Raw genomic sequence first — 57671 nt, forward strand, 5'->3', positions numbered from 1 at the left:
GACCGCGAGTCCGAAGGCCACGCCGTGACCTGGCGCTTCACGCCCGCCTCGGTACGCCGCGCGCTGGACGCCGGCCGTAGCGCCGGCACGCTGCTCGACGACCTGACGGCCGCGTCGGCGACCGGTGCCCTGCCGCAGCCGCTCCGCTACCTCATCCAGGACACCGCCCGCGCGCATGGCCGGATGCGGGTCCTGCCCGCTGCCTGCTGTATCCGCTCCGACGACGAAGCGCTCGTGCGTGAACTCGCCGCCCACCGTGCCCTGCGGGACCTGGGGCTCCGAGCCGTCGCCCCCACCGTCCTGGTCAGTGGCCGTCCCCCGGCCGCCACGCTGGAAGCGCTCCGTGCCGCCGGTTACGCGCCCACACTGGAATCCGACACGGGCACCACCGCCGTCGAGCGCCTCCCCGCGCACCGCACCACAGCAACAGCCTCCGCGCCTGACCCGGGCGCCCCACTCGCCCTTGCCCATCGACTCCTGGGGCGTTCACCAGAACTCCGCGAAACAGCGTCATTCAAGGGTGTCTGATCGATTGCCGGGCGAGCTGTTGCCGGGCGAGCTGCGGTGCGCGGGGCTGACCACCCATCCGACCCGCCCCCGGCGCCGGCCTGAGAGGAAGGAAATATCGCGAGCCCCCCTACCCCCGTAAAGGGGGCTCGCGGTCTTGAGGAGTGCGCTGCCGGCCCAGGCCGCCGGAGCGCACACCGAACTTGGGGCGGACCCTCGGCAGGGCTGGGGCCCGGACCAGGTCCGCCGGGATCAGTCGTCGGCCGGCCTCCGTCTGCCGGCCCCGCCGATGCGCCGCAGCGACGTCGGCCCAAGGCCGAGTGTGCGTCGGGGAAATCGCCACAGTGCCTGCGCGGCGTCGCGACGGGAGGGGACTGCGGAGGGCTGCTGGGCGGTGGGAGTACGCGCGCCGCCGGCTGAGGTCGCGGGTAGGGGCGAGAGCACGGACGCGGCGTCGGTCGCCTCACTCGGCGATCCCACGGCCGCCCTGGCGTCAGCCGGAGCCGAGGACGGCAGGACCGGAGGGGAGGACGGTGTCGACGGGGGCGCCGTTGGTGACGTCGCGGCTGATCCGCGTGGCGCGCTCGTCGCTGGTCCCGACGCCGCCGCGCCACTCGGAGCAGGGAGCGCCCTCCCCGCACTCCTGAGAAGGCCGAGCACGGAAGCCGCGCGCGGAACGGGCGTGGGCGAGGCAGGAGTCAACACATCGACATAGCCACGGCACACGGAGGTAAGGCCGGTGGCTGTGCCCAGGATGCTCTCCACGGCGCCGCGTACGAGCCGGACGGCGGCAGTACCCGGCGGGACCGGGCCATGGGAAGAGCGGGTGTCCCGGCCGGTGGCCACGGCCCACGGGGCGTCGACGAGGCGGCCGATGCTTTGCTGCACAAGGTGGGCGAGCGCCGGTTCATCCATGCCGTGCCGGCGCAGAGCCGCGCGCAGGGCTGCGGCGCCCCGCGCGGCCAGGGACAGGCTTTGACCCCAGTCGGGGCGGAAGGACGCCACGGCGCCGCCGAGGCCGATGAACCCCGTCGGCCAGGAGGTGAGTTGGTCGAAGCGGCGCCGGCGGTGGGTGGTGTCGCGGGACAGCCGTACCTCGCTCAACGGCTCGGCGTCGGCGATGAGGTCGCCGATGACGGAGTGCGGGATGCTGCGGGCGAACGGCACGAAGCGGTCGGCGTGTTCGGACGGCCGGTCTTCCCCGGAGCCCGTGAGCGTCACCAGCCAGCGCCCGTCCTCGACGGGCACCAGGGTCGCCGTCCGCGCGGGTATCCGGCGCCCCGAGGAAACGCTCCCGGGGAGCGGCAGTGTGCTCTGCGAACGTGCACTGGCCGCAGGGCAGTTCTCGCCGCCGGACGGCGCGCGGAAGAGACGGGTGGCCGAGCGCACTCCGGACTCCACCACCTCCTCGCCCACCGGGGGCAGCCCCAGTGCGGTGAGGCGGTCCGGAGTCGTGGAACTCCGCCCGGTGGCGTCGACCACGAGGTCCGCGTCCAGACGGAACACCTCGCCGGTGACGGTGTTCCGGACGCGTACCCCGGTGACATGCTCCGAGGTGCCCGTGAGGTCCTCCGCCTCGGTGGCGTCGAGGACCATCACCCCCGGGAGGGCCGTCACCTGCCGGCGTACGGCCCGGTCGAGCAGGTCGCGCGAGCAGGCGATCAGATACTGCGATGGCGGCCGGAGACGTAACCAGCCGGGGGAGGGTCGGCGGGCGAGCCCTGGCGGCACGGGGAGGCGACGGGCCCCCTGGGCGAGCCAGCGCTCGGCCGCGCCGGGGAGCAGGGCCTCGACGGCGTGGGCGCCCTCCGCCGTCAGCAGATGGGCGGGCCGGGCCTGCGGAAGATCCGTGGGCAGAGCGGGAGTCCGCGGCAGCCGCTCACGCTCGACGACGATGACATCGGCGTGCTCGGACAGCGCAGCCGCGGCGAGCATGCCCGTGAAGCCGCCGCCCAGCACCACGGCGAGGTGCGGGTGCGTGAACTCGAGCCCGGTGCTGCTCGTACTGCTCGACGCGTTCATGGGCAGTGCCTTTCTCTGCGGAGACGAGCGGTTCCCGGGCGGGAGCGGGCTACGTCCAGATACGGCGGTGCCGTGTTCCTGCGGACCCGTCGGCGCGCGGCGTCGGCGACGGCGTCGGTGGCTGCCATGAGCGAAGTGCTGACCATCGCGGGCAGGGCCGCGGACGCCGCCCGCAGGCGCCGCAGGAGCACCGGTGCGAGTGGCTGTCGCCGTTGAAGATCCCGGCAGGCCGGCGCGAACGCCGGCCTGCCGCCCCCCGTTTGCCCCCACATGATTCCCCCTCAGGCCGTGCTCGCCTCGCTTCGCGTACGGCCACGTCCTCCGCCACCCGCCCGTCTCACCGGGTGGGAGGGGCGAGCGCGTGTGCCTCGCGGAACGTGCTCTGCCCCTGGGAACGCGGTCGGCGCATCTGGCCGACGGCGGACACAATTCCGGATCGTAGGCTGCAGCGATCACATGCGGAACCCGGAATCGAGCGAGGGACGCGTGAGAGCCACCCAAGCGATACTCGCCGGTAGATCTGATGCAAAACGTCGCAATGGGTGGATAGCGCTCGTCGGCTTTCTCGCGACACGAGAAAGCCGACGGGTATTTCTCGTGACGCGCACAACAAGCGCACACCAGGGACCCCATGGTTGGCGCGAAATGATCGGACATCCACGGGCCGAAGGGCGCCGTGCCTACCCTGTGCGGGCACAGCACTTGTGAACCAGAGGGAGAGTCGTGCGCGCGATTGTGATGCGAGAATTCGGCGGCCCGGAGGTGCTGCGGCTCGAGGACGTGCCCGAGCCCGAGCCCCGCGGCGGCCACTCGCTGGTGGATGTGTCCCTGGCCGGTATCAACTACGCGGATGTGCACGTCCGGGGGGACACCTACCTCGCACCCGTCGAGCTGCCGTACATACCCGGCAACGAAGTGGTGGGGACGGTGGACGGCGGACGCCGCGTCGTCGGGCTGACCCGCGGGGGCGGTTACGCGGAGCGGGCCCTGCTGCACCGCCGGGTCACCTGGGACGTGCCCGACGGCATCAGCGACGAGCAGGCCGTCGCCCTGGCGTTGCAGGGCAACAGCGCCTGGCATCTGCTGTTCACGTCGTTGCGCCTCACCGAGGGCGAGACCGTGGTGGTGCCGGCCGCGGCCGGCGGTGTCGGCTCGCTGGCGGTCCAACTCGCCGCGCGCGCCGGGGCGAAGGTCATCGGCCTCGCAGGCTCCGCGGAGAAGCGCAAGCTGGCCGAGGAACTGGGCGCTCATGCCGTCGTCGACTCGACCGCGGAGGACCTGACGGAGCGCATCCTGGAGGCGGCCGGCGGCCCGGTCCAGGCGGCTCTGGAGATGACCGGCGGAGCCACCTTCGCAAGGACGCTGGCGGCCGTCGCGCCGCGCGGCCGCCTCGCGGTCTACGGATTCGCCGGGGGCGAGCTGGCGAACGTGCCGACCCGGGACCTGATGGAGCGGTCGCTCACCGTCTCGGGCTTCTGGCTGCCCCAGCTCTACGGGGACCGCAACGCGCTGCCGACGTCCATGCGGGCGCTGTTCGACGCCGTCGCCGACGGTTCCCTCAAGCCGCTGACCGGCGCCACCTACGCACTCGGCGAGGCGGCCCGGGCACACCACGATCTGGCCGCACGCACCTCGACCGGCAAACTCGCCCTCGACGTCGCCCGCTGACACCGGGCGCCGGACGGGCACCACGGCCCCGGCAGCGCACGCCGGGGCCGCCCGCCATGGGCCGCAGCACAGTCCGCGGGCCACGGGTGTGTCGGCTCGCACCGCAAATGCCGTGCGCCTTCGGGCGCGGATCACTGCCAGGGGAGAGAGCACACAATGGGCAACAGCACCGCGGCGTCGAAAGCCGCCGTAACGACCTCCGCGTCGGGTGTCCCGGAAACCGCGCCGGGCACCCCGGGCCGTTCCGGGCACGCGCGAAAGGGCGGTGGGTCGGGCGCCGGCTCCCGGACGTCGGGATCCAGCCATGCCGAGCGGGTCTTCCTCGTCCAGACGGCCTTCGCCGAGTTGGGCGGGTCCGCCCACGGGCCCGGTGAGATCGCCGAATGTACCGGCCTGGACGACTCCGTCGTCTACCGCATCCTGCAATCCGGTATCTACCAGCGCATCTTCGAGCGGGTGGACCGCGGCCTCTACCGGCTGCGGACCTCGGCCGCCCAGCTCGCCTTCACCGCCCTCGACCACCGGCTCGACGGTGCCACCTCGCAGACGGCACTTCGCGAACTGCGCATGGCCACCGACGGCGGGCTGGCGTTCCTCTACATGGTCGCTCCGTTCTCCGGCGCGCAACGGCAGTGTGTGGACATGGCCGTCGGCGACTCCGACCTCGCGGAGCTGGGGATGACCCCGCGCGACGTGCTGTCCGTGACGCGCTCCCTGCGCACCGGCGCCTCCGGGCGGACGATCCTCGCCTACCTGCCGGACGTGCTGCAGCAGCGGGTGCTGTCCGAGCCGGTCCCCGACCAGGCCGGACCGGGCGTCTACCGGGACAACGACGCGCTGAGGGCGTCCCTGGCCGAGGTCCGCGACCTGGGTCACGCACTGGGCTACGAGGAGTGCATGGCCGGCTGGAACTCCTGCGCGGCGCCCATCATGTGGGACGGCGCCATCATGGGAGCGGTACTGCTCCTCAAGCTCAAGTCGGTGATGCCGGTGGCTCCGGAGAGCGTCATCGAGGCGACGAAGGAGGCGGCCGCAGAACTCAGCCGCTACGGCGCGGCGCGGCCGACCGCCGACCAGGCCTGACCGGCGGGAAGCGGCCGCCGGCCCGTTCATGGGCCCGGCTCCTTCCCTACGGGGGCACCGACAGCAGGACGACGCGCACACGACGGCTCAAGGCGCCCGAGGGAAGCGGCGGGGACTGCCGCCTGGCGACTGCGGTTGCGGCGCCTGTTGAGCGAGGATCCTGCCGCGGCGGCGGAACTGTGCGCACTGCTCGACGAGTTGTGGCCCGAGCAGGACCAGGACACGGTGCGGGACATACACATCAATTTCAGCGGTGGGGTGCAGCGCGGCACCGTGAACCAGTCCGGTGTGGTCTCCGGCCTCACCTTCGGCGCGCCGTCTGACCGGCCTTCGTCGGGCTGATGCGGCGCGCCCCGCGCCGCGCGGCCGGGCACAATGACCGGGTGCGGCTCGAAGCGATCACCTGGGAACGGCTGACCGACGCGCTCGCCGAGCGCCTTGTCGCCATGCCGGCGAAGGACGGGAGCCCGTGGCTGCGGGTCGCGGTCGACGGGGCACCTGCCACGGCTCCCGGTGACCTCGCGGGGCGCCTCGCGGAGGCCCTGCGCCTCAGGGGGCGGGCCGTGCACAAGGCAGGTGCGTTCGGCTTTCTGCGTCCCGCCTCGCTGCGCCTGGAGTACGGCCGCGAGGATCCGGACGCCTTCCACGACGAGTGGTTCGACCGGCAGGCCCTGTGGCGCGAGGTCTTCCAGCCGCTGGACCCCGGTGGCACCGGACGGGTACTGCCGGATCTGTGGGATCCGGTGACGGACCGGGCGACGCGCAGTGCGTACGCGGAACTGCCGCCCGGAGGTGTGCTGTTGCTGCACGGTCCGCTGCTGCTGGGGCACTGGTTCCCCTTCGACCTCTCCGTCCACCTGAAGCTGTCGCCTGCCGCGTTGGCCCGCCGCACGCCGGACGACGCGCGGTGGACGCTGCCCGCCTTCGCGCGCTACGACGAGGAGACGAGGCCGGAGGAGACCGCGGATGTCGTCGTCCGGGCCGACGACCCCCGTCGGCCCGCCTGGAGCGGGCCGGGCTGAGCGCTCCTGGGCTGTCGGGAAGGCCGCGGCCCGCTGCCGGCCGGCCGCATCGATGCGCCCGTAACGCACCGGGACGACTGTGCCGCGCACCGCCACTTCGCAGAACTCGTGGGCCCCGTCGCCCTCTTGCGACAGTTCCGGATACGTCGTGTTCCCTGACATGGTGGTCCCTTCCCCGTGCCGCCCGAGCGGCCGTCCCCCTCGCTGAAAACCGTACGGCCGGCCACTGACAATCGACCGCTGACCGCTGGTCAGGACGCCGGGGGCGGCCGCTAGCGTGGGCTCGTGACCACTTCATTCAATGCAGCCGACGAGCCGGTGGCGCTGCCCGGCAGCCACGGCCCCGCCGCCACGGTCGAGGCCCGGCCGCGCGCCGTCGGCGCCATACAGATGTCCTACGCACCCGACCCGGACGGCGACCCGGACCCCGGCGAGATCGTGTGGACCTGGGTGCCCTACGAGGAGAACGACGGCCGGGGCAAGGACCGGCCCGTGCTGGTCGTCGCCCGGGAGCCGGGCGGCACGCTGCTTGCGGTGCAGCTCTCCAGCAAGCGGCACGACCACGACCGGGAATGGGTGCCCCTGGGTACGGGGCCGTGGGACCGCGCCGGACGGGACTCGTGGATCGACGTGGACCGGGTGCTGCGGGTGCATCCGGCCGGGATGCGGCGCGAGGCGTGCGCACTGGACCGGGGCCGCTTCAATCTGGTCGTCAACCGGCTGCGCGAGCGGTACGGCTGGCGCTGAGGAACCGGCCGGGCAGGCGCGTCCCGCGCCCGGCTGACAGATGCGCCCGCATGCAGGGTCGTCGTCCCGGGCCGCTGCCGGAGCCCGGTACGGGCGTCAGAGCCGGTTCAGGCGTCCGCCAGGGCCAGGAGCTTGGTGACGGTGTTCCAGTTGCGCGAGGTGGCCGTCACTCCGAGCCGGGCGCGGCTCACCTTCTCGGCGAGCTTGGAGCGGCCGATGCCGCCGGGACACCAGAGGAACAGTTCGCGCCCGACCAGCTGGAACCGGTCGGGCGCGAACGCGTCGAGGTCGAGCGCGTCCAGCGCGGAGGTGTCGGCCGGCGCCGCCGACAGAAACGTGACATGCAGGCTCTTGGGCTCCGGGACGGCCTGCGGAAACGGATTCGCGGCGACGGCGGCGGCCAGCTCCTCGCGGGTGCGGACCATGACCGGCACCGACAGGCCCAGCTCGGCGGTGATCGCCTCATGGAGCGTGCGGGCGGTCGCCTCCGGGGGCGTACCCGGATCGGCGAAGACGATATTGCCGGTCTGCAGCAGGACGGAGACGTCCTCGAAGCCCAGTGACTTGGCCAGCTGGAGCTGCCGTGCCTTGGGGAAGGCGTTGTGGCCTCCGACGTTGATGCCGCGGAGCAGAGCGATCTGACGGGACATGGCGCTGCCGTTTCGTAGGAGCCGGAGGTCGGCGGTCGGCGGGAGGAGTGGTCAGAACAGGGGAGCGGGGAGTACCCCCTCGAGGGCGAGCAGCAGGCGCTTGGTCTCCAGGCCACCGCCGAAGCCGCCGATACCGCCGTCGCTCGCCACGACACGGTGGCAGGGCACGATGATCGGGAGCGGATTGGAACCCATCGCCGCGCCGCCCGCGCGGGCGGCGCCCGGCTCCCCGACGCGGTCGGCGAGGTCCTGATAGCCGACAACGCTGCCGTAGGGGACGCCGTCGGCCAGGGCGTGCAGGACCAGGGCGGAGAAGCCGGCCGACAGGTCCCAGTCGAGGGGCACGGTGAAGGCCCGCAGCTTTCCGGCGAAGTAGGCGGTGAACTCGGTGGTGGCCGTCGCCAGATGAGGTATCTCGGCAAGCGGCGGTCCCCCGAACCGCTGCTCCAGCCGGGTCAGCGCGCGGCGGGCCGTCCGCTCGTCGGCATGGAAGACGACATGGACCAGGCCCTTCCGGGTCGCGGCGAGCAGCAGGGGGCCTATCGGGCTCTGCAGCAGGGTCCAGCCCCAGTCGTGCGGGGGCGCGCCCGCCACGCCCTGGCCGGTGTCCGGCGGCGTCGACCGGAAGGCTTCCTGGTCGTCCTGCTCTGCGTTCGTCACGTGTTCAGCGTAGGACCCACCACTGACAATGCGGCGGAGAGCGAGGCGGAGGCGTTCGCCCGCCCCGCTCCGCCGGCCGGGCGTCAGTCGGAGGCGCCCGCCAGGGCGTCCCGCACGACGTCGGGCTTGTTGGTGATGATCCCGTCGACGCCCATCTCGGCGACCTTGACGGCCCGCGCGCCGTCGTCGACGGTCCAGGTGTGGACCTCCAGGGCCCGGCCGTGGGGGCCCTTCAGGCCGTGCACGGCGGATACGTAGTCACGGGTGACCGCGTTGTGGTTCGGATTGATCTGGTCGCAGTACTCGGCGTATTTCGGCAGGTCGGCGACGGTGGGGTTGCCGAGGAAGCCGGTTTTGACGTCCGAGCGGAAGAAGTGCACGGTCTTGATGGCGTCGGCGTTGAAGCTCTGGATGACCAGGCGGCGCTTGACGTGCGACTTGCTCAGCCAGCCCTCGCGGCGCAGCTCGACGAGGGTCTGGAGTTCGATGCCCGGGTAGAGCTCCGGCGACTTGAGCTCCATCAGCAGCTTCTGCCCGTTGTGCTCGACCTCGTCCATGTAGGCCTCCATTGTGGGCACGCGCTCACCCTCGAACTTCTGCCCGAACCAGCTGCCCGCGTCCAGCTTCTCGATCTCGTTGAGCGTGAAGTCGGAGACATTCCAGGGCGCGCGGTCGGGGAACACCTGCTCGACGTCGGTCGTCCGGGCGAGCGAGTTGTCGTGCAGGATGACCAGCTCGCCGTCCTTGGTGCGCTGGACGTCGTTCTCGACCCAGTCGATACCGAGCCGGTGCGCCGCGTCGATCGAGGCGAGGGTGTTCTCCGGGGCGTACGCCGAGGCGCCCCGGTGGGCGAAGACGACCGTTCTGTGGCCCTCGGTCGCGGCGTGGGCGGCGGAGGGGGAGAGGATGAGCGCGGACAGACCCATGAGCGCAGCGGTGACGCCGGTGGCAACGGGGCGGATACGCATGCGGACTCCTCGTGACGTCGTGGAAGTGAGCAGACGTGCGGTGACGTGAACGGGTCGGATGAGCAGAGGCTGGCAGCCGGGCCGTAGCGGGAGGTAGGCGTGGGATGGCCAGATAATGAACGAGAAGCAGCAGCTTTTATGTGTTTGAGCGCCGAGGCGGCAGGATGCCCGGAGAGGGCGGTGCAACGGTCGTACGCCCCGACGTCGTCCAACTTGCCGGAGCCACGGCGTCCGCGCATCTCGGCCTATGGTTCGTCACCGCTCGTGCTTCTGACTGGTTTTGGTCTTGCGAGCCGGCGGGTGTTCTGTATATAGAGCCGAGAGCGACGCGCCCGGGGCGGATCTGCCGGAGAGCGCCGTACGCAGGGACGTCAGGGCGGGGTGGCGATGCCATGCCGGAGCCGGGGCTGTGCGCGGGAGGGGCAGGATATCGCCGAAGGGATGTGGCGGTGCACCGGCCGCGTCGGCCGCCGACCCGGGCCCGTGGGGTGAAATCGCAGGTCAGGGCAATTGCCACGCCGATTGTCAGTGCTGGGTCGTACGGTGGATTCCATGCGGCCCGTATCAAAGATCGAACGCACGGTGGCACCCTTCGAGGTCGTCAGCCCTTATCAGCCCAACGGTGACCAGCCGACGGCCATCGCCGACCTCGAGCGGCGCATCCGCGGGGGTGAGAAGGACGTCGTCCTGCTGGGCGCCACCGGCACCGGTAAGTCGGCGACCACCGCGTGGATGATCGAGAAGCTGCAGCGCCCGACGCTCGTCATGGCGCCCAACAAGACTCTCGCGGCCCAGCTCGCCAACGAATTCCGCGAGCTGCTGCCGAACAACGCCGTCGAATACTTCGTCTCCTATTACGACTACTACCAGCCCGAGGCGTACGTCCCGCAGTCCGATACGTACATCGAGAAGGACTCCTCCATCAACGAGGAGGTCGAACGGCTGCGCCACTCCGCGACGAACTCGCTGCTCACCCGGCGCGATGTCGTCGTGGTCGCATCGGTCTCCTGCATCTACGGCCTCGGCACGCCACAGGAGTACGTCGACCGGATGGTGCAGCTGAAGGTCGGTGACGAGATCGACCGTGACCAGCTGCTGCGCCGTTTCGTCGACATCCAGTACACCCGCAACGACGTCGCCTTCACCCGCGGCACCTTCCGGGTGCGCGGCGACACCATCGAGATCTTCCCGGTCTACGAAGAGCTGGCCGTGCGGATCGAGATGTTCGGGGACGAGGTCGAGGCGCTCTCCACCCTCCACCCCCTGACCGGCGAGGTCATCAGCGAGGACCGGGAGCTGTACATCTTCCCGGCCAGCCACTACATCGCCGGGCCCGAGCGGATGGAGAGGGCCATCGCCGGGATCGAGGCCGAGCTGGCGGACAGCCTGGCCACGATGGAGAAGCAGGGCAAGCACCTGGAGGCACAGCGCCTGCGGATGCGCACCACCTACGACATCGAGATGATGCGTCAGATCGGCTCCTGCTCCGGCATCGAGAACTACTCGATGCACATGGACGGCCGTGAGCCCGGTTCCGCGCCCAACACCCTCATCGACTACTTCCCGGACGACTTCCTGCTGGTCATCGACGAGTCCCATGTCACCGTCCCGCAGATCGGTGCCATGTACGAGGGCGACGCCTCACGCAAGCGCACCCTCGTCGAGCACGGCTTCCGCCTGCCGTCGGCCATGGACAACCGGCCGCTGAAGTGGGAAGAGTTCCTGGAGCGCATCGGTCAGACCGTCTATCTGTCCGCGACGCCCGGCAAGTACGAGCTCGCGCGCGGCGACGGCTACGTGGAGCAGATCATCCGCCCGACCGGTCTGGTCGACCCGCAGGTGGTCGTCAAGCCCACCGACGGGCAGATCGATGACCTGGTGCACGAGATCCGTACACGGACGGACAAGAACGAGCGGGTCCTCGTCACCACCCTCACCAAGAAGATGGCCGAGGACCTCACGGACTACTTCCTGGAGCTCGGTATCCAGGTCCGCTATCTGCACAGCGACGTGGACACCCTGCGGCGTGTGGAGCTGCTGCGCGAGCTGCGTTCCGGTGAGTACGACGTCCTGGTCGGCATCAACCTGCTGCGCGAGGGGCTCGACCTCCCCGAGGTCTCCCTGGTGGCGATTCTGGACGCCGACAAGGAGGGCTTCCTCCGTTCCGGATCCGCGCTGATCCAGACGATCGGGCGTGCCGCGCGAAACGTCTCCGGTCAGGTCCACATGTACGCCGACAAGATCACGGCGGCGATGGAGAAGGCCATCGAGGAGACCAACCGCCGCCGGGAGAAGCAGCTCGCGTACAACAAGGAGCGCGGCATCGACCCGCAGCCGCTCCGCAAGAAGATCGGTGACATCGTCGCGACGATCGCCCGCGAGGAGATCGACACCCGCGAGCTGCTGGGCTCGGGTTACCGCAAGCAGGCCGACGGCAAGGACGCCAAGGCGCCGGCGCCTGTCCCGGAGCTCGGTGGGAAGTCCAAGGGCGGCAAGGGCAAGGCGGCCCTGACGGACCGTCCCGCCGCCGAACTCGCCGGGATCATCGAGGAGATGACGGAGCGGATGCGGGCCGCGGCGGCCGAGCTGCAGTTCGAGGTCGCCGCCCGGTTGCGCGACGAGGTGGGTGAACTGAAGAAGGAGCTGCGGCAGATGCGGGAGGCCGGGGTGAAGTAGCGGGCAGCAGCGCCCGGCACCCGCCGGACGGGGCGCCCCACTCGGGCGTGCCCGAGCGGGGCCCGCGCCCGCCGGCAGAGGGGTTTCGCTGTTGTCTGCGAGACACAGCGGGCCCCTTCCCCCGATGCCTGCTGTGTCGCAGAAGTGCCACAAAAGGAGGGCCTGGCGGCTTCTCGGCCCGACGTTCTGCGTAGGGTCGATGAGGCCGCCGGAACGGCGGCCCAGCACAGAGAGGGGACGGCGCGTGTCGGTCAATTTGTCCAAGGGACAGGGCGTCAGCCTGCAGAAGTCCGACGGAGGGACCCTGACCGCGGTGCGGATGGGGCTGGGGTGGCGTTCCGCGCCGCGCCGCGGGCTCTTCGGGCGGCGCACCAAGGAGATCGATCTCGACGCCTCGGCGGTGCTGTTCGCCGGCAAGGAGCCCATCGACGTCGTCTTCTTCCGTCACCTCGTCAGCGACGACGGCTCGGTCCGGCACACCGGTGACAACCTCGTCGGCGGCGCGGGGCAGGGCGGCGACGACGAGGCAATCCTGGTCGACCTGTCCCGGGTCCCGGTGCACATCGACCAGATCGTGTTCACCGTCAACTCCTTCACCGGGCAGAGCTTCACCGAGGTGGAGGACGCCTTCTGCCGTCTGGTCGACGAGACCAACGGACAGGAGCTGGCCCGGTACACCCTCACGGGTGGCGGCAACTACACCGCGCAGGTCATGTCGAAGGTGCACCGCGTGGGCGACGGCTGGCAGATGACCGCGATCGGTGAGCCCTCCAACGGCCGTACCTTCCAGGACGTGGTGCCGGCGATCGTGCCGTATCTGTAGCCACCTCCGCAGTCATGCGGGGAGCGGCAGCGCGCACCGGGCCGCGCGGCCGCCACGCTCCGGGCCGTCGGCGCCCGGGGCCGGTCCGGGACGTACGACAACCAGGGGGAACAACGATGACGGCCGAGCTGGTCCGGGGGCAGAACCATCCGCTGGACCGCACCCGTGTGGAGATCCGTGTGGTGGCGGGCCGGCCCGTCGTGGCCGGGGTGACGCTCGGGGACGAGCAGGGCAGGCTGTCGGGCGCCGACGCCGTGGCCCACCCGGGGGCACCGCGGCTCACCGGCATCGAGGTCCCCCGTCAGGCCGCCGTCGAGCACCGCCTCGCGGTGGATCTCGACGCGCTGTCCGAGGACGTGCACCGCGTGAGTGTGCTGCTGGCCCTGCCCGGGAGCGGCGGCATGAGCGGGTTCGGCGCGACCGCCGCGCCCTCCGTCACGGTCACCGGCCTGGACGGCAGCGGGATCGCCGGCTACACCCTCACCGGCCTCGGCGCAGAGTCCGCCGTCGTCGCCGTTGAGCTGTATCGCAGGCAGGGCGCCTGGAAGGTGCGTGCCGTGGGGCAGGGGTACGCCGACGGACTCATCGCGATGCTGCGTGATCAGGGGTTGCCGCAGGCCGCCGAGTTGGCCGCGGAGATCGAGGCGGCGGTCAGCCTGGGCCATGCGCGGGCGGTACCCGCGCCCGCCGCGGCGAGCCGGGCGGAACAGCCCGGGGCCCCGTCGGGCGACGTGGAGCACTCCGCTCCGGCAGCCGCTCCGGGCCCGGACAGCACCGTGCCATCCGCTTCCCCGGGCAGAACGCAGTCCTCCGTCCAGGCCGGCCCGGCAGCGGCCACCCCGCCCCCGGCCGCACCGGTGCCGTCCACGCCCCCGGGAGACGGCGGCCAGGGCGGCGGCCCCATCGACTACCGGCACCCGAAGCGCCGCACCGCCCCCGCACCGTCCACGGCGCCCGGGCCCGCGCCGTCCGCGGCGGAGGGCCCCCCACCGCCGGTGGCCGGTGACGCCGCCGGCTGGAGCATGGAGGAGCGGCTCTACAACCAGGTCTGGGGCATGTTCGAAGACCTGGCCCGGTCGGTCTCCGCCTACCGCAGCGCGTCCGGCTTCGCCGAATCGCGCCTGGAGCAGGAGCTCGACAAGGCCCTGGCCGACCCGCGCAACCGCCTCGGGACGGCCGCCGACACCGCCCGCGCCACCGCCCGGGACCGGCACGCCTCCCTCGTCGCGCAGGCACGCGCCGCCCTCGACCGCGACCTCGCCCAGCTCACGGCCGAATCAGACGTCGTGGAGCCCGCGCTGCCACCCGCCTTCGCCCGCTGGGACAGCCCCGTCTGGCAGGGCTACCACGTCCCGCTGGAGCCCCCCATGGCGCTGCGCCTGGGCGATCTGCATCTCCCGGAGGTGCTGGATCTGCGCATCCCCATGCTGGTGCGCCTCCCTCTGGAGCGCGGCCTGTGGATCGACAGCGGCCGCGGTGCATACGCCCGCGACAGCGAGGAGCCCGAGCGGGAGTACGGGCGCCGGGAGCTGGGCAGCGCGCTCACGGACGGGCTGCTGGACGAGGCGGAGCTGCGCCGGCGCGCGATGGAGACCGCGGTGGCGGTCGCCGCCCGGCTGCTCGCCATTCACCCCGCGGGCGAATTCGTGGTCCAGGTCATCGATCCCGGCGGCGGCGCGGCGTCCGCGCTCGCGCCGCTGCGGGAGTCCGGCGCCCTGCGTGAGGCACCGGCGGCCGGGGCCAAGGGTGTGGTCACGGTCCTGGAGGCGCTGACCCGGCGGGTGGACCTCGTTCAGATGGCCGTGCGCAACAGGGTGGCGGACGCGCTGCCGCCCGACGTGGACACCGCCGAGCACCTGCTGCTCGTGCACGACTTCCCGCACGGTTTCGATGACCGGGCTCTCACCCAGCTCCGCTATCTCGCGGACGAGGGACCCGCGGTCGGGGTGCATCTGATGATGGTCGCCGACAGGTCCCAGGCGCAGGAGTACGGCCCGATCCTGGACCCGCTGTGGCGGTCCCTGCTGCGGATCACTCCCGTGCCCGACGCGCATCTGGCCGACCCCTGGGTCGGCCATGCCTGGACGTACGAACCGCCGCTCCCGCCGAAGGGCAGCCAGGTGGTCCGCCAGGTCCTGGGACGGCTGGCCGAGGCACGGCGTGGCGACCGGCGGTGATGCCCTTGGCCGCCGCCGCGACGTATCGGCAAAGGCCCCTGACCAGCAACTTTGCCCATTTCTTTACTAAGCCTTGGGCTTCCTTTACTCTTTAGGGGCGGAGGGGAGTATTCCCGCTGCGACGTACCCGTCATCACGGATTGAGAGTGTGACGAGATCCCGGGGCGTCGGCCCGTCTCAAGGACCGCGAGCAGTCGCGGTACCGGGTGGAAGAGACCTCCGGCAGCGACGACGCTGTAAGTGCCGTACGACTCTGCCGGAGGAGCAGCGTGGACGTTTCCCTGAACATGTGGGCATTGACCATTCTTGGTCTGTGCGCCCTCATCGCCGCCGATTTCTTCATCGGCGGCCGCAAACCGCACGAGGTCTCCCTCAAGGAGGCCGGCATCTGGACCGGCGTCTGGGTCGCGCTCGCCGGGCTGTTCGGCCTCGGCCTGCTGGTGTTCGGCGGCGGTGCCCCCGCCGGTGAGTTCTTCGCGGGCTTCATCACCGAGAAGTCCCTGAGCGTGGACAACCTCTTCGTCTTCGTTCTGATCATGGCCAAGTTCGCCGTCCCGGCGATCTACCAGCAGCGCGTGCTGATGGTCGGCGTGCTGATAGCACTGGTCCTCCGGGCCGGCTTCATCGGCGCCGGTGCCGCGATCATCGCCAACTTCTCCTGGGTCTTCTATCTCTTCGGCGCGTTCCTCATCTGGACGGCGTGGAAGCTGATCAAGGAGGCGCGGGCCGAGGAGCAGGACGAGGAGTTCGAGGAGAACCGCGTCCTGAAGATGGTCGAGAAGCGCGTGCCGTCGACCGACACCTACCACGGCACCAAGCTGTTCATCGTGGAGAACGGCAAGCGGCTGATGACGCCGATGCTGATCGTCATGCTGGCGATCGGCACCACCGACGTCCTCTTCGCGCTGGACTCCATTCCGGCGATCTTCGGCCTCACCCAGGACCCGTACATCGTCTTCACCGCCAACGCCTTCGCGCTGATGGGTCTGCGGCAGCTGTACTTCCTGATCGGCGGGCTGCTGAAGAAGCTGGTCCACCTCTCGTACGGCCTGTCGATCATCCTCGGCTTCATCGGTGTGAAGCTGGTGCTGCACGCCCTGCACGAGTCGGGGGTGGGCGTCCCGGAGATCAGCATTCCGGTCTCGCTGGGTGTCATCTGCGCCGTCCTCGTCGTCACCACGATCACCAGCCTGCGCGCTTCGAAGAAGCAGACGGCGGCCGAGGCGGAGACCAAGAGCAGCATCGACGCCTGAGATCCGCACCGCCGACGGCGGCCGGTACCGCTCCCGCCGGAGCGGTACCGGCCGCTTTCGCGCTCGGGCCGCCTGTCAGTACGTGACCGTGATCCGCCGGGCCTGCCCGTCAACCCGGATCGTGCCTCCGCAGGGAATCACCAGCTGCGGATCGGTGTGCCCGAAATCGACGTCGAAGACCGCCACCATCTCCGGCGCATACGCGGTCAGCGCCCGCAGCACCGCCGCGCGCTGCTCCCGCACATACGACGCCTTCGCCTCGGCGGAGTGCCGTTGGGACAGCGACCACGCCTTCGGGCGGGCCATCAGCAGAGCACCGAACCGCCCGAGGAGACCGCGCTCGCCCATGCTGCGCAGCACGTAGTACACATCGTCGGCACGCGGCAGCTCCTCGGATGTCTCCAGGAAGAGCACGCCGCCGTCGTCGAAGTCGGTGGCGGCCCCCATTTCCCGGTCCGCCATCAGCATCCAGGACAGCACTTCCAGATTGCCGCCCCAGCTGCTGCCCTCCACCACCCGTTCCGGCCCGTGCCAACTCCAGCCGTTGCCCTGCCACATGGCGGGCTCGGAGGCGAAGGTGTCCGGGGCGGCCCAGTCGCCGTCCTCGTCCGTGTAGTGCGCGGCAGGCCGCAGATCGTACGGGCCCGAGGTGAACAGCGCGGCACGCAGCGACTCGGCGGTGAGCGGGTGCAACGCCCCGGGGCGGCCCAGTTCGCACATCACCGAGGCACCGTGGAAACCGACGATCCCGGTGTTGCGCAGGTAGGCCAGCAGGGCGGTGCCGTCGCTGTAGCCGAAGAACGGCTTGGGGTCGGCGCGGAACACCGCACGGTCCAGGTGCGGCAGGACGGTGAGCTGGTCGTCACCGCCGATGGTGGTGAAGACCGCCCTGATCTCCGGGTCCGCGAACGCCGCGTGCAGGTCGTCGGCCCGCTCCTGCGGCGAGGCGCCCTTGCGCAGCGTGGACGGATACGTGACCGGTCGCAGTCCGAACTCCTTCTCCAGCCGGGCGAGGCCGAGTTCGTACGGCAGCGGCAGCCGTGCCGCGAGGTCCGACGACGGGGACAGCACGGCGACGCGGTCACCGGGCCGGGGCTTGGGCGGATACACCGGAGAGGGGCGCAAAGGCAGCATGGCGTGAGGCTAAGGGGCGGACGCCGGGCTCGCAGCTCTATTACGGGCCTCCGACCAGGAACGCGGACGCGGAAGCCCGCACGCGGAATTGCCGCGTGCGGGCCCGGACGTGCTCGCCTCCATGCGCACCTGCTCGTTGTCGCGAGGCGCTACCAGCCGCGCTCGCGCCACTCCGGCAGGTGCGGACGCTCGGCGCCGAGTGTGGTGTCGTTGCCATGGCCCGGGTAGACCCAGGTCTCGTCCGGCAGTTGGTCGAAGAGCTTGGTCTGCACGTCGTCGACGAGGCTGGCGAACTGCTCGGCGTCGCCCCAGGTGTTGCCGACGCCTCCGGGGAAGAGGCAGTCGCCGGTGAACACGTGCGGGGCGCCGTGCGGGTCGTCGTAGACCAGCGCGATGCTGCCCGGCGTGTGGCCCGTCAGGTGACGGGCGGTCAGCTGCACCCGGCCGACGGTGAGGGTGTCGCCGTCGTTGACCAGCACGTCCGTGGGGACGGGGATGCCCTCCGCGTCGAACCGCCCCGCGTACGTCCGCGCACCCGTCGCATCGACCACCTCGCGCAGGGCGCCCCAGTGGTCACCGTGCTGGTGCGTGGTGACCACGGAGGTGATGCCGCTGTCGCCGATCAGTGCCAGAAGGGTGTGCGGCTCGGCGGCCGCGTCGATCAGCAGCTGCTCGTCGGTCGCCCGGCACCGCAGCACGTAGGCGTTGTTGTTCATCGGACCGACCGCGACCTTCGAGATCATCACGTCGGTCAGCTCGTGCACGTCGGCCGGTCCGCCGACCTTCACTGCTCCGCTGTAGCCCATGGGGCCACCTTAGAGCGGCGGGACGGCGGGCAGGGCGGAGCCCTGTGGGTCGAGTTCGGTTCCGTCCATCCGCCCCGTGAGCCAGCCGACCAGGGCCGCGGCTGAGCCCGTCACCACCACGGACGGGGCCCCGGCGCTCGCCGTGGCACCGCCGCCCCCGGTGCGCCACATGCGGCCGTCCTCGGTCCGCAGTTCCAATGCCGGCAGCTGCGGATGCCGGATGAACTTCACCGTTGCCAGGAAGTCCAGCTCACTGCTGAGGAAGGCGGGCGGCAGCTCGGCGACGGAGTAGCCGACCCCGAGGTCGACGTGATGCAGTTCGACCTCCGCCAGCCGCCGCAGCGGCAGCCGGTCGGCCCGTTCGACGACGCCGTTGCGCATCTCGACCTCGTACGCCCGGCGTTCGCTGGGCAGCGCGTCCACCGCCGCGTCGAACCGCGCGGCGCTCTCCCGCAGGTCCTCCAGATGTGTCGCCAGCGGTCGGTCGGCGTCTCGGGCGATATCGCCGTCGCGGGCCGCGGCGCTGGTGTACATGGGCGCCGGGACTCCCGTACGCGCCCAGGTGAGGAGGTTGACCAGTGCGTCCGCGTTGCGCGCGAGGTGGGCCAGGACGTGACCGCGGGACCAGTCCGGGAGAAGCGACGGTTCGCCGATCGCCTCGTCGTCGAGCTTGCCCAGCGAGACGAGCAGGCGGTCGGTGGCCTCGCGGACAGCTGCCGCGTCGTGCGGGAAGTCTGGCGGAGTGAGGGTCATGGGCCGACGCTAGCGCCGCGACGGCGAGTTCGGGAGTCGGCCGACACAGATCCATGGCGTACGCGGGTGGTGCGCGAGGGGCGGGCGAGTCACCGCGACCGGCCGCCGTACCACCGGGCGACGGCGGAACGAGAGGGCGGCGGGGCTTCCGCGTGCGCAGCGTGAGGTGGCCGAGGAGATCGCGGAGACGGTTGCCGGAGCGCGGGGACGCCGGCCGGCGCGGTCGTGGAGCCGCCTGGGCCGGGTGTGAGGTACGCGACCCTGATGCGTGGCCGGCACTGATGCCGATCATGGCGGCGTACGGCGTCGGGCGCGCCGGAGCCGTGGCGCGGCAGCCGGTGGGTGACCTGGTGGACGTTGTGGCCGTTGAACAGGCTGCGGTGCTGCGACGCAGGTTCTCTGTGCCGGGGCGGGCGCCGCTGGACCGCCCGAGGGCCGGGGCCCAGGCCGCGGCGTACGGGCGGCGGGCCGGGCGGGAAGGAAACGGCGCCGCCACACGTTTGGGTGAAGGGTGCTATCGAGCACCGTAAATCGAATGCGCGTGCTATAGGCTCGTGTAGGCATCACTAAGACAGTGCCGCGGCGGTCCCCATACCCTGGGGCGTGGGCTCCGCTCCGCTCCGCCGCCTCTGCTCCACCGAGCGGCGGACGCAGGGCCGCGGCTCCCCCCCTCTCCAGAAAGGTGCGACCGGCGTGGCCGACCGTCTCATCGTCCGTGGCGCTCGCGAGCACAACCTCCGCAACGTCTCGCTCGACCTCCCCCGCGACTCCCTCATCGTCTTCACGGGGCTCTCCGGGTCGGGCAAGTCCTCGCTCGCGTTCGACACGATCTTCGCCGAGGGGCAGCGGCGCTATGTCGAGTCGCTCTCCTCGTATGCGCGGCAGTTCCTCGGGCAGATGGACAAGCCCGATGTGGACTTCATCGAGGGCCTGTCCCCCGCGGTCTCGATCGACCAGAAGTCGACCTCGCGCAACCCGCGCTCGACGGTCGGCACGATCACCGAGGTCTACGACTACCTCCGCCTCCTCTTCGCCCGCATCGGCAAGCCGCACTGCCCCGAGTGCGGGCGGCCGATCGCGCGGCAGTCGCCGCAGGCCATCGTCGACAAGGTCCTGAAGCTCCCCGAGGGCAGCCGCTTCCAGGTGCTCTCCCCCCTGGTGCGCGAGCGCAAGGGTGAGTTCGTCGACCTCTTCTCCGACCTCCAGACCAAGGGCTACAGCCGGGCGCGTGTGGACGGGGAGACGATCCAGCTCTCCGAGCCGCCGAAGCTGAAGAAGCAGGAGAAGCACACCATCGAGGTGGTCGTCGACCGCCTCACGGTCAAGGAGTCCGCCAAGCGCCGGCTGACCGACTCGGTGGAGACCGCCCTCGGCCTCTCCGGCGGCATGGTCATCCTCGACTTCGTCGACCTCGACGCCGACGACCCGCAGCGCGAGCGGATGTATTCCGAGCATCTGTACTGCGCCTACGACGACCTGTCCTTCGAGGAGCTGGAGCCCCGCTCCTTCTCCTTCAACTCGCCCTTCGGCGCCTGTCCGGACTGCACCGGCATCGGCACGCGCATGGAGGTCGACCCGGACCTGATCGTTCCCGACGAGGAGAAGTCCCTCGACGAAGGAGCGATCCACCCCTGGTCGCACGGCCACACCAAGGAGTACTTCGGCCGGCTGGTCGACGCCCTCGCGGACGCCCTCGGCTTCCGTACGGACATTCCCTGGGCCGGGCTGCCGCAGCGCGCCAAGAAGGCCCTGCTGCAGGGCCACCGCACCCAGATCGAGGTGCGCTACCGCAACCGGTACGGCCGCGAGAGGGCCTACACCACCCCCTTCGAGGGTGCCGTGCCGTTCGTCAAGCGCCGGCACAGCGAGGCGGAGAGCGACAGCAGCCGGGAGCGCTTCGAGGGCTACATGCGCGAGGTGCCGTGCCCGACCTGTGAGGGGACGCGGCTCAAGCCGATCGTGCTCGCCGTCTCCGTCCAGGAGAAGTCGATCGCCGATGTCGCGGCCATGTCGATCAGCGACTGCGCCGACTTCCTGCGGGACATGAAGCTCGACGCCCGCGAGAAGAAGATCGCCGAGCGGGTCCTCAAGGAGGTCAACGAGCGGCTGAAGTTCCTGGTCGACGTCGGCCTGGACTACCTCTCGCTGAACCGCGCCGCCGGCACCCTGTCCGGGGGCGAGGCCCAGCGCATCCGCCTCGCCACCCAGATCGGCTCCGGCCTCGTGGGTGTGCTCTACGTCCTGGACGAGCCGTCGATCGGCCTGCACCAGCGCGACAACCACCGGCTCATCGAGACCCTGGTCCGCCTGCGCGACATGGGCAACACCCTGATCGTCGTCGAGCACGACGAGGACACCATCAAGGTCGCCGACTGGGTCGTGGACATCGGCCCGGGGGCGGGGGAGCACGGCGGCAAGGTCGTGCACAGCGGCCCCATGAAGGAGCTGCTGACCAACAAGGATTCGATCACCGGGCAGTATCTGGCCGGCAAGCGGGCCATCGCGATGCCCGACATCCGTCGTCCCGCCGACCCGACCCGGCAGCTGACGGTGCACGGCGCGAAGGAGAACAACCTCCAGGACATCGACGTCTCGTTCCCGCTCGGTGTGCTGACCGCCGTCACCGGAGTCTCCGGCTCCGGCAAGTCGACGCTGGTCAACGACATCCTCTACACCCACCTGGCGCGCGAGTTGAACGGCGCCAAGTCGGTGCCGGGCAGGCACACCCGGGTGGCGGGCGATGACCTGGTGGACAAGGTCGTGCATGTCGACCAGTCGCCGATCGGCCGGACCCCGCGCTCCAACCCGGCCACGTACACCGGTGTCTTCGATCATGTCCGCAGGCTCTTCGCGGAGACGATGGAGGCCAAGGTCCGCGGTTACCTCCCCGGACGCTTCTCCTTCAACGTCAAGGGCGGCCGCTGCGAGAACTGCTCCGGCGACGGCACGATCAAGATCGAGATGAACTTCCTGCCGGATGTGTATGTGCCGTGCGAGGTGTGCCACGGCGCGCGCTACAACCGCGAGACGCTGGAGGTGCACTACAAGGGCAAGTCCATCGCCGAGGTGCTGGACATGCCCATCGAGGAGGCGCTGGACTTCTTCGAGGCGGTGCCGACCATCTCCCGGCATCTGAAGACGCTGCACGAGGTCGGTCTGGGATACGTCCGCCTCGGCCAGTCGGCACCGACCCTCTCCGGCGGTGAGGCGCAGCGGGTGAAGCTGGCGAGCGAACTCCAGAAGCGTTCCACCGGCCGCACGGTCTACGTCCTGGACGAGCCGACGACCGGTCTGCACTTCGAGGACATCAGCAAGCTGATCTCGGTGCTGTCCGGACTGGTCGACAAGGGCAACTCGGTGATCGTCATCGAGCACAACCTCGACGTGATCAAGACGGCGGACTGGGTCGTCGACATGGGCCCCGAGGGCGGCAACGGCGGTGGACTGGTGGTCGCCGAGGGCACGCCCGAGGAGATCGCCGCGATCCCCGCCAGCCACACCGGCAAGTTCCTGCGGGACATCCTCGGCGACCGCGTCAGCGACGCCACGCCCGCCTCGAAGCCGGCGAAGAAGGCCGCGGCGAAGAAGCAGCCGGCCAAGAAGGCCGTGTCGGCCGCGGCGAAGAAGTCCTCGGCGAAGGTCACGGCACGGACGGCTTCGGCCAAGAAGGCAGCACCGGCTGCCGCCAAGAAGACGACGCGGGCCCGCCGGGCCTCCTGACGCCGCAGCGCGGAACTCCGGGCCGCCATCGCTCCTCGTCACGGAGCGGTGGCGGCCCGTTGCCGGTTCGGCACCGTTCGGAGCGGAGCCGGATCTTTGGGGCACGGCCTCAGGGCGCGATGGCGGGACACGGGCCGGTGACACCGTCCGGCCGCCCGGACCGTCCGCGGGCGCCCAGACCGTAGAGGGCGAGCAGCGACCAGCCCGGCGCTGGGCGGGGAGCCGGCGACCAGCGAGCCGACTCCCGGTGAGCAGGGCCCGGGACGAGCAGCTGCCGGCGGTGCGCCGTCCCTTCCCCCCACCTACGCCAGGAGTTCCGCCGCGTACGGGGGCTCGGCGCCGGCGCGGGAGCAGGTGACGGCGGCCGCTCGGGCGGCGAAGCCGAGGATGTCGCGCCAGTCCTCGGCACCGAGCGCGGCGACAGCGGTGTGGGAGAGGGCGTCGTGCGCGTCGAGCCGGTGCAGCAGCGCGGCGTTGACGGTGTCGCCCGCGCCGATGGTGTCGACGACCTCGACCTGGTCCCCGGGCACGCTCACGTCGTCGCCCCCTTGGGTCAGAACCGTCAGGCCGTTGCCGCCGCGCGTGATGACGATCGCTGCGGAACCCGCACCCAACCAGCCCTTCGCCGCCGCGGTGACCGCCTCCCAGGCACCGTCCACCCCGCCGTCCGCGCTGCCCTGGGCGTCCGACGGCGAGCCGGTCTCCGCATTCGCCAGCCAGCGCGCGTCCTCCTCCGACATCTTCAGCAGGGTGACGTGGGGGAGCCAGGAGGCGAAGCGGGCGCGATAGGCGGCGGGGTCGGCGATCAACCCGGCACGGATGTTGGGGTCCAGCGCGGTGAAGACGCCGCGTCGCGCCTCGCGGCGCAGCAGGGCCTCATAGGCGCTCGCGCCCGGTTCCAGGACGAGTGAACAGGTGCCCAGGGACAGGGCGCGGGCGCCCTCCGGGAGCGCCGGCGGCAGGGTGAAGAGGCGGTCGGCGGTGCCGTCGACGTAGAAGCCGTAGCCGGCCGAGCCGTCCGGGCTGATGTCCGCCAGGGCGAGGGTGGTCGGCTCGGAGCCGCGCTCCACCATGGAGGCGTCGACCCCACCGTTCCGCAGCCCCTCCACCAGCGCCTCGCCGAAGGCGTCGGTCGAGATCCGGGAGCAGAACGCGGTGGGCGAACCCAGACGCCCCAGGGCGATCGCGGTGTTGTACGGGCCGCCGCCGCGGCGCGGCAACAGCGCGGGCAACTGGCCGTCCCCGGACGTTTCCCGGGGGCTGGGGACGAGGTCGATCAATGCCTCACCGGCGACGACGATCACGGGTGCGGTTCCTTTCCTGTGGGGCTTCGCCGACGGCCGGGGTGCCGGCCGGGCGGGTGGTCGCGGCCGGTGCTGCGGCCGGTGCTGAGGCCGGGTGGCCGGCGTCCGCCGTACCCGGCGCGGGAGCGGGGCAGCCGCACGACGAACGGTGAACCAGGGTGCAGGGGAGCCGGATGGTGCGCGGTGGCCGCTCCGGCTCCTCCAGGCGCTCCAGCAGGAGCCGGACCGCGGTGGCTCCGATCTCCTTGCTGGGCTGCGCGATCGCGGTCAGCCGTGGCGTGAACAAGTCGGCCCAGGAGAAGTCGTCGAAGCAGGCCAGTGCCATGTCGCGGGGGACCTGGAGGCCACGCTCGCCGAGCGCACGCAGCGCGCCGATGGTCATCGCGTTGTTCGCGGTGATGATCGCGGTGGGCGGTTCCGGTGCGGCGAGCAGCCGGCGGGTCGCCTCCTGAGCCCCCTCCGCCTCGGAGTTGCCGCCGGCGAGCAGTTCGGGGGCGAACGGCAGACCGCGGGCGCGCAGCCCCTCGCGGTATCCCTGGACGCGCTCGGTGGTCGTGCTCAGCCCGGGGAGCCCGGCCACCATGCCGATCCGGGTGTGCCCAAGACCGGCCAGATGCTCGACCAGCTGACGTACCGGGCCGGTGCTCTCGGCGCAGACCTGGTCCTGGCCGTCGTCGACCAGCCGGTCCAGGAAGACAGCTGGCACCTCGCGCCGGGTCAGGTACCCGACCATCTCGGCTGGCGCCGCGGACGGCGCGACGATCATGCCGTCCACCCGCCGTTCGTGCAGCAGTTGGACGACCTTGCGCTCGTGCACGGGGTCGTCGTGCGGATCGGCGATCAGCAGGCTGTAGCCGGCCTCCAGGGCGCCGGCCTCCACGCCCTGGAGGATCTCGGTGAAGTACGGGTTGCTGATCGCGGAGACGGCCAGGCCGATCGAGCGGGTGCGCGAGGTGACCAGGGAGCGGGCGAGGGTGTTGTGGGTGTAGCCGAGCTCATCGATGGCGCCGAGCACCGCGGTGCGGGTGGCGGGGCGTACCGGCCGGGTCTCGTTGAGCACATGCGAGACCGTGGCGACGGAGACGCCCGCGCGCCGGGCCACATCGACCATCGTTGCCATCCGGTTCTTCCTTCCCGATCGTGCGCCATCACGGCGGTGCCGCTGTGCGGTGCTCCTCGTGGTGCCGGCACCATCACAACACACGCGTAAACGCTTGCGTAAGCGTTTACGCTCAGAATCTTGCCGGAGGTGGAGCGGGGCGAACAACGCGAACGGGCGAGGGGCCGTCCTCGCGCGGGGGCGGCGCTGGAGTGCACCGGCGCACGCACCCGCGCGAAGTCCGAGGAGGCGCAGCGCCGCTGACCACGGCGCGTCGGCCGCCCGTACGCCATGCAGCCCGCCGCGGTGGTCGGGCCGCCGGAAGCGGAATGACCTGTATCGGTATCGTCGGCGGCGGACACCCTCGGACCTCTGGAGTAGCCATGCGCCAGCCCCCCGCCCGTCGAACCGTGCTGCGGGGGGCCGCCCTCGCGGGCGCCGCCGGTTTCGGGGTGGCGGCCTGCTCGGGGGGCTCGGAGGAGGGTGCCTCGGCGGTGCCCACCGCACCGGTCGATCTGGGCGCCGCCGCCGAGGTGCCGGTCGGCGGCGCCAAGCTCTACCGCGAGGACCGGCTGGTCGTATCGCAGCCCGCCAAGGGCGAGTTCAAGTGCTTCAGCGCCAAGTGCACCCACGCGGGCTGCATCCTCGCCGAGGTCGACAAGGCGGAGGGCAACTGCGTCTGCCACGGCAGCCGCTTCGACGTCACCACCGGCAAGGTCATCGAGGGCCCGGCGACCCGGCCGCTGCCCGAGGTCCCGGTGAAGGCCGAGGGCGGAAAGCTGATCGCGGGCTGAGGCCGCGCAGGGCGCGCGAGCCGGACGGTGGCGGACGCCCCGAGCCCGTCAGCCCCAGTCCCAGCCGATCCCCAGTATCCCGGGCCGCACGCCCTGCTCCACGAGGTGGACCGCGCGATGCCGGCCGTTGAGCGTCAGCTCCTGCCTGCCGGTGCGCGGGGCGCCGGCCGACGCCTGGGCGAAGCGGCGGCAGCGTACCGGCAGGGCCGCCTCGTCGAAGTGCACCTGCAGGACGTACTGGCCGCCGGCGAAGCTGAAGCCGCGGATGTACTCGGCGCTCGGGCCGCCGCTGCCGTCCTCGAAGACATATCCGAAGACATGGGTGTCGCCGGCCCGCAGTCGCGCGTCGAAGAGCAGCTCGGCGACCACCACCCCGGTGTCCGCGTCCCCGCGCACCCGCCCCAGCCGGCAGTTCTGCACGGCGCGCACCGCGACCCGGGTCGGATCGCAGCCCGCGTCGCCGCGGTGGATGGCGACGTAGCGGTCCACGCCGTCCCGGTGGGCGCGGACCACCTGCAGCGATTCGCGTTCGCTCAGCTCGCGTCCCGGCCCGATCCGTACCCGTTCGTGATGCCCCACGGTGTGCAGACCACCGTCCGCAGGGGTCTCCAGCTCGGTGAACAGCTGCCGCAGTGCGTCGGCGGGCGCCACCAGCGAGCGGTAGGAGCGGCCGGCCGGGCGCTCGGCCTCCGGGCGGGCCCCGCCCTCGGGCTCCAGCAGCCGGTGCAGTGACTGTGCGGGCAGGCCTAGCACCTCCTCCAGGGCGCGGACCGCTCGCAGCGACTCGGGGCGCTGCGGCCGCCGGGCCCCTTGCTGCCAGTAACTCAGACTGGTCACCCCGACCTTGATGCCGCGCTCCGCGAGCTTGTGCTGGACGCGGGTCAGGGCGAGGCCGCGCACGGTGAGCGCACTGCGCAGGGCGAGATGGAACGGCCCGGTGCGCAGCAGCTGTTCCAGCTCGGCCGACTCGGGGGTCTTCTGTGCCATTGCCTCTATCCTCCGGCGCGCGGGTGAACGTTCACAACCGGGACGCACGCCGCGCGCCTTTCCTGCCTGGTCACTGCAGGACGCGTGCCGCCGGCCGTTCACATCCGGGCCCGTCCGTCCACACCCCCATGTCATCCCGCATTGAAGCGTGTTGACCTCCCCGCGACAACACCCGATGCTCCTCAGCAGCATCCGGATGCGCTCCTCTCACCCCCTTCACCCCCCTCACGGGAGGAACGCCATGACCCGTGCACCCCTCGCACGTCGTTCGCGCCGCAGATGGCTGTCGGCCGCGGCGCTCACCGCCGCGGCGCTGACCACGCTCCCCGGCGCCACCGCCTCAGCAGCCGCGCTCCCGGCGCACGCCGTCACGAAGGCCGGCCCGACAGCCCCCACCGCGTCGCTCGCCGCCAACCGACTCGACATCTCGATGCAGGCCCAGGAACAGAGCAACTGGTGCTGGGCCGGCTCCGGCAACACCATCGCGGCCTGGTACGGCAAGAATTACAGCCAGAACCAGTTCTGCAACGCGGCGTTCAACCGCCAGCAGGGCACCTCCTGCCCCAACAACCAGGCCACGCTCGGCAATGTGCAGAACGCCTTCGACTGGATGGGCATCAACTCCGGCTCGTACGTCACCGGATATCTGCGCTACAGCACCGTGCAGAGCGAGATCAACGCCAATCGGCCCATCGAGACCCGCATCCAGTGGTCCTCCGGCGGCGGCCACATGCATGTGATCTACGGCTTCGACACGGACCGCAACTGGGTCTACTGGGGCGATCCGTGGGGCTCCAACAGCCGGTACAACTGGGGCGATTTCGACTACTACGTCAACGGCAGCTCCTTCTCCTGGACGCACTCCCTCTACCGGATAGGAGCCTGAGCCGTGAGGAAGCACACCGCCATACGCGCGGCCGCCACCGGAACACTCGCCACCGTCCTCATCGGCCTCGCCCCGCACGTCGCGCTGGCCGCCGACAGCCCCGCGCCGCCGAAGGGCCCGGCCCGTACGAGCCTCGCCGCCGCGCACGAGGTCGCCGCCGCCCCCGCCACCCTGGCCACCCTCGCCCGGTTCTTCGCCCGTGACGAGGCCCGCGGCGCCGCCGGCGCGACCGCTCCCAGGACGGCGACCGCCCCGCGCATCGAGGGCGAGGCGGTCCCCGTGTACGTCCTGTCGCCCGACTTCGTCCGCGGCAATGCCGACGCCCCCGTCGCCCGGCTGGAGTTCCTCGCCAGCAAGGCCGTGGCGGCCGACGGCGAGAAGGCCTCGGTGTGGACCGTGCGCCGGGGCGCGGGCTGGCAGGTCGTCAACATCGCCAGCGGCGACGACGAGACCCGCTACACCCGCGCGGGGGCCGCGAAGGGTGGTGCCGGCACGGTCTTCCACGAGCCGCAGATCGACGCCTGGTACGTGCAGCGCGGCGACCGTGTCGAGCCGCTGGACGCGGAGGCGCGGCAGGCCGTCGGGCCCCACGGCACCAGTGTCGCCGCCTATCGGAAGCGGGTGGCGAAGGCGTACGGCGACAAGCTCCCCGGCTCCGCCTACGACAAGCGCGGCGAGGCCGGCGGCTACGGCCCGCAGTCCGAAGGGGCCGCCAAGGAGAGCGCCCGCAAGCAGCAGGCCGAGGCCGCCGCCGTGCCGGCGAGCGACGACATGCCGGTGACCGCCGCCTCGACCGTGGCCGGGCTCGCGGCCCTGCTGGCGCTCGGTCTCTCCGGCACCGCGGCGCTGCGCAGGAGGCGCGCGCGGTGAGTATCCGCCCGGCCTGCGCCCGCCGCTGATCCGCCACCTCCCCACAGGCGGTCGGCGTGGCCACCGGGCGCCGTATGAACGCGCAGGGGCCCCGGTCCGCCCACGACGGCGGACCGCGGTCCCTGCGGTCCACTGCCGTGCAGTGCGGTCCACTTTCGGGGGGTGCCGCCGCCCGCACGCGCTGAGCGGCGCACGGCGGCGGCGAGTGGCGGCGCACTGTTCGCAGACCGCTCTCCGGGCCGCACCGGCGTGGCCGGCCGGGAGGCGATCCGGCCCGTGAATGTCAGTGGCGGTCAGTAGGGTGGTGGTCATGGCAGACCCCAGTAGCTACCGACCCAAGCCGGGACAGATCCCCGACTCGCCGGGGGTCTATAAGTTCCGCGACGACCACGGCCGCGTCATCTACGTCGGCAAGGCCAAAAGCCTGCGCCAGCGCCTGGCCAACTACTTCCAGGACCTGGCCGGGCTCCACCCCCGCACGCGCACGATGGTCACCACCGCCGCCTCCGTGGAATGGACCGTGGTCTCCACCGAGGTCGAGGCGCTCCAGTTGGAATACAGCTGGATCAAGGAGTTCGACCCGCGCTTCAACGTCAAGTACCGCGACGACAAGAGCTATCCCTATCTCGCGGTGACGCTCAACGAGGAGTTCCCCCGCGTCCAGGTCATGCGCGGCGCGAAGAAGAAGGGCGTGCGCTACTTCGGTCCCTACGCCCACGCCTGGGCCATCCGCGAGACCGTCGACCTGATGCTGCGGGTCTTCCCCGTGCGCACCTGCTCCGCCGGGGTCTTCAAGCGCTCCGCCCAGATCGGCCGCCCCTGCCTGCTCGGCTACATCGGCAAGTGCTCCGCCCCGTGCGTGGCGCGTATCTCGGCCCAGGAGCACCGCGAACTCGCCGAGGATTTCTGCGACTTCATGGCGGGCCGCACCGGTGCGTACATCCGCCGCCTGGAGCGGAAGATGCAGGACGCCGCCGAGGAGATGGAGTACGAGAACGCCGCCCGGCTGCGCGACGACATAGTCGCGCTCAGGCGGGCGATGGAGAAGAGCGCCGTGGTGCTCGCCGACGCCACCGACGCCGATCTCATCGCCCTCGCCGAGGACGAACTCGAAGCCGCCGTCCAGATCTTCCACGTCCGCGGCGGCCGGGTGCGCGGCCAGCGCGGCTGGGTCACCGACAAGGTGGAGGCGGTCGCCACCGCCGACCTCGTCGAACACGCCCTCCAGCAGCTCTACGGCGAGGAGCAGGGCGACGCCGTCCCCAAGGAGGTGCTGGTCCCCGCGCTTCCCGAGCCGGTCGAGCCGATCCAGCAGTGGCTCTCCCAGCGCCGCGGCGCCCAGGTCTCGCTGCGCATCCCCCAGCGCGGCGACAAGAAGGACCTGATGGCCACGGTCCAGCGCAACGCCCAGCAGTCCCTCGCGCTGCACAAGACCAAGCGGGCCTCCGATCTGACGACCCGCTCCCGGGCGCTGGAGGAGATCTCCGAGGCTCTCGGCCTGGACTCGGTGCCGCTGCGCATCGAGTGCTTCGACATCTCCCACCTCCAGGGCGAGGACGTCGTCGCCTCGATGGTGGTCTTCGAGGACGGCCTCGCCCGCAAGAGCGAATACCGACGCTTCCAGATCAAGGGCTTCGAGGGCCAGGACGATGTCCGGTCCATGCACGAGGTCATCGGGCGCCGCTTCAAGCGCTATCTCCAGGAGAAGCAGAAGTCCGGCGAATGGACCGAGGAGCCGGCCGCCGACGCCCACGCGGAAGACGAAGGAAGACCGCCCGGCGGCGGTGCGGCGGTCGGCGACGGCACGTCCGCTCGCAACGGTGCGGCGTTCGCCGGAGCAGCGGCCCCGGCTGCCACCGAGGCCCTCACCGACCGGGTCACCGCGGGCACAGGCTCCGTGGAAAGCTCCGCCGGTTCCGGGGTGGTGACCGCGGTGGAACTGGAGCCCGACCCCATGGGCGGCCGCGCCACCGACGAGGAGGGGCGTCCCAAGCGGTTCGCCTATCCGCCCCAGCTCGTCGTGGTCGACGGCGGCGCCCCGCAGGTCGCGGCCGCCCGTCGGGCCCTCGACGAACTCGGCATCGACGACGTCGCCGTCTGCGGCCTCGCCAAGCGCCTCGAAGAGGTCTGGCTGCCCGAGGACGACGACCCGGTGGTGCTGCCGCGCAGCAGCGAGGGCCTCTACCTCCTCCAGCGCGTCCGTGACGAAGCACACCGCTTCGCCATCAGCTACCAGCGCAGCAAGCGCACCAAGCGGCTCAAGGCCTCACCGCTCGACGCCGTCGCCGGTCTCGGTGACAGCCGCCGACAGGCCCTGCTGAAGCATTTCGGCTCGGTGAAGAAACTGCGGGCCGCGACGATCGACGAGATCTGCGAGGTCCCCGGCGTCGGCCGCAAGACCGCGGAGACGGTCGCCGCGGCGCTGGCCGGGGCCGCGCCGGCCGCTCCCGCGGTGAACACCGCCACAGGAGAGATCATTGAGGATGACGGGGCCGCACCGGCTGCGTTGTCCCGGAACGGGGGCAGGAACGATGAGCACACCGCGTGAAACGCAGGAAACCGAGAGAGACGGTGCACAGGTGAGTACGGGCACGATGCGCGAGTCCGACCAAGGTGAGAGCACCGCGATCCCCGAGCTGGTGATCATCTCCGGCATGTCGGGGGCCGGCCGCAGCACCGCGGCGAAGTGCCTGGAGGACCTCGGCTGGTTCGTCGTCGACAACATCCCGCCCGAGCTGATCCCGCCGATGGTCGAGCTGGGCGCCCGCTCGCAGGGCAACGTCGCACGGATCGCCGTCGTCGTCGACGTCCGCGGCCGCCGCTTCTTCGACAACCTCAAGGAATCCCTGTCCACCCTCGACGGCCAGAACGTCCGGCGCCGCGTGGTGTTCCTGGAGTCCTCCGACGAGGCGCTGGTGCGCCGCTTCGAGTCGGTGCGCCGCCCGCACCCGCTCCAGGGCGACGGCCGGATCGTCGACGGCATCGTTGCCGAGCGCGATCTGCTGCGCGAGCTGCGCGGCGACTCCGACCTGGTCATCGACACCTCCAGCCTCAACGTCCACGAATTGCGCGCCAAGATGGACGCCCAGTTCGCCGGCGAAGAGGTCCCCGAGCTGCGCGCCACGGTCATGTCCTTCGGCTTCAAGTACGGCCTGCCGGTCGACGCCGACATGGTCATCGACTGCCGGTTCATCCCCAACCCGCACTGGGTCCCCGAGCTGCGCCCGTTCACCGGACTCAACGAAGAGGTCTCCAACTACGTCTTCAGCCAGCCCGGCTCCAAGGAGTTCCTCGACGGCTACGCCGAGCTGCTGCGCCTGGTCGCCGAGGGCTACCGCCGCGAGGGCAAGCGCTATGTGACGATCGCCGTGGGCTGTACGGGCGGCAAGCACCGCAGCGTGGCGATGTCCGAGAAGCTCGCCCGCAGGCTGGTGTCCGAAGGGGTGGAAACCGTCGTCGTCCACCGGGACATGGGGCGCGAGTGACCGGGCGAGCGCCGCGGCTGCGCCGGGTCCGCAGGCTGGTGCCGAGCAGTCGTATGACCAGGGGCGCCACGCCCAAGGTGGTGGCGCTCGGCGGCGGCATGGGCCTGTCCGCCTCGCTCACGGCACTGCGCCGCATCACCGGCGACCTGACCGCCGTGGTCACCGTCGCCGACGACGGCGGCTCCAGCGGCCGGCTCCGCGACGAGCTGGGCGTGCTGCCACCCGGCGACCTGCGCAAGGCGCTGGCCGCGCTGTGCGGGGACGACGACTGGGGCCAGACCTGGTCGCGGGTGATCCAGCACCGCTTCCAGAGCGAGGGCGAACTGCACGACCACGCCGTCGGCAACCTCCTGATCGTCGCCCTGTGGGAGCAGCTCGGCGACCACGTCCAGGCGCTGGACCTGGTCGGCAAGCTGCTCGGCGCGCACGGCCGGGTGCTGCCCATGTCGGCCGTGCCGCTGGAACTCCAGGCCGAGGTCAAGGGCCATCACCGGGATCGCCCGGACGAGGTCAGCACGGTCCGAGGCCAGGCCACCGTCGCGCTCACCCGCGGCGAGGTGCAGTCGGTCCATGTGGTGCCCGACGAGCCGCCGGCCGTCCCCGAGGCGGTCGCCGCGGTGCGCGACGCCGACTGGGTGGTTCTCGGCCCCGGCTCGTGGTTCTCGTCCGTGATCCCCCATCTGCTGGTGCCGGAATTGCGTGAGGCGCTGGAGGAGACCAAGGCCCGAAAGGTCCTTTCGCTCAACCTTGCGCCCCAACCGGGCGAAACCGATGGCTTCTCACCGCAGCGTCATTTGGAGGTTTTGGCCCGACACGCCCCTAAACTCGCCTTCGACGTGGTGCTGGCCGACAGGGCCGCCGTGCCCGACATCGAAGGTCTGACGGTTGCCGCCAAGCAGCTCGTCGGCAGCGAGGTCGAGCTGGCGGCGGTCGCCGCACAAGGAGACGACGCCCGGTCGACGGCCGGGGGAGCCCCCGACCGGCACGACCCGGAGCTGCTGGCAGCCGCGTACGACCGTATTTTTCGGATGCATGGAAGGATCGGCCCATGGCGATGACGGCTGCGGTGAAGGATGAAATCTCCCGGCTCCCCGTCACCCGGACCTGCTGCCGGAAGTCGGAGGTCTCGTCGATCCTGCGGTTCGCGGGTGGTCTGCACCTGGTCAGCGGACGCATTGTGATCGAGGCGGAGCTGGACACGGGCATCGCGGCCCGGCGGCTCCGCAAGGACATCCTGGAGATCTTCGGACACTCCTCCGACCTGGTGGTGATGGCCCCCGGCGGCCTGCGGCGCGGTAGCCGCTACGTCGTCCGCGTGGTGGCCGGCGGTGATCAGCTCGCCCGGCAGACGGGTCTGGTGGACGGCCGCGGCCGTCCCATCCGGGGCCTGCCTCCACAGGTGGTCTCGGGGGCGACCTGTGACGCCGAGGCGGCCTGGCGCGGCGCCTTCCTGGCGCACGGCTCGCTCACCGAGCCCGGCCGCTCCTCCTCCCTGGAGGTCACCTGCCCCGGCCCCGAGGCGGCCCTCGCCCTGGTCGGCGCGGCCCGCAGGCTCGGTATCGGGGCCAAGGCCCGCGAGGTGCGCGGTGTGGACCGCGTCGTCGTCCGTGACGGGGACGCGATCGGCGCGCTGCTGACGCGCCTCGGCGCCCATGAGTCGGTGCTCGCGTGGGAGGAGCGGCGGATGCGCCGCGAGGTCCGCGCCACCGCCAACCGCCTCGCCAACTTCGACGACGCCAACCTCCGCCGCTCGGCGCGGGCCGCGGTCGCCGCGGGCGCCCGGGTCCAGCGGGCCCTGGAGATCCTCGGCGAGGAGGTACCCGAGCACCTTGCGGCGGCCGGCCGGCTGCGCATGGAGCACAAGCAGGCCTCCCTGGAGGAGCTGGGCGCCCTCGCCGACCCGCCGCTGACCAAGGACGCGGTCGCCGGCCGTATCCGCCGCCTGCTGGCGATGGCCGACAAGCGCGCGCAGGATCTCGGCATCCCCGGCACCGAGTCCAACCTCTCCGAAGAGCTGGCCGAGGGCATGGTCGGCTGACGCTCACCGGCTCGTCCGCAGCCCCGCTCGCCCCCGGTTTCCCAGGAGATTCCGGGGGCGCGGGGCATGTTGGCCAGGAGTGGTTCATGAGGGAGCGAGAGCCGTCCCTGTCAATGTCACGTACGTCTCGTATTGGGGGTAGGGTCGGAGGCGGTCGGGGACATCCCATACAGCTCGCCGGTATCTGAGCCGGCGTACCAACGAGGAGATCGGTTCGTGACGATCCGCGTAGGCATCAACGGATTCGGCCGCATTGGTCGTAACTACTTCCGCGCGCTCCTGGAGCAGGGTGCGGACATCGAGATCGTCGGTGTCAACGACCTGACCGACAACGCCACCCTGGTCCACCTGCTCAAGTACGACACCATTCTGGGTCGCCTCAAGCAGGAAGTCAGCCACACCGACGACACCATCACGGTCGGCAACCAGACCTTCAAGACGATGGCCGAGCGTGACCCGGCGAACCTCCCCTGGGGTGAGCTCGGCGCCGACATCGTGATCGAGTCGACCGGCATCTTCACCAAGAAGGCCGACGCCGCCAAGCACATCGCCGCCGGCGCCAAGAAGGTCCTGATCTCCGCGCCCGCCAAGGACGAGGACATCACGATCGTGATGGGCGTCAACCAGGACAAGTACGACGCGGCCAAGCACAACGTCATCTCCAACGCCTCCTGCACCACCAACTGTGTGGCGCCGATGGCCAAGGTTCTCCTGGAGAACTTCGGCATCGTCAAGGGCCTGATGACGACGGTCCACGCGTACACCAACGACCAGCGCATCCTGGACTTCCCGCACAGCGACCTGCGCCGTGCCCGCGCCGCCGCCGAGAACATCATCCCGACCACCACCGGTGCCGCCAAGGCCACCGCCCTGGTGATCCCGGAGCTCGCCGGCAAGCTCGACGGCATCGCCATGCGCGTGCCGGTCCCCACCGGTTCGGTCACCGACCTGGTCATCGAGCTGGAGCGCGAGGTCACCAAGGACGAGGTCAACGCCGCCTTCCAGAAGGCGTCCGAGGGCCAGCTCCAGGGCGTCCTGGAGTACACCGAGGACCCGATCGTCTCCTCGGACATCGTCAACTGGCCGGCGTCCTGCACCTTCGACTCCTCCCTGACCATGGTCCAGGGCAAGAGCGTCAAGATCGTCGGTTGGTACGACAATGAGTGGGGCTACTCCAACCGCCTGGTGGACCTGACCACCTTCGTCGGCGGCCAGCTCTGATCTTTCCCGGTCACACCCGGGAGGTGCCCCCTTGCTTCACCGGGCACCAAAAGCAATGAGATGTGAGGACGGGGCTCGTATGACGCGATGAAGCGTCGTACGGGCCCCGACCCATGACTGACTGAAGCTACGGAGTCACTCCTCATGAAGACGATCGACGATCTCACCGCAGAAGGGGTCGCGGGCAAGCGGGTATTCGTCCGTGCCGACCTCAATGTGCCGCTGGACGGCACGACCATCACCGACGACGGCCGGATCCGCGCCGTCCAGCCGACGATCGCCAAGCTCGCGCAGTACGGCGCCAAGGTCATCGTCGCCTCCCACCTGGGCCGCCCCAAGGGTGCGCCGGACCCGGCCTTCTCCCTCGCCCCCGCCGCCGCACGGCTGGGCGAGCTGCTCGGCAGGGACGTGGCGTTCGCGACCGACACGGTCGGCGAGTCCGCGAAGTCCGTCGTCGACGGCCTGTCCGACGGCCAGGTCGCCGTGCTGGAGAACCTCCGCTTCAACCCGGGCGAGACCAGCAAGGACGACGCCGAGCGCGGCGCCTTCGCCGACCAGCTCGCCGCCCTCGCGGACCTGTACGTCGGTGACGGCTTCGGCGCCGTGCACCGCAAGCACGCCTCGGTCTTCGACCTCCCGGCCCGCCTTCCGCACGCCGCCGGCGACCTGATCGCCGCCGAGGTCAGCGTGCTGAAGAGGCTCACCGAGGACGTCAAGCGCCCGTACGTCGTCGTGCTCGGCGGCGCCAAGGTCTCCGACAAGCTCGCCGTGATCGACCAGCTGCTCAGCAAGGCCGACCGGCTGCTCATCGGCGGTGGCATGGCGTACACCTTCCTCAAGGCCAAGGGCTACGAGGTGGGGATCTCCCTGCTGCAGGAGGACCAGGTCCCGGCCGTCACCGAGTACCTGGAGCGGGCGGAGAAGAACGGCGTCGAGCTGGTTCTTCCCGTCGACGTCCTGGCCGCGGCGGAGTTCCCCGACCTGAAGACCAAGGCGCCCGCCGAGTACGTTGTCGTCGACGCCGACAAGATTCCCTCCGACAAGGAGGGCCTGGACATCGGCCCGAGGACCCGCGAGCTCTTCGCCTCGAAGATCGCGGACGCCGAGACGGTGTTCTGGAACGGTCCGGTCGGCGTCGCCGAGCACCCCGACTACGCGGGCGGCACCACGGCCGTCGCGCGGGCGCTGCTCGACAGCCCCGCCTTCACCGTCGTCGGTGGTGGAGACTCGGCCGCGGCTGTCCGCGCGCTGGGCTTCGATGAGAACGCTTTTGGCCACATTTCGACCGGTGGCGGCGCCAGCCTCGAATACCTCGAAGGCAAGACGCTCCCCGGCCTCGCTGCTCTGGAGGACTGAAGAACGTGACTGCTCTGAACGAGGGCCGTACCCCGCTGATGGCGGGCAACTGGAAGATGAACCTCAACCACCTCGAGGCCATCGCACACGTCCAGAAGCTCGCCTTCGCCCTCGCCGACAAGGACTTCGACGCCGTAGAGGTCGCGGTGCTGCCGCCCTTCACCGACCTGCGGTCGGTGCAGACGCTGGTCGACGGCGACAAGCTGAAGATCAAGTACGGCGCCCAGGACCTCTCGGCGCACGACTCCGGTGCCTACACCGGTGAGATTTCCGGCAGCATGCTCGCCAAGCTCAAGTGCAGCTATGTCACCATCGGGCACAGCGAGCGCCGCCAGTACCACGGCGAGAACGAAGAGATCTGCAACGCCAAGGTCAAGGCCGCCTACAAGCACGGCCTCACCCCGATCCTGTGCGTCGGTGAGGGCCTGGAGGTCCGCAAGGCCGGCAACCAGGTCGCGCACACCCTCGCCCAGGTCGACGGCGCGCTGACGGACATCCCCGCCGAGCAGGCCGAGTCCATCGTGATCGCCTACGAGCCGGTGTGGGCCATCGGCACCGGCGAGGTCGCCACGCCCGAGGACGCGCAGGAGGTCTGCGGTGCCATCCGCGGCCGCCTCGCCGAGCTCTACAGCCAGGACCTGGCCGACAAGGTCCGCATCCAGTACGGCGGCTCGGTCAAGTCCGGCAACGTCGCGGCGATCATGGCGCAGCCCGATGTTGACGGCGCGCTGATCGGCGGCGCGGCGCTGGACGCGGACGAATTCGTCAAGATCGTCCGATTCCGCGACCAGTAGCAGCTATGACGACGGGCCCGGCCCGTCGTACCCTGTCGGGGCCGGGTCCGGCGTCCAGCACGCCGCCCCGGCCCCGCACCATTTTGATCTCGTGTGGTGGGTCTCCGTCGCCGGAAGGCGTCGGAACACCTGTTCCGTCCGTCAGTCCTAGAGAGTTGGTCCAGCCGTGGTCATCGGGTTCTCGATCGCCCTCATCGTCTTCAGCCTGCTGCTGATGATGCTGGTGCTCATGCACAAGGGGAAGGGCGGCGGCCTGTCCGACATGTTCGGTGGCGGTATGCAGTCCTCGGTCGGTGGCTCCTCGGTCGCCGAGCGCAACCTCGACCGCATCACCATCGTGATCGGTCTGCTGTGGTTTGCGTGCATTGTCGTTCTCGGTGTCCTGATGAAGCTCGGAAACTGACATACCGTCGGAGACGCGGCCTATCATGAAGGCGGCGTCCTCGGACGGGTAACTCCTGTCACTGGACGCGCGTTGGGCCTTACGTAAACTGGGGGGCCCGCAGCGCAGCTGCTGTTAGAGCCCGCAGTGAAGCTGTTGTGAGAGGCTTCGCAGCACCATTACGCAGGGAGTTACGACCGTGGCAAGTGGCAACGCGATCCGAGGAAGTCGGGTCGGGGCGGGGCCGATGGGGGAGGCCGAGCGCGGCGAATCCGCGCCGCGCACCCGCATCTCCTTCTGGTGCTCCAACGGGCACGAGACACAGCCCAGCTTCGCCGGTGACGCGCAGGTTCCTGACACCTGGGACTGCCCGCGCTGTGGTTTCCCGGCAGGCAAGGACCGGGAGAGCCCTCCGGACCCGCCGCGCACCGAGCCGTACAAGACCCACCTCGCCTACGTCCGGGAGCGCCGTAGCGACGCCGACGGCGAGGCGATTCTCGCGGAGGCGCTCGCCAAGCTCCGCGGCGAGATCTGAACGGACAGCAGACGTGTGGACCGGCCCGGCCGGAGGGGACAGCAGCCCTCCGGCCGGGCCGGTCGCGTGTGAGGCGCCCCTCCCGCACCCGCCGCCGGCTGTCGGCCGCCACCCGGCGCGGCATCTGAGGTAGCGGATGGGGAAGCTGCCCGAGGCCCGTTGTCAGTGGTCGTCGTTACCGTCTGTGTACCCGGAGAAACCGGTACGGAGGCGGCATGACGAGCATGGGGGCGGGCAGCGCGGCGGGTGCCGTCACGCTCGCCTGGCGCGGCGGATTCGGCCGGCTGTGGACCGCGGCGGCCGTCTCCCGCTTCGGGGACGCGCTGCGCGGTACGGCGCTGCCGCTGCTCGCCTTCTCCCTGACCGACTCACCGATGCTGATCTCCCTCGTCACCGCCTGCGGCCTGCTGCCCTGGTTGTTCTTCGGGCTGCTGGGCGGCGCGGTCGCCGACCGGGTGGACCGGCGGCGGGCCATGTGGGTGGTCGATGTGCTGCGGGGCCTGCTGATGGCCGGCTTCGCCCTGGCCGTGGCGCTCGGCGCGGCGGGCATCGGCCTGCTGCTCGCCCTCGCCTTCGCCCTGACCACCTTCCAGACACTCTTCGACAACGCCGCCACGGCCCTGCTGCCCGCGGTGGTGCCGCGGGAAGCGCTGAGCGTCGCCAACGCCCGGCTGCTGACCGGCCAGGAGGTGCTGGGCCGGTTCGTCGGCGGACCGGTGGCGCCACCGCTCATCGCGCTGGGCGCCGCCGTGCCGTTCGCCGCCGATGCCGTCACCTACCTCGTCGCGGCGGCCCTGGTCGCCTCGTTGCGCGGCACCACGCCCGCGCGTCCCGCGGCCGCACCTGCCGCATCCACCCTCCGGCGCGAAATCGCCGAGGGCGCCCGGGTGTTGTGGCGCGACCGGGTCCTGCGGTCGTTCTGTGTCTCGGTGGCGCTGGGCAACGTCGGCATCGGCGCGCTGATCGCCACACTCGTGGTGATGGTCAAGGGGTGGTTGGGCGCAGGGGACTTCGGCTATGCCGCGGTGACGACCGGGTACGGCATCGGGATGGTGGCGGGCGGGCTGCTGGCCGGCCGGGTCACCGCAGCGGCCGGCGGCCCGGCCCGCACCCTGCTGCCGGCCGGCCTGCTCCAGACCGCCGTGCTGGTGGCCTTCGGGACGCTGCGCTCACTGTGGGTCGCGGCGGCATTGCTGGGCCTGTTCGGCTTCGCGAGCATGGTGTGGAACGTCCTGGAGACGACGCTGCTCCAGCAGCGCAGCCCCGCCGCGATGCTCGGGCGGATCAGTGCCGCGTTCCGTACGGTCTCCCTCGCAGGGACGCCTCTGGGGGCACTGCTCGGCGGCGCGGCAGCCGCCGCGTGGGGCGCCAACGTCCCGGCCCTGCTGGCCGCCGCCCTGCTGGGCCTCGGCGTCGTCACCCTGATACCCGTGCTTCAGTCGGCCGACAGCGGACAGACACCTCATACCGTGCCCTGATCAATTAGGTTGGAACACGGCGGGGCCGGTACGAGATGAGAAGGCTGATGTCGGAGATGAACGCAGAACGCCGCAGCAGGCTCGACCAGCTGTCGGAGTGGACGGCGCTGAACAAGCACCGGGAGCAGCTGGGGGAGGTACACCTTCGCGAGCTGTTCGACCGGGACCCGGCCCGCGCCGAGCGGTACACCCTCCAGGTCGGCGATCTGCACCTGGACTACTCCAAGCACCTGGTCACCGATGACACCCTGCGGCTGCTCCAGGAGCTGGCCGCGGCGACCGACGTGGCCGGACTGCGGGACGCGATGTTCCGCGGCGAGAAGATCAACATCACCGAACGGCGTGCCGTACTGCACACCGCGCTGCGCGCGCCCGCCTCGGCGGTCATGGCGACCGGCGGGGAGAACGTCGTCCCGGCCGTGCACGCCGCCCTGATGAAGATGAGCGTCTTCTGCGACCGGATCCACTCCGGCGACTGGAAGGGCCACACCGGCAAGCCCATCAAGACGATCGTCAACATCGGCATCGGCGGCTCCGACCTGGGCCCGGCGATGGCGTTCGAGGCACTGCGCGCCTACAGCCACCGGGAGCTGCAATTCCGGTTCGTCTCCAACGTCGACGGCGCCGACCTGCACGAGGCCGTGCGCGACCTGGACCCCGCCGAGACGCTGTTCATCATCGCCTCGAAGACCTTCACCACCATCGAGACGATCACCAACGCGACGTCCGCGCGTGACTGGCTGCTGTCCGGTCTGCGTGCCGGTGACGACGCCGTGGCCAAGCACTTCGTGGCGCTGTCGACCAACGCCGAGAAGGTCGCGGAGTTCGGCATCGACACCACCAACATGTTCGAGTTCTGGGACTGGGTCGGTGGCCGCTACTCCTTCGACTCCGCGATCGGTCTGTCGCTGATGCTCGCGATCGGCCCGGAGCACTTCCGGGAGATGCTGGCCGGATTCCACCTCGTCGACGAGCACTTCCGCTCCGCCCCGCCGGAGGAGAACGCTCCGCTGCTGCTGGGCCTGCTCGGCATCTGGTACGGCAACTTCTGGGACGCCCAGTCGCATGCGGTACTGCCGTACAGCCACTACCTCGCCAAGTTCACCGCGTATCTCCAGCAGTTGGACATGGAGTCCAACGGCAAGTCCGTGGACCGCGAGGGCAACCCCGTCAACTGGCAGACCGGGCCCGTCGTGTGGGGCACGCCCGGTACGAACGGCCAGCACGCCTACTACCAGCTGCTCCACCAGGGCACGAAGATGATCCCGGTGGACTTCATCGGCTTCGCCGAGCCGGTCGCCGATCTGCGGCCGGGCCTGGTCGCCCAGCACGACCTGCTGATGGCCAACCTCTTCGCGCAGGGCCAGGCGCTCGCCTTCGGCAAGACGCCTGACGAGGTACGCGCCGAGGGCGTGGCGGAGGAGCTGGTGCCGCACAAGACCTTCCGCGGCAACCACCCCAGCACCACCATCCTGGCCAAGGAACTCAGCCCGTCCGTCCTCGGCCAGCTGATCGCCCTCTACGAGCATAAGGTGTTCGTCCAGGGCGCGGTCTGGAACATCGACTCCTTCGACCAGTGGGGAGTGGAGCTCGGCAAGGTTCTTGCCAAGCGGGTGGAGCCGGCCCTCACGGACGGCGCCACGGTGCCAGGACTGGACGTCTCCACCGCCCGTCTGGTCGGCAAGTACCGCGAGCTGCGCGGCCGTTGACCCAAGCGCCGCGGCGCTTGTGAGAGACGACAGCGGCCCCGCCCTCCCTGAGGAGGACGGGGCCGCAGGCGTTCTCGGAAACTACGCCGAGGCGGGCGGATAGAGGCTGCGCGGCAGTTGGGCGGCCGCCGCCTCGTCCAGCAGCCACAACGTCCGGCTGCGACCCCGGGCACCGGCTGCCGGCGCCTGGACCTCGCCTGCGCCGGAGAGCGCGATCGCCGCGGCACCGGCCTTGTCCTCGCCGGCCGCCAGCAGCCAGACCTCCCGTGCCGCACGGATCGCCGGCAGGGTCAGCGAGACGCGGGTGGGCGGCGGCTTGGGGGCGCCGTGCACGCCGACCACCGTGCGCTCGCTCTCCCGCACGGCGGGCAGCTCGGGGAAGAGCGAGGCGACATGCGTGTCCGGGCCGACACCCAGCAGCAGGACGTCGAAGGACGGCACCCGGGCGTGGTCCTCGGGCCGCGCGGCGGCGGCCAGTTCGGCGGCGTACGCCTCGGCCGAGGCGTCGGCGTCATTGCCGTACGCTCCGCCCGAGGGCGGCATCGGGTGCACCCGTGCCGGGTCCAGCGGAACGCTGTCCAGCAGTGCCGCGCGGGCCTGGGTGTCGTTGCGCTCGGGGTCGCCGTCCGGCAGGAACCGCTCGTCGCCCCACCACAGGTCCAGGCGGGACCAGTCCACCGCGTCCCGGGCGGGCGCCTCGGCGAGGGCGGCGAGCAGCCCGTTGCCGTTGCGTCCGCCGGTCAGCACCACCGAGGCGAAGCCCCGGGCGGACTGCGCGTCGACGATCTTCGTGATCAGCCGGGCCGCGGCGGCCTTCGCCATCAGTTCCTTGTCGCGGTGGACGACGACCTGCGGAGCACTCACTTGCCGGCCGCCTTCTTGGCGGGCGCCTTCTTCGCCGCGGGCTTGGCCGGGGCGGCTTCCGCTGCGGCCGACGGCTCCTCGGCGGGCGTCGCCGCCTTGCCGGACGGCTCCCCGAGCCGTTCCACGCCGTACTTCAGCGCGGCGGCGTAGGTGTCGTCCGGGTCGAGGCGGCGCAGTTCCTCGGCGAGCAGCTCCGAGGTGTCCCGCCGCTTGAGGGCCACCGCACGGTCGGGCTGGCCCTGCATGCAGAGCGTGGCCAGCGAGCCGTCCGGCCGGTCCAGCACGATGGGACCGCAACTGCTCTGCATGCGCACGGCCGTCAGGCCGGGGCCCGCCGACGTGGTGCGCTTGACCGGGACGTTCAGCCTGCTGGCGAGCCACAGGGCGAGCAGCTCACAGCTGGGGTTGAACTCCTCGCCCTCGACCTCGGCCGAGGTGACCGTGCACGGGGCCTGGTCGAGCGCCGCCGCGAGCATCGAACGCCACGGGGTGATGCGGGTCCAGGCCAGATCGGTGTCGCCCGGGGTGTAGGTGTCTGCGCGGCTCGCCAGCTCCGCCACGGGATTCTCGGCGGCGTAGGCATCGGTGACGCGGCGCTGGGCCAGCGCACCGAGGGGGTCCTTCGCGGGGTTCTTCGGGGCGTTGACCGCCCACCAGACCACGACCGGCGCGTCCGGCAGCAGCAGCGGCAGCACCACGGACTGGGCGTGGTCGATGGCCTCGCCGTACAGCCGCAGCACGACCGTCTCGCCGGTGCCCGCGTCCGTGCCCACCCGGACCTCGGCGTCAAGACGCGCCTTGGAGCGGTTGCGCGGCGACCGGCTGACCCGCTTGATGACGACGAGCGTGCGCGAGGGGTGCTCGCGGGAAGCTTCGTTGGCCGCCTTCAGGGCGTCGTAGGCGTTCTCCTCGTCGGTGACGATGACGAGGGTCAGCACCATGCCGATGGCGGGGGTGCCGACGGCGCGACGGCCCTCGACCAAAGCCTTGTTGATCTTGCTGGCCGTGGTTTCCGTCAGATCGATCTTCATGGGCGACGCCAGCTCCGTCCGTCTCGTGCGAGCATTTCGTCCGCCTCGACGGGGCCCCAGGTGCCCGCCGGGTACTGCGCGGGCTTGCCCTTGCGCTCCCAGTACTCCTCGATCGGGTCGAGGATGCGCCAGGACAGCTCGACCTCCTCCAGCCGTGGGAAGAGGTTCGCGTCGCCGAGCAGTACGTCGAGGATCAGCCGCTCGTATGCCTCGGGGCTGGACTCCGTGAACGACTCGCCGTACGCGAAGTCCATCGAGACGTCCCGCACCTCCATCGAGGTTCCCGGCACCTTGGAGCCGAACCTGACGGTCACACCTTCGTCCGGCTGCACCCGGATGACCAGGGCGTTCTGCCCCAGCTCCTCCGTCGCGGTGTGGTCGAAGGGGGAGTGCGGGGCGCGCTGGAAGACCACCGCGATCTCGGTGACGCGGCGGCCGAGGCGCTTGCCGGTGCGGAGATAGAAGGGGACTCCGGCCCAGCGGCGGTTGTCCACCTGCAGTTTGATGGCGGCGTAGGTGTCGGTCTTGGATTTGGGGTCGATGCCCTCTTCTTCCAGATAGCCGACGGCCTGCTCGCCGCCCTGCCAGCCGGCCGTGTACTGCGCGCGCACCGTCTCCTTGCCGAGGTCGGCGGGGATCCGGACGGCGCTGAGCACCTTGGTCTTCTCGGCGACCAGCGCGTCCGCGTCGAAGGAGGAGGGCTCCTCCATCGCGGTCAGCGCGAGGAGCTGGAGCAGGTGGTTCTGGATGACGTCACGCGCCGCGCCGATGCCGTCGTAGTAGCCGGCCCGGCCGCCGATGCCGATGTCCTCGGCCATCGTGATCTGCACGTGGTCGACATAGCTGCGGTTCCAGAGCGGCTCGAACATCGTGTTGGCGAACCGCAGCGCCATGATGTTCTGGACCGTCTCCTTGCCCAGGTAGTGGTCGATCCGGAAGACCTCTTCCGGCGGGAAGACCTCGTGGACGACCTGGTTGAGCTCCTGCGCGCTCTTCAGGTCGTGGCCGAAGGGCTTCTCGATGACCGCGCGGCGCCAGGAGCCCTCCTTCTGGTCGGCCAGCCCGTGCTTCTTCAGCTGCTGGACGACCTTGGGGAAGAACTTCGGCGGCACGGAGAGGTAGAAGGCGAAGTTGCCGCCGGTGCCCTGTGCCTTGTCGAGCTCGTTGATGGTGTTCTTGAGGGTGTCGAAGGCGTCGTCGTCGTCGAAGTTGCCCTGGACGAAGCGGCAGCCCTGGACCAGCTGCTGCCAGACCTCCTCGCGGAAGGGGGTCCGGGAGTGCTGCTTGACGGCCTCGTACACCTCGTTGGCGAAGTCCTCGTGCTCCCACTCGCGTCGGGCGAACCCGATGAGTGAGAAACCCGGCGGAAGCAGGCCGCGGTTGGCCAGGTCGTAGACGGCGGGCATCAACTTTTTACGGGACAAATCGCCCGTGACGCCAAAGATGACAAGGCCGGACGGCCCCGCGATGCGCGGGAGCCGCCGGTCCTGTGCGTCACGCAGCGGATTGCTGCTGGTCAATTCCTCAGGCCTCCGAAGGGGAAAGGCGCTTGAGCTCCGCCTCAGTGGACTTGAGCAGGTCGTTCCAGGACGCCTCGAACTTCTCGACGCCCTCGTCCTCCAGGAGCTGCACGACCTCGTCGTACGAGATCCCCAGCTCGGCGAGCGCGGCGAGGTCGGCCTTGGCCGACTCGTACGTGCCGCGCACCGTGTCGCCGGTGATCTGTCCGTGGTCGGCGGTGGCCTCCAGAGTGGCCTCCGGCATGGTGTTGACCGTGCCCGGGGCGACCAGCTCGTCGACGTACAGCGTGTCCTTGTAGGCCGGGTCCTTGACGCCGGTCGAGGCCCACAGCGGGCGCTGCTTGTTGGCGTGCGCCTTGTCCAGCGCGGCCCAGCGGTCCGAGGAGAAGACCTCCTCGTACGCCTCGTAGGCCAGGCGGGCGTTGGCCAGTGCGGCCTTGCCCTTGAGTGCCTTGGCCTCGTCCGTGCCGATCTTCTCCAGGCGCTTGTCGATCTCGCTGTCCACGCGGGATACGAAGAACGAGGCGACGGAGTGGATCTTGGAGAGGTCCAGGCCCGCGGCCTTGGCCTTTTCCAGGCCCGCGAGGTAGGCGTCCATGACCTCGCGGTAGCGCTCCAGCGAGAAGATCAGCGTGACATTGACGCTGATGCCCTTGCCGATGACCTCGGTGATCGCCGGCAGACCGGCCTTGGTCGCCGGGATCTTGATGAGGGTGTTGGGGCGGTCCACCAGCCACGCGAGCTGCTTGGCCTCCGCGACCGTCGGCAGGGTGTGGTGCGCGAGGCGCGGGTCGACCTCGATCGAGACCCGGCCGTCCTGACCGCCGGTGGCGTCGAAGACCGGGCGCAGGATGTCGGCGGCGTCGCGGACGTCCGCCGTCGTGATCATGCGGATGGCTTCCTCGACGGTGACCTTGCGGGCCGCGAGGTCGGCGACCTGCTGGTCGTAGCCGTGCCCGTCCGAGATCGCCTTCTGGAAGATCGAGGGGTTGGTGGTCACACCGACGACGTGCTGCTGGTCGATCAGCTCGGCGAGGTTGCCGGACGTGATGCGCTGGCGCGACAGGTCGTCCAGCCAGATCGCGACGCCTTCGTCGGAGAGGCGCTTGAGTGCGTCTGTCATGGGGTCTGCATCTCCTACTTGTCGTGTATGGGCGTCAGCGCGCGGCGGCTTCGATCGATTCCCGCGCGGCGGCGGCCACCGCGTCGGCGGTGAAGCCGAACTCGCGGAAGAGGACCTTCGCGTCGGCGGAGGCACCGAAGTGCTCCAGGGACACGATGCGGCCGGCGTCACCGACGAAGCGGTGCCAGGTCAGACCGATGCCGGCCTCGACGGCGACACGAGCCTTGACGGACGGCGGAAGCACGCTGTCGCGGTACGCCTGGTCCTGCTCCTCGAACCACTCCACCGACGGCATCGAGACCACGCGGGTCGGGATACCGGCGGCCTGGAGCTGCTCACGGGCGCCGACGGCCAGCTGGACCTCCGAGCCGGTGCCGATGAGCACGACCTGCGGCTCACCGCCGTCCGCCTCGAAGAGCACGTAACCGCCCTTGGCGGCAGCTTCGTTGGCCTCGTAGGTCGGCACGCCCTGACGGGTCAGCGCGAGGCCGTGCGGGGCCCCGACGCCGAACTCCTTGGTGTAGCGCTTGAGGATCTCGCGCCATGCGATGGCGGTCTCGTTGGCGTCGGCCGGGCGCACGATGTTCAGGCCCGGGATGGCGCGCAGCGAGGCGAGGTGCTCGATCGGCTGGTGGGTCGGGCCGTCCTCACCCAGACCGATGGAGTCGTGCGTCCACACGTACGTCACCGGCAGGTGCATCAGGGCCGACAGCCGGACGGCGTTGCGCATGTAGTCGGAGAACACCAGGAAGGTGCCGCCGTAGATGCGGGTGTTGCCGTGCAGCGCGATGCCGTTCATCTCCGCGGCCATGGAGTGCTCGCGGATGCCGAAGTGGATCGTGCGGCCGTACGGGTCGGCGCCCGGCAGCGGGTTGCCCTCCGGCAGGAACGACGACGTCTTGTCGATCGTGGTGTTGTTCGAGCCCGCGAGGTCGGCGGAGCCGCCCCACAGCTCGGGAACGACCGCACCGAGCGCCTGCAGCACCTTGCCCGACGCGGCGCGGGTGGCCACGGCCTTGCCCGGCTCGAACGACGGCAGGTGGTCCTGCCAGCCCTCGGGCAGCTCGCCTGCGGCGATGCGGTCGAACTCCGCGGCCCGCTCGGGGTTGGCGGTACGCCAGGCGGCGAAGGTCTTGCCCCATCCGGCCTTGGCGTCGCGGCCGCGGTCGAGGGCGGCGCGGGTGTGCGCGAGCACCTCGTCGGAGACCTCGAAGGACTGCTCCGGGTCGAAGCCCAGCACGCGCTTGGTGGCCGCGACCTCCTCGTCGCCCAGCGCGGAGCCGTGTGCGGCCTCGGTGTTCTGGGCGTTCGGGGCCGGCCAGGCGATGATCGAGCGCATCGCGATGAAGGACGGGCGCTCGGTCTCGGCCTTGGCCGCCTCGATCGCCGCGTACAGGGCGGCCGGGTCGAGGTCGCCGTTCTCCTGGGGCTCCACGCGCTGGACGTGCCAGCCGTACGCTTCGTAGCGCTTCTCGGTGTCCTCGGAGATCGAGGTCTCGGTGTCGCCCTCGATCGAGATGTGGTTGTCGTCCCACAGCAGGACCAGGTTGCCGAGCTTCTGGTGCCCGGCCAGCGAGGACGCCTCGGCGGAGATGCCCTCCTGGAGGCAGCCGTCACCGGCGATCGCGAAGATGTGGTGGTCGAACGGCGAGCTGCCGGCGGCCGCGTCGGGGTCGAACAGGCCGCGCTCGTAGCGGGCGGCCATCGCCATGCCCACGGCGTTGGCGACACCCTGGCCGAGCGGGCCCGTGGTGGTCTCCACGCCGGTGGTGTGGCCGTACTCCGGGTGGCCGGGGGTCTTGGAGCCCCAGGTGCGGAAGGCCTTGAGGTCGTCCAGTTCCAGGCCGAACCCGGCCAGGTAGAGCTGGATGAAGAGGGTCAAGGACGAGTGGCCCGCGGACAGTACGAAGCGGTCGCGGCCGGTCCAGTCGGCGTCCGCCGGGTCGTGCCGCATCACCTTCTGGAAGAGGGTGTACGCGGCAGGAGCGAGGCTCATGGCCGTACCGGGGTGGCCGTTACCGACCTTCTGCACGGAATCCATGGCCAGAACGCGGGCGGTATCGACGGCACGCTGGTCCAGATCGGTCCACTCGAGACCTGTGGTGGTCGGCTTGGTGCTCACCCTGGGTCAGGGCTCCTCTCCACATGTCGAATGCCGGGAACGGAAATGCACCCGGACGAAGTCGAGCCTACCTGCGTGGGAGGCGCATTTTTTCGCCGGAACCCCAGGCTTTGTCAGCTGCAACACATGAGTTTTTGACCCGGCGAACGAGCGCCCGGATGAGCAGGTGAACGCCCAGGCGACAGGGGGTGTCGGCAGTACGGTCAGACTGCCGTCGGATGCCCCCTTTCGCCTCTTGAACATCCGGGTGCCCCGGCAGTCGGGTGTGAATCCTGCGGCCTGCGGGCGCAGTGCCTTCCTGGCGGGCGCGATTCCCCGGGCACGGTCGGGGGTCAACACGACCCCACCCCCCGCGAAGGCGGCGGTATCCCCTACGTCTAGAGTGGCGTGGTACGCGCAAGTCTTCACCGGGCTGTTACCCGCTCGGTTGTCTTGCTGGCCTTATCTCCGCGGCACACAAGCCGCAGTAGTTACTTCCAGGGGTGTGCGTGACGGCCGTCGAATCCCGTCCTGCGGGGGCGCTCTCTCAGAGCCCCGGGAGTCCCGGTCCAGGCAACCGTCCTTTCGGTGCCCGGGTCAAGGCGTTCGTCGCCCTGACCAAGCCGCGTGTCATCGAATTGCTGCTGATGACGACGGTGCCGGTGATGTTCCTGGCCGCCGAGGGCGTGCCGGACCTCTGGCTGGTGCTGGCGACCTGCATCGGCGGTTACCTCTCCGCCGGTGGCGCGGGCGCCTTCAACATGTACATCGACCGCGACATCGACGCGCTGATGGACCGCACCGCCCAGCGGCCCCTGGTCACCGGCATGGTGTCGCCGCGTGAATGCCTGGTCTTCGCGACCACCCTCGCGGTGGGTTCCACCGCCTGGTTCTGGTTCCTCGTCAATCCGCTGTCGGCGATGCTGTCCCTCGGGGCGCTGCTTTTCTACGTCGTCGTTTACACAATGATCCTCAAGCGGCGCACCGCGCAGAACATCGTCTGGGGCGGTATCGCGGGCTGCATGCCGGTCTTCATCGGCTGGTCCTCGGTGACGAATTCGGTCTCCTGGGCCGCGGTGATCCTCTTCCTTGTCATCTTCTTCTGGACGCCGCCGCACTACTGGCCGCTGTCGATGAAGGTCAAGGACGACTACGAGCGGGTCGGGGTGCCGATGCTGCCGGTCATCGCCGGCAACAAGGCCGTCGCCCGCCAGATCGTCGCCTACAGCTGGGTGATGGTCGCCGTCTCGCTGCTGCTGCAGCCATTGGGCTACACCGGCTGGTTCTACACCGCGGTCGCCGTCGCCTGCGGCGTCTTCTGGCTCAAGGAGGCGCACGGCCTGCAGTCCCGCGCCAAGGCCGGCGTCACCGGCGCCAAGCTCAAGGAGATGCGGCTGTTCCACTGGTCCATCACCTATGTCTCCCTGCTGTTCGTCGCCGTTGCCGTGGACCCCTTCCTCCGCTGATTACCGACGGGTAGCATCCTGTCCATGGCAGAGAACCAGCAGGCGGACGAGCAGGTGACGACGGCGGCCGACGAGAGCGCCGGTGCGAAGCCCGACAAGCGGGCCGAGCGGCGCACGGCCAAGCTCGCGAAGGAGATCCGTGCCTTCGCCGCGTCGCACGGCGGCAGCGCCGAGGGACAGCTCGCGCACATCGGCCGCGGCCGTACCCGTATCGCCCTCGTCGGCGCCAACGGCGAGTGGGGCACCCTCGTCGCGGAGACCTACGACTCCGCCAAGGGCGCGGCCGAGAAGGCCGGCGTCGCACTCCATGACCAATTCGACGGCGACATCGCCGCGAAGGTCCGCACCGGCCCGTACGAATGGTCGCGGATGGCAGGCATCCAGGTGGGCGGCCCGGCCAACTCCTGACGGCCGCCGGGGCGACGCCCGCGCCATGCGCAGGGCCGCCCGCGCCCGCGAGCCCGATACCTGACGACCTCCTCGTCCGTTGAACCCACCGGGCGCGGCGCTTTCGCCACGCCCGGGGCTCTCGGCGAGGAGGAGCGGATGGACGGATCTCCGCTCATCGATCAGTACAGCCACGGCGCGGTGCACGGCGAACTCGGCCTCGGCTCCTTCGAGGCCCACCTCGGCGCCGCGGCCGGCGCGCACGGCCCCGCCCCCGCCGGCACCACCTACTTCGACAGCTGGACCGGCATCGCGGTACGCCGCTGGTGCCCTCCGCTGCTCGGTCTGGAGCCGCACTGCCCGCCGGCCCGCTACCTGGCCCGCAGGCGCGAGATAGGCGCCTACCGCGCGGGCCGCCTCCTGCTGCGCGGCGCCGGCATCGGCACCTTCCTGGTGGAGGCCGGCACCCCCAGCGATCTGACCTCCGCCGCGGAACTGGCCGCGGCCGCCGCGGCCCGCGCCCACGAGGTCGTCCGGCTCGAACCCCTCGCCGAGCAGGTCGCCGACACCTCGGGGAGCGTCGACTCCTTCATCGGCTATCTCGCGGAGGCGCTGTACGCGTCCGCCCAGCACGCCACCGCGTTCGCCTCCGGCGCCACGTACTGCGACGGACGGGCCCCGGCGGCCGGTGGGGTGCGGCGCGCAGCGGACCGCTGGCTGCGCGGCCGCCGCCCCGGTGAGGCGCTCGAAGAGCCGGAGTTGGTGCGGCATCTGCTGTGGAGCGCGGTGGCGACGGGGCTGCCGGTGCAACTGCACTGCCCCGATCCCCAGCCACTGGCGGGCTTTCTGCGGGCGACGACCGGTATCGGTACGGACCTGGTGCTCATGCCCGCCGCGCCGCACCACCGGGGGGCGGCGCAGCTCGCCGCGGTGCACACCCATGTGTATGCCGATGCCGGGCCGCGCCCCGAAGAGACACTCGGTCAGGCGCCGTTCGGCAAGTTGCTCTTCTCGTCGGGCGCACACGGGCTGCCCGAGCTCTACGTGACCGGCGCGCGTATTTTCCGGCGTGCGATGGACCGTGTCGTCCGGGAGTGGTCCGACGAGGGGCTGTGCGGCGCTTCGGACGGTCGGCGGATCACCGAGATGATCGGCTCCGGGACGGCCCGCCGCGTCTACCGGCTGGCGGCAGAGGTGCCGGTCGCCGGCTGAGGCTCCAGGGCCTCGTGCGCGCCCGCGGGCGCCGGGACCAGCGGCAGCGGACCGCGCTCGCGCAGGGCGAGGAAGACCCGCAGCACCGCGATCCAGACCAGGGCCGAGCCGAACATGTGCAGCCCGATGACGATCTCCGGCAGCCCCATGAAGTACTGGGTGTAGCCCACGACGCCCTGGAAGAGGAGGCAGCCGAACAGCTCCAGCACCGCACGGCGCGGAGCGGCCGGCGCCTTCACGGCCCGCAGCGTGAACCACAGGGCGACGGTCAGGCCGACGACGATGTAGACGAAGTCGACGTGGAGCTGGGTGATCTCCTGCCAGTTCAGCGGAATGCGGTGCACCTTCTTGGCGTCGCCCGCGTGCGGCCCCGCGCCGGTGACGACCGTGCCGAGGAGGGTGAGCACACCGGTCGCCGCCAGCAGGAGCCAGGCCAGCTGGCGCACCGGGCGGACGACGACGCCGCGCGGCTCCTCGTCACCTTCGCCGGCCCGCTGCCAGGCCACCACGGAGACCGTGAGGAGGCCGGTGGTGAGCAGGAAGTGCGAGCTGACGATGTACGGGTTCAGTCCGGTCAGTACGGTGATCCCGCCGACGACGGCGTTGCCCATCACGATCCAGAACTGCGCCCAGCCGAGCCGGGTCAGCGAGCGCCGCCGGGGCGCGCGGGCGCGGGCGGCGATGATGAACAGGCCGACGAACGCGCACAGCACGTAGGTCAGCATGCGGTTGCCGAACTCGATCAGGCCGTTGATGCCCATCTCGGCGGTCGGCGTGAGGCTGTCGGGGGTGCACCGCGGCCAGGTGGAGCAGCCCAGACCGGACTGTGTCAGCCGTACCGCGCCGCCGGTGATGACGATGATCACGGCCATCACGACGGTGGCGAGCGCGGCCCGCCGCACGAAGCGCGCGGAGGGCTGCCAGCGGCGGGCGATCAGCTCAAGAGGATTCAGCGTGTTCGGCACGGAGCCATCGTAGGCGGCCCCTTGTGCAAACTTTCACGAGGGGTCCGTATCGCTACGGAACCACCCGAGCCGCCCCATCGGCCGCGCGGGCGGTCACTCCCAGCGGAAGAAGCGGGCCGCCGCCCCCAGGCCGAGCACCGCCCAGACGGCCAGGATCCCGAGGTCCGGCCAGGGGATGCCGGCGCCGCGCTGGAGCACCTCGCGCAACCCGTCGGACAGCGCCGCGATCGGCAGCAGCCCGAGCACTGTCTGGACCGCCTCCGGGAACTTCTCCAGGGGGACGATCACGCCGCCGCCCACCAGCAGCAACAGAAAGACCAGGTTGGCCGCGGCGAGGGTCGCCTCGGCCTTGAGGGTGCCGGCCATCAGCAGGCCGAGACCGGAGAACGCGGCGGTACCCAGGAGAAGAAGCAGCAGCACGGAGACCACGCCGCCGGGGGAACCGGCGTGCGGCGACCAGCCCAGCGCGAAGGCCACGGCGGTCAGCAGCGCGATCTGCAGGATCTCGGTGACCAGCACCGCGCAGGTCTTGGCGGTCATCAGCCCCCAGCGCGGCAGCGGGGAGACGGCGAGGCGCTTGAGCACCCCGTAGCGCCGCTCGAAGCCGGTCGCGATCGCCTGGCCGGTGAAGGCGGTGGACATCACCGCGAGCGCCAGGACACCGGGTGCCAGGAAGTCCACGGAGCTGCCCGCGCCGCCCGCCGTGCCGGTCGGCACGGCGATGATGTCGACGGCGGAGAACAGCACCAGCAGCAGCGTCGGGATGATGACGGTCAGCAGCAGCTGCTCGCCGTTGCGCAGCAGCATCCTGGTCTCCAGGGACGCCTGCGCGCGGATCATCCGGGGCAGCGGGGCCGCCCCGGGCCGCGGGGTGAACGTGCCGGTCGCGGTCATGCGCGCAGCTCCTTGCCGGTGAGCTCCAGGAAGACGTCCTCCAGGGTGTGCCGTTCGACGGCTATCGCGTCGGGCATCACGCCGTTCTGCGCGCACCAGGAGGCGACGGTGGCCAGCAGCTGCGGATCGACCTTCCCCTGGACGCGGTAGGTGCCCGAGGTCAGCTCGGTGGCCGCGCTGTCCGCGGGCAGCGCCTTGAGCAGCGAGGCGATGTCGAGGCCGGGCCGTCCGGTGAAGCGCAGGGTGTTCTCCGCGCCGCCCCGGCACAGCTCGTCCGGGGCGCCCTGGGCGATGACCCGGCCGCCGTCGAAGATCGCGACATCGTCGGCGAGCTGCTCGGCCTCGTCCATGAAGTGGGTGGTCAGCACCGTGCTGACGCCGTCCTGCCGCAGCTCCCGCACCAGGTCCCAGGTGGCGCGTCTGGCCTGCGGGTCGAGCCCCGAGGTCGGCTCGTCGAGGAAGACCAGCTCGGGCCGGCCGACGACGGCCATCGCCAGCGCCAGCCGCTGCTGCTGGCCGCCGGACAGTCGCCGGTAGGCCGTACGGCCGCAGCTGTCCAGGCCAAGCCGCTCGATGAGGAGATCCACATCGAGGGGGTGGGCGTGCAGAGTGGCGGTGTGCCGCAGCATCTCGTCGGCCCTGGCGCCGGGGTAGACGCCGCCGGACTGGAGCATCACGCCGATCCGGGGGCGCAGGGCCGCGGCGTCCGCGACCGGGTCCAGTCCCAGGACGCGGACCTGCCCGGCGTCGGGGCGGCGGTAGCCCTCGCAGGTCTCGATGGTGGTGGTCTTCCCGGCGCCGTTGGGGCCGAGTACGGCGGTGACGGTGCCGCGTGCGACGGTCAGGTCGAGCCCGTCCACGGCGGTCTTGGCCCCGTATCGCTTGACCAGGCCGACGACCTCGACGGCAGGCTCGGTTCGCATGACGGGAAGTCTACGAAGAGCGGCGGACGGCGAGTCCATGGGGGCTCGGGTGACCGTGCCGGGGTGGTGCCGGGCGAATCTCCCGCCTGGGCTCACCGCTCGGCACCGGGGAGCCGCGTGTAGCCGTATGGCGGTGCTTGGCGCCATGGATTCGGTGAGAACGCTCGGGGAAGGGCGCTCGGGCCGCGGAATCCCCGTGTTCATGGGCCCGGGGCCATGAACACGGTGCTCCCGTCGGCCGCGTTGCGCAGCGTTTCGACGCGCGGCTCCCGATGCGCCGATCTGTCGCCGACCTGGAGTGTGGGCGCAGGTCAGAGGGGTGCGTGGGCACCCGGGAGCGCCCCGAATTAGGTCACCCTAAGTGATCGAGGCCACCAGTCCGTGATCCGGACGAGGGTTGTATCGCTCCGAGGAATTACGCAACAATGACGTTGTGAAATACGCGAGCGAGGATCAGGAAGGGCCCGTGGTCGAGACGACCACCGGGCCGGCCGCCTCCGCGCCCGAGCAGGCCGCACGGGCCGGTCACGTCGCCCCGTCGCCGCACGACGAGCAGCAGGGCACCCGCAACCGGGTCGCCCGCTCCATTCTCGACCACGGTCCGTCCACCGCGGCCGAGCTCGCCCTCCGTCTGGAACTGACCCAGGCGGCCGTCCGCCGTCACCTCGACGCGCTGGCCGCGGAGGGCGTCGTGGAGCCCCGCGAGCAGCGGGTCTACGGAGCGCGCACGCGCGGTCGCCCGGCCAAGGCCTTCGCACTCACCGACTGCGGTCGGGACGCCTTCGACCAGTCCTACGACCAGCTGGCCTCCGACGCACTGCGCTGGATCGCGCAGAGCGCGGGCGGCGGCGAGATGGGCGAGGCCGCGGTCGCCGCCTTCGCGCGCGCCCGGCTCGCCGAGCAGGCCGAGGGCTACCGCCAGGCGGTCGAGACCGCCGAGCCCGAGGCCCGCACCAGGGCCCTGGCCGAGGCATTGACCGCGGACGGGTACGCTGCTACGGCGCGCAGCGCGCCCAATTCCCAGCTCGGTGAACAGCTCTGCCAGCACCACTGCCCGGTCGCCCACGTCGCCGAGCAGTATCCGCAGTTGTGCGAGGCGGAGACCGAGGTCTTCTCCCGACTGCTGGGGACCCACGTACAGCGACTCGCCACCATCGCCCACGGCGACGGGGTGTGCACGACCTTCATCCCGAAGGCCGGCAAGGCCGCTCACAGCACCACTGCGCCGAAGAACACCAAGACCACCAAAGCATCTGCAAGCACGGCCGGGAGGAACCCCGCATGACGCTCCCCACGGAGACTGCTCACCCCGAGCTCGAGGGTCTGGGCAAGTACGAATACGGCTGGGCCGACTCCGACGTGGCCGGCGCCTCCGCGAAGCGCGGGCTCTCCGAGGCCGTCGTCCGCGACATCTCGGGCAAGAAGAACGAGCCCGAGTGGATGCTCAAGCTCCGCCTCAAGGGTCTGAAGCTGTTCGACAAGAAGCCCATGCCCAACTGGGGCTCGGACCTGTCGGGCATCGACTTCGACAACATCAAGTACTTCGTCCGCTCCACCGAGCAGCAGGCCGCCTCCTGGGAGGACCTGCCCGAGGACATCAAGAACACCTACGACAAGCTCGGCATCCCCGAGGCGGAGAAGCAGCGCCTGGTCGCCGGTGTCGCCGCGCAGTACGAGTCCGAGGTCGTCTACCACCAGATCCGTGAGGACCTGGAGGAGCAGGGCGTTCTCTTCCTGGACACCGACACCGCGCTGAAGGAGCACCCGGAGCTCTTCCAGGAGTACTTCGGCACGGTCATCCCGGTCGGCGACAACAAGTTCGCGTCGCTGAACACCGCGGTGTGGTCCGGCGGGTCGTTCATCTACGTCCCCCCGGGTGTCCACGTCGACATTCCGCTGCAGGCCTACTTCCGGATCAACACCGAGAACATGGGCCAGTTCGAGCGGACGCTGATCATCGTCGACGAGGACGCCTACGTCCACTACGTCGAGGGCTGCACCGCGCCGATCTACAAGTCGGACTCGCTGCACTCCGCGGTCGTCGAGATCATCGTCAAGAAGGGCGGCCGCTGCCGCTACACGACCATCCAGAACTGGTCGAACAACGTCTACAACCTGGTCACCAAGCGCGCCGTCGCCTACGAGGGCGCGACCATGGAGTGGGTCGACGGCAACCTCGGCTCCAAGGTGACCATGAAGTACCCGGCGGTCTACCTCATGGGCGAGCACGCCAAGGGCGAGACCCTGTCCATCGCCTTCGCGGGCGAGGGCCAGCACCAGGACGCCGGCTCCAAGATGGTCCACATGGCGCCGAACACCTCCTCCAACATCGTCTCCAAGTCGGTGGCGCGAGGCGGCGGCCGGACCTCCTACCGCGGTCTGGTCGAGATCGGCGAGGGCGCGGCGGGCTCCAAGTCCAACGTCCTCTGCGACGCCCTGCTGGTGGACACCATCTCCCGGTCGGACACCTACCCGTACGTCGACGTCCGCGAGGACGACGTGTCCATGGGCCACGAGGCGACCGTCTCCAAGGTCAGCGAGGACCAGCTCTTCTACCTGATGGCCCGCGGCCTGACGGAGTTCGAGGCCATGGCGATGATCGTGCGCGGCTTTGTCGAGCCGATCGCCCGTGAGCTGCCCATGGAGTACGCGCTGGAGCTGAACCGGCTGATCGAGCTGCAGATGGAAGGCTCGGTCGGCTGACACCCGGCCCTCCGGGCGGCGACCGAATTCCGACCAGCAGCGTCCTCTTTAAGAAAGCGAGCACGACGACAGCCATGGCTGAGGCTCAGAACATCCCGGCGGGTTCCACGACCACCGGCTCCATCGCGGTGGCCGCGGAGTCCACCGTCGCCACTCGGATGAGCGCCCCGCCGTCCTATGACGTGGCGGACTTCCCCGTGCCGCACGGCCGCGAGGAGGAGTGGCGTTTCACGCCCCTCGCGCGTCTGCGGGGCCTGCACGACGGCACCGCCGTCGCGGGAGGTGCCGATCTGAAGATCGACATCACCGCGCCGGAGGGCGTCACCCACGAGTTGGTGGACCGTGCCGACCCGCGCGTCGGCAAGGCCGGCAAGCCCGTGGACCGCGTCGCCGCGCAGGCGTACAGCTCCTTCGAGAAGGCCTCGGTCGTCACGGTCCCCAAGGAGACCGTGCTGTCGGAGCCGATCCGGATCAGCGTGCACGGCGAGGGCGGCACCGCCTTCGGTCACCAGGTCATCGAGCTGGGCGCGTTCGCCGAGGCGGTCGTCGTGATCGACCACACCGGTGACGCGGTGCTCGCCGCCAACGTCGACTACCTCCTCGGTGACGGCGCCAAGCTGACCGTCGTCTCCGTGCAGGACTGGGACGACAAGGCCGTGCACGTCGGGCAGCACAACTCCCTGGTCGGCCGGGACGCGAGCTTCAAGTCGGTGGTCGTCACCTTCGGCGGCGACGTCGTCCGTCTCCACCCGCGCGTCACCTACGCGGGCCCCGGCGGCGAGGCCGAGTTCTACGGTCTGTACTTCACCGAAGAGGGCCAGCACCAGGAGCACCGCCTCTTCGTCGACCACGAGGCGACCAACTGCCGCTCGCAC

The 57671-nt window shown here is 70.8% G+C and carries 49 protein-coding genes (2 of these 49 running past the window's edge); 31 read left to right on the forward strand and 18 right to left on the reverse strand.

The annotated features are described in order from the left end of the window. Positions 1-528, forward strand: partial view of a helicase-associated domain-containing protein gene (locus tag ACH4FH_RS15125; protein ID WP_398556257.1) — the 3' end only. Its footprint begins 1410 nt before the window's first position; only the last 528 of its 1938 coding nucleotides appear in the window; its start codon lies off the left edge, out of view; the stop codon is at positions 526-528. Between the two features lie 231 nt (positions 529-759). On the opposite strand, the gene ACH4FH_RS15130 is transcribed toward ACH4FH_RS15125, so the two are convergent. Continuing rightward, positions 760-2529: an NAD(P)/FAD-dependent oxidoreductase gene (locus tag ACH4FH_RS15130; RefSeq protein WP_398556258.1), complete on the reverse strand. Its 1770-nt coding sequence runs from the start codon at positions 2527-2529 to the stop codon at positions 760-762. A gap of 723 nt (positions 2530-3252) precedes the next feature. Here ACH4FH_RS15130 and ACH4FH_RS15135 point away from each other — a divergent pair. From ACH4FH_RS15135 to ACH4FH_RS15155, 5 genes are all read left to right on the forward strand, one after another. After that, the gene (locus ACH4FH_RS15135; protein ID WP_398556259.1) at positions 3253-4197 is read left to right on the forward strand and encodes a zinc-binding alcohol dehydrogenase family protein; all 945 of its coding nucleotides are present in this window, start codon (positions 3253-3255) and stop codon (positions 4195-4197) included. 156 nt (positions 4198-4353) lie between these two features. Then, the gene (locus ACH4FH_RS15140; protein ID WP_398556260.1) at positions 4354-5280 is read left to right on the forward strand and encodes an IclR family transcriptional regulator C-terminal domain-containing protein; all 927 of its coding nucleotides are present in this window, start codon (positions 4354-4356) and stop codon (positions 5278-5280) included. 147 nt (positions 5281-5427) lie between these two features. After that, positions 5428-5622, forward strand: a complete 195-nt coding sequence (locus ACH4FH_RS15145) for a hypothetical protein (RefSeq protein WP_398556261.1) — start codon at positions 5428-5430, stop codon at positions 5620-5622. A gap of 41 nt (positions 5623-5663) precedes the next feature. Next, on the forward strand, positions 5664-6302 hold the full coding sequence (locus ACH4FH_RS15150; protein ID WP_398556262.1) for a uridine kinase: 639 nt from the start codon (positions 5664-5666) through the stop codon (positions 6300-6302). Positions 6303-6587: 285 nt separating this feature from the next. Continuing rightward, positions 6588-7049 carry a type II toxin-antitoxin system PemK/MazF family toxin gene (locus ACH4FH_RS15155; protein ID WP_398556263.1) on the forward strand — a complete coding sequence of 154 codons (462 nt, stop codon included), beginning with the start codon at positions 6588-6590 and terminating at the stop codon, positions 7047-7049. 107 nt (positions 7050-7156) lie between these two features. On the opposite strand, the gene ACH4FH_RS15160 is transcribed toward ACH4FH_RS15155, so the two are convergent. The 3 genes from ACH4FH_RS15160 to ACH4FH_RS15170 form a co-directional block, all read right to left on the reverse strand. Next, entirely contained in the window at positions 7157-7699 is a 543-nt protein-coding gene (locus tag ACH4FH_RS15160) for a DUF1697 domain-containing protein (RefSeq protein WP_398556264.1), read from the reverse strand. Positions 7700-7750: 51 nt separating this feature from the next. Continuing rightward, positions 7751-8359 (reverse strand): methylated-DNA--[protein]-cysteine S-methyltransferase, encoded by a 609-nt coding sequence (locus ACH4FH_RS15165; protein WP_398556265.1) that lies wholly within the window; start codon positions 8357-8359, stop codon positions 7751-7753. Between the two features lie 83 nt (positions 8360-8442). Beyond that, positions 8443-9327, reverse strand: a complete 885-nt coding sequence (locus ACH4FH_RS15170; protein ID WP_398556266.1) for a glycerophosphodiester phosphodiesterase — start codon at positions 9325-9327, stop codon at positions 8443-8445. Between the two features lie 552 nt (positions 9328-9879). Between ACH4FH_RS15170 and uvrB the strand changes: the two genes are divergently transcribed. From uvrB to ACH4FH_RS15190, 4 genes are all read left to right on the forward strand, one after another. Continuing rightward, positions 9880-12003, forward strand: a complete 2124-nt coding sequence (gene uvrB / locus ACH4FH_RS15175) for an excinuclease ABC subunit UvrB (RefSeq protein WP_398556267.1) — start codon at positions 9880-9882, stop codon at positions 12001-12003. 244 nt (positions 12004-12247) lie between these two features. Beyond that, complete coding sequence (locus ACH4FH_RS15180; RefSeq protein WP_398556268.1) at positions 12248-12826, forward strand: TerD family protein; 579 nt, start codon at positions 12248-12250, stop codon at positions 12824-12826. A 116-nt stretch (positions 12827-12942) separates the two neighbouring features. Then, entirely contained in the window at positions 12943-15003 is a 2061-nt protein-coding gene (locus ACH4FH_RS15185; protein ID WP_398556269.1) for a TerD family protein, read from the forward strand. Positions 15004-15272: 269 nt separating this feature from the next. Further along, on the forward strand, positions 15273-16256 hold the full coding sequence (locus tag ACH4FH_RS15190; RefSeq protein WP_398556270.1) for a TerC family protein: 984 nt from the start codon (positions 15273-15275) through the stop codon (positions 16254-16256). Between the two features lie 75 nt (positions 16257-16331). Here ACH4FH_RS15190 and ACH4FH_RS15195 read toward each other — a convergent pair whose 3' ends face one another. The 3 genes from ACH4FH_RS15195 to ACH4FH_RS15205 form a co-directional block, all read right to left on the reverse strand. Next, a complete protein-coding gene (locus ACH4FH_RS15195; RefSeq protein ID WP_398556271.1) occupies positions 16332-17390 on the reverse strand; it encodes a S66 peptidase family protein in 1059 nt (352 codons plus the stop codon). 149 nt (positions 17391-17539) lie between these two features. Beyond that, entirely contained in the window at positions 17540-18196 is a 657-nt protein-coding gene (locus tag ACH4FH_RS15200) for an MBL fold metallo-hydrolase (RefSeq protein WP_398556272.1), read from the reverse strand. Between the two features lie 9 nt (positions 18197-18205). Then, positions 18206-18949 carry a maleylpyruvate isomerase family mycothiol-dependent enzyme gene (locus tag ACH4FH_RS15205; protein WP_398556273.1) on the reverse strand — a complete coding sequence of 248 codons (744 nt, stop codon included), beginning with the start codon at positions 18947-18949 and terminating at the stop codon, positions 18206-18208. 693 nt (positions 18950-19642) lie between these two features. Here ACH4FH_RS15205 and uvrA point away from each other — a divergent pair. Then, on the forward strand, positions 19643-22669 hold the full coding sequence (gene uvrA, locus ACH4FH_RS15210) for an excinuclease ABC subunit UvrA (RefSeq protein WP_398556274.1): 3027 nt from the start codon (positions 19643-19645) through the stop codon (positions 22667-22669). 302 nt (positions 22670-22971) lie between these two features. Here the strand turns inward: uvrA and ACH4FH_RS15215 are convergent, their stop codons facing one another. Both ACH4FH_RS15215 and ACH4FH_RS15220 read right to left on the reverse strand, forming a co-directional pair. After that, positions 22972-23973, reverse strand: a complete 1002-nt coding sequence (locus tag ACH4FH_RS15215; RefSeq protein ID WP_398556275.1) for a carbohydrate kinase — start codon at positions 23971-23973, stop codon at positions 22972-22974. Further along, a complete protein-coding gene (locus ACH4FH_RS15220; RefSeq protein ID WP_398556276.1) occupies positions 23954-25093 on the reverse strand; it encodes a LacI family DNA-binding transcriptional regulator in 1140 nt (379 codons plus the stop codon). The genes ACH4FH_RS15215 and ACH4FH_RS15220 overlap by 20 nt, the downstream gene beginning before the upstream one ends. Positions 25094-25455: 362 nt before the next feature. Between ACH4FH_RS15220 and ACH4FH_RS15225 the strand changes: the two genes are divergently transcribed. Continuing rightward, on the forward strand, positions 25456-25866 hold the full coding sequence (locus tag ACH4FH_RS15225; RefSeq protein WP_398556277.1) for a Rieske (2Fe-2S) protein: 411 nt from the start codon (positions 25456-25458) through the stop codon (positions 25864-25866). Positions 25867-25914: 48 nt separating this feature from the next. On the opposite strand, the gene ACH4FH_RS15230 is transcribed toward ACH4FH_RS15225, so the two are convergent. Further along, a complete protein-coding gene (locus tag ACH4FH_RS15230; RefSeq protein WP_398556278.1) occupies positions 25915-26853 on the reverse strand; it encodes a hypothetical protein in 939 nt (312 codons plus the stop codon). A gap of 241 nt (positions 26854-27094) precedes the next feature. On the opposite strand from ACH4FH_RS15230, the gene ACH4FH_RS15235 reads away from it, so the two are divergent. From ACH4FH_RS15235 to pgi, 13 genes are all read left to right on the forward strand, one after another. After that, positions 27095-27739, forward strand: coding sequence for a papain-like cysteine protease family protein (locus ACH4FH_RS15235; protein ID WP_398556279.1), 645 nt, complete (start codon positions 27095-27097; stop codon positions 27737-27739). A 3-nt stretch (positions 27740-27742) separates the two neighbouring features. After that, positions 27743-28609, forward strand: coding sequence for a hypothetical protein (locus tag ACH4FH_RS15240; protein WP_398556280.1), 867 nt, complete (start codon positions 27743-27745; stop codon positions 28607-28609). Between the two features lie 310 nt (positions 28610-28919). Then, entirely contained in the window at positions 28920-31157 is a 2238-nt protein-coding gene (uvrC, locus tag ACH4FH_RS15245; protein ID WP_398556281.1) for an excinuclease ABC subunit UvrC, read from the forward strand. Then, positions 31141-32094 (forward strand): RNase adapter RapZ, encoded by a 954-nt coding sequence (gene rapZ, locus ACH4FH_RS15250; RefSeq protein ID WP_398556282.1) that lies wholly within the window; start codon positions 31141-31143, stop codon positions 32092-32094. Before uvrC ends, rapZ begins: the two co-directional genes overlap by 17 nt. Beyond that, positions 32091-33152 (forward strand): uridine diphosphate-N-acetylglucosamine-binding protein YvcK, encoded by a 1062-nt coding sequence (gene yvcK, locus ACH4FH_RS15255; RefSeq protein WP_398556283.1) that lies wholly within the window; start codon positions 32091-32093, stop codon positions 33150-33152. Before rapZ ends, yvcK begins: the two co-directional genes overlap by 4 nt. Next, on the forward strand, positions 33143-34132 hold the full coding sequence (whiA, locus tag ACH4FH_RS15260; protein WP_362916587.1) for a DNA-binding protein WhiA: 990 nt from the start codon (positions 33143-33145) through the stop codon (positions 34130-34132). Before yvcK ends, whiA begins: the two co-directional genes overlap by 10 nt. Before the next feature lie 216 nt (positions 34133-34348). Further along, positions 34349-35353, forward strand: a complete 1005-nt coding sequence (gap, locus tag ACH4FH_RS15265) for a type I glyceraldehyde-3-phosphate dehydrogenase (protein WP_398556284.1) — start codon at positions 34349-34351, stop codon at positions 35351-35353. 144 nt (positions 35354-35497) lie between these two features. Next, positions 35498-36709 (forward strand): phosphoglycerate kinase, encoded by a 1212-nt coding sequence (locus tag ACH4FH_RS15270; protein WP_398556285.1) that lies wholly within the window; start codon positions 35498-35500, stop codon positions 36707-36709. Between the two features lie 38 nt (positions 36710-36747). Continuing rightward, entirely contained in the window at positions 36748-37503 is a 756-nt protein-coding gene (gene tpiA, locus ACH4FH_RS15275; RefSeq protein WP_398556415.1) for a triose-phosphate isomerase, read from the forward strand. A gap of 166 nt (positions 37504-37669) precedes the next feature. Continuing rightward, positions 37670-37906 carry a preprotein translocase subunit SecG gene (gene secG / locus ACH4FH_RS15280; protein WP_128508572.1) on the forward strand — a complete coding sequence of 79 codons (237 nt, stop codon included), beginning with the start codon at positions 37670-37672 and terminating at the stop codon, positions 37904-37906. 178 nt (positions 37907-38084) lie between these two features. Beyond that, the gene (locus tag ACH4FH_RS15285; RefSeq protein ID WP_078518748.1) at positions 38085-38420 is read left to right on the forward strand and encodes an RNA polymerase-binding protein RbpA; all 336 of its coding nucleotides are present in this window, start codon (positions 38085-38087) and stop codon (positions 38418-38420) included. A 215-nt stretch (positions 38421-38635) separates the two neighbouring features. Then, the gene (locus ACH4FH_RS15290; RefSeq protein ID WP_398556286.1) at positions 38636-39898 is read left to right on the forward strand and encodes an MFS transporter; all 1263 of its coding nucleotides are present in this window, start codon (positions 38636-38638) and stop codon (positions 39896-39898) included. A gap of 47 nt (positions 39899-39945) precedes the next feature. Further along, positions 39946-41607 (forward strand): glucose-6-phosphate isomerase, encoded by a 1662-nt coding sequence (gene pgi / locus ACH4FH_RS15295; protein ID WP_398556287.1) that lies wholly within the window; start codon positions 39946-39948, stop codon positions 41605-41607. Positions 41608-41688: 81 nt separating this feature from the next. Here pgi and pgl read toward each other — a convergent pair whose 3' ends face one another. Genes pgl through tkt form a run of 5 tightly spaced genes read right to left on the reverse strand, consistent with a single transcriptional unit; the run spans position 41689 to position 48267 of the window. Continuing rightward, positions 41689-42471, reverse strand: coding sequence for a 6-phosphogluconolactonase (pgl, locus tag ACH4FH_RS15300; RefSeq protein ID WP_398556288.1), 783 nt, complete (start codon positions 42469-42471; stop codon positions 41689-41691). Then, positions 42468-43502: a glucose-6-phosphate dehydrogenase assembly protein OpcA gene (gene opcA, locus ACH4FH_RS15305; protein ID WP_398556289.1), complete on the reverse strand. Its 1035-nt coding sequence runs from the start codon at positions 43500-43502 to the stop codon at positions 42468-42470. The genes pgl and opcA overlap by 4 nt, the downstream gene beginning before the upstream one ends. Further along, entirely contained in the window at positions 43499-45022 is a 1524-nt protein-coding gene (gene zwf, locus ACH4FH_RS15310) for a glucose-6-phosphate dehydrogenase (RefSeq protein WP_398556290.1), read from the reverse strand. The genes opcA and zwf overlap by 4 nt, the downstream gene beginning before the upstream one ends. Before the next feature lie 4 nt (positions 45023-45026). Next, positions 45027-46145, reverse strand: coding sequence for a transaldolase (gene tal, locus ACH4FH_RS15315; RefSeq protein WP_398556291.1), 1119 nt, complete (start codon positions 46143-46145; stop codon positions 45027-45029). A 34-nt stretch (positions 46146-46179) separates the two neighbouring features. After that, positions 46180-48267, reverse strand: a complete 2088-nt coding sequence (tkt, locus tag ACH4FH_RS15320; RefSeq protein WP_398556292.1) for a transketolase — start codon at positions 48265-48267, stop codon at positions 46180-46182. Positions 48268-48755: 488 nt separating this feature from the next. On the opposite strand from tkt, the gene ACH4FH_RS15325 reads away from it, so the two are divergent. The 3 genes from ACH4FH_RS15325 to ACH4FH_RS15335 all read left to right on the forward strand — a co-directional run bounded on the left by ACH4FH_RS15325 (position 48756) and on the right by ACH4FH_RS15335 (position 51311). After that, on the forward strand, positions 48756-49712 hold the full coding sequence (locus ACH4FH_RS15325) for a heme o synthase (RefSeq protein ID WP_398556293.1): 957 nt from the start codon (positions 48756-48758) through the stop codon (positions 49710-49712). Positions 49713-49736: 24 nt separating this feature from the next. After that, complete coding sequence (locus ACH4FH_RS15330; protein WP_398556294.1) at positions 49737-50120, forward strand: hypothetical protein; 384 nt, start codon at positions 49737-49739, stop codon at positions 50118-50120. A 138-nt stretch (positions 50121-50258) separates the two neighbouring features. Further along, complete coding sequence (locus ACH4FH_RS15335; RefSeq protein ID WP_398556295.1) at positions 50259-51311, forward strand: amidohydrolase; 1053 nt, start codon at positions 50259-50261, stop codon at positions 51309-51311. Here ACH4FH_RS15335 and ACH4FH_RS15340 read toward each other — a convergent pair. From ACH4FH_RS15340 to ACH4FH_RS15350, 3 genes are all read right to left on the reverse strand, one after another. After that, positions 51275-52276 (reverse strand): heme A synthase, encoded by a 1002-nt coding sequence (locus ACH4FH_RS15340; RefSeq protein WP_398556296.1) that lies wholly within the window; start codon positions 52274-52276, stop codon positions 51275-51277. The genes ACH4FH_RS15335 and ACH4FH_RS15340 overlap by 37 nt on opposite strands. A gap of 93 nt (positions 52277-52369) precedes the next feature. Then, the gene (locus ACH4FH_RS15345; protein ID WP_398556297.1) at positions 52370-53170 is read right to left on the reverse strand and encodes an ABC transporter permease; all 801 of its coding nucleotides are present in this window, start codon (positions 53168-53170) and stop codon (positions 52370-52372) included. Further along, positions 53167-54093, reverse strand: coding sequence for an ABC transporter ATP-binding protein (locus ACH4FH_RS15350; protein ID WP_398556298.1), 927 nt, complete (start codon positions 54091-54093; stop codon positions 53167-53169). Before ACH4FH_RS15350 ends, ACH4FH_RS15345 begins: the two co-directional genes overlap by 4 nt. A gap of 433 nt (positions 54094-54526) precedes the next feature. Here ACH4FH_RS15350 and ACH4FH_RS15355 point away from each other — a divergent pair, with 433 nt between their 5' ends. The 3 genes from ACH4FH_RS15355 to sufD form a co-directional block, all read left to right on the forward strand. Further along, positions 54527-55378 (forward strand): helix-turn-helix transcriptional regulator, encoded by an 852-nt coding sequence (locus tag ACH4FH_RS15355; RefSeq protein ID WP_398556299.1) that lies wholly within the window; start codon positions 54527-54529, stop codon positions 55376-55378. Continuing rightward, the gene (gene sufB, locus ACH4FH_RS15360) at positions 55375-56796 is read left to right on the forward strand and encodes a Fe-S cluster assembly protein SufB (RefSeq protein WP_398556300.1); all 1422 of its coding nucleotides are present in this window, start codon (positions 55375-55377) and stop codon (positions 56794-56796) included. The genes ACH4FH_RS15355 and sufB overlap by 4 nt, the downstream gene beginning before the upstream one ends. Before the next feature lie 74 nt (positions 56797-56870). Then, positions 56871-57671, forward strand: the 5' portion of a protein-coding gene (sufD, locus tag ACH4FH_RS15365) for a Fe-S cluster assembly protein SufD (protein ID WP_398556301.1). The gene runs 384 nt beyond the window's last position; 801 of the gene's 1185 nt are visible here — the first part of the coding sequence; it begins with the start codon at positions 56871-56873; the stop codon falls past the right edge of the window.

It is taken from the genome of Streptomyces sp. NPDC017993 (assembly GCF_044328065.1).
In the GTDB taxonomy this organism is placed as follows: domain Bacteria; phylum Actinomycetota; class Actinomycetes; order Streptomycetales; family Streptomycetaceae; genus Streptomyces.

Coding starts and splice junctions, on each gene's coding strand:
- ACH4FH_RS15130 (WP_398556258.1), bottom strand. CDS start 2,529: ATGAACGCGTCGAGCAGTACGAGCAGCACCGGGCTCGAGTTCACGCAC.
- ACH4FH_RS15140 (WP_398556260.1), top strand. CDS start 4,354: ATGGGCAACAGCACCGCGGCGTCGAAAGCCGCCGTAACGACCTCCGCG.
- ACH4FH_RS15160 (WP_398556264.1), bottom strand. CDS start 7,699: ATGTCCCGTCAGATCGCTCTGCTCCGCGGCATCAACGTCGGAGGCCAC.
- ACH4FH_RS15170 (WP_398556266.1), bottom strand. CDS start 9,327: ATGCGTATCCGCCCCGTTGCCACCGGCGTCACCGCTGCGCTCATGGGT.
- uvrB (WP_398556267.1), top strand. CDS start 9,880: ATGCGGCCCGTATCAAAGATCGAACGCACGGTGGCACCCTTCGAGGTC.
- ACH4FH_RS15185 (WP_398556269.1), top strand. CDS start 12,943: ATGACGGCCGAGCTGGTCCGGGGGCAGAACCATCCGCTGGACCGCACC.
- ACH4FH_RS15195 (WP_398556271.1), bottom strand. CDS start 17,390: ATGCTGCCTTTGCGCCCCTCTCCGGTGTATCCGCCCAAGCCCCGGCCC.
- ACH4FH_RS15200 (WP_398556272.1), bottom strand. CDS start 18,196: ATGGGCTACAGCGGAGCAGTGAAGGTCGGCGGACCGGCCGACGTGCAC.
- ACH4FH_RS15205 (WP_398556273.1), bottom strand. CDS start 18,949: ATGACCCTCACTCCGCCAGACTTCCCGCACGACGCGGCAGCTGTCCGC.
- ACH4FH_RS15220 (WP_398556276.1), bottom strand. CDS start 25,093: ATGGCAACGATGGTCGATGTGGCCCGGCGCGCGGGCGTCTCCGTCGCC.
- ACH4FH_RS15225 (WP_398556277.1), top strand. CDS start 25,456: ATGCGCCAGCCCCCCGCCCGTCGAACCGTGCTGCGGGGGGCCGCCCTC.
- ACH4FH_RS15230 (WP_398556278.1), bottom strand. CDS start 26,853: ATGGCACAGAAGACCCCCGAGTCGGCCGAGCTGGAACAGCTGCTGCGC.
- ACH4FH_RS15235 (WP_398556279.1), top strand. CDS start 27,095: ATGACCCGTGCACCCCTCGCACGTCGTTCGCGCCGCAGATGGCTGTCG.
- uvrC (WP_398556281.1), top strand. CDS start 28,920: ATGGCAGACCCCAGTAGCTACCGACCCAAGCCGGGACAGATCCCCGAC.
- rapZ (WP_398556282.1), top strand. CDS start 31,141: ATGAGCACACCGCGTGAAACGCAGGAAACCGAGAGAGACGGTGCACAG.
- whiA (WP_362916587.1), top strand. CDS start 33,143: ATGGCGATGACGGCTGCGGTGAAGGATGAAATCTCCCGGCTCCCCGTC.
- ACH4FH_RS15270 (WP_398556285.1), top strand. CDS start 35,498: ATGAAGACGATCGACGATCTCACCGCAGAAGGGGTCGCGGGCAAGCGG.
- tpiA (WP_398556415.1), top strand. CDS start 36,748: ATGGCGGGCAACTGGAAGATGAACCTCAACCACCTCGAGGCCATCGCA.
- ACH4FH_RS15290 (WP_398556286.1), top strand. CDS start 38,636: ATGACGAGCATGGGGGCGGGCAGCGCGGCGGGTGCCGTCACGCTCGCC.
- pgi (WP_398556287.1), top strand. CDS start 39,946: ATGTCGGAGATGAACGCAGAACGCCGCAGCAGGCTCGACCAGCTGTCG.
- opcA (WP_398556289.1), bottom strand. CDS start 43,502: ATGAAGATCGATCTGACGGAAACCACGGCCAGCAAGATCAACAAGGCT.
- tal (WP_398556291.1), bottom strand. CDS start 46,145: ATGACAGACGCACTCAAGCGCCTCTCCGACGAAGGCGTCGCGATCTGG.
- ACH4FH_RS15330 (WP_398556294.1), top strand. CDS start 49,737: ATGGCAGAGAACCAGCAGGCGGACGAGCAGGTGACGACGGCGGCCGAC.
- ACH4FH_RS15335 (WP_398556295.1), top strand. CDS start 50,259: ATGGACGGATCTCCGCTCATCGATCAGTACAGCCACGGCGCGGTGCAC.
- ACH4FH_RS15345 (WP_398556297.1), bottom strand. CDS start 53,170: ATGACCGCGACCGGCACGTTCACCCCGCGGCCCGGGGCGGCCCCGCTG.
- ACH4FH_RS15350 (WP_398556298.1), bottom strand. CDS start 54,093: ATGCGAACCGAGCCTGCCGTCGAGGTCGTCGGCCTGGTCAAGCGATAC.
- sufB (WP_398556300.1), top strand. CDS start 55,375: ATGACGCTCCCCACGGAGACTGCTCACCCCGAGCTCGAGGGTCTGGGC.